Genomic DNA, 57,671 nt, shown 5'->3' on the forward strand with positions numbered 1-57,671 from the left:
TAAGGCCGGCGTGCTCGCCCTGTCGGAGACGATGGCCGCGGAGTTCAGCGGCACCGATATCGCGGTCACCGTACTCTGCCCCACCTTCGTCCGGACCGATGTCGCCCGGGACGGGCGGATCACCCCGGGGTCGCGCCATCTCGCCGACACCCTCATGCGCTGGACCGGTTTCTCCCCCGAGCGCGTCGCCCGCATCACCCTCGACGCGCACGACCGCGGCCGGCTCTATGTCCTCCCGCAGCCCGACGCCCAGCTGATCTGGCTGCTCAAGCGGGCGTTCCCCGGACCGTACACGACCGTGGCGGGCCTGCTCGAGCGGCTGCTGCCGCAGGACGCGCCGGCCACGCCGACCACTATCCAGAGAACAGGAATCTGATATGGCGACCATGGACTTCCAGGACATGCTCGAGAAGATCAAGGACCGCCAGTGGGCACTGGCCGATATCGATTGGGACGCACCGGGCGCGGAAACGATCACCCCCGAACAGCACGCGCGCCTGAAGCCGTTCATATCGGACCTGATGTGGATCGAGAATGTGGGGGCGCGCGGATTCGCCGCCATGGCCAAGAAGGCTCCCGACGAGACCCTGCGGGAGATCTACCGTTATTTCCACGCCGAGGAGCAGAAGCACGCCAATGCCGAACTCGCGTTGATGCGGCGCTGGGGCATGCTCGACGGCGACGAGATCCCACAGCCGAATATCAACGTCAAACTGGTGATCGATTTCCTGGACACATACGCCGACGAGATGTCGCTGTCGTTCTTGGGGACCGTGATCCCGATGCTCGAGGTGGCACTGGACGGCGCACTCGTCAAATTCATCATGGACGAGATCGAGGACCCGGTATGCCAGGAGGTGTTCCGGCGGATCAATGCCGACGAATCCCGGCATCTGGCGGTCGATTTCGCGGTAATGGATGTGCTGGGTCACGCCGAGATGCGCAAACTGCTCATCGAACTGGTCGGCGGTTGGGTGAGGCCGACCTTCCTGATCGGCGTGCTGAGTTATATGCCGCTGCTGAACAAGATGCGGGACAATATTGTCGCGATGGGGGTGGACGAGAAGAAGCTGTACTCGGCGCTCGAGCGCTATCGGAAGGTGGGCGAACGCAGCGAGTTCGCACGCCGGCTGCCGATGTATCAGATCGTGAAGATGCACGGGGACTGGGTCGTCGACCGGAGGCACCCGTATCACCTGCTCGCGGACACCCTGGTGAAGATCACCGGACGTATTCCACGGCGGCTGCTGCGCAAGGACCCGAGCTGGTCGAAGGAAATCACCTACACCCCCGCCGCGTGACGAGGACGGATATGACCACGACCAGCACAGCCCCGCTCGATGTCGCCGTGATCGGTGCGGGATTCGCCGGGATCGGCGCGGCCATCCGGCTGCGGGACCGCGGTATCACGAATTTCGCGGTGTTCGAACGCGGTAACGCGATCGGCGGAACCTGGCGAGACAACACCTATCCCGGCGCCGCGTGCGATATTCCCTCCCGGCTCTACTCCTATAGTTTCGCGCCCAACCCGGATTGGTCACACACCTATTCCGGGAGCGATGAGATCCTGGGCTATATCGACTCGATGGTGGCGAAATCCGGTATCGCACCGCATATCCGGCTGCGGCATAACGTCACCGGAATGGAATTCGACGAGTCCACGGGGACCTGGGATATCTCGATCGAGGGCTCCGGGACGGTCCGCGCCCGCGCGGTGGTGCTGGCGTCCGGGCCGCTGACCGAACCCGGTTATCCCGATATCCCGGGTATCGACTCCTTCACCGGCCATACGATCCACAGCGCCCGCTGGGACCACGACTACGATTTCACCGGCAAACGGGTCGCGGTGATCGGTACCGGAGCCAGTGCGGTGCAGATCATTCCGGAACTGGTCGAACGAGCCGGTTCGGTGAAGGTTTTCCAGCGCACCCCGGGCTGGGTCCTGCCCCGGGTGAACCGGCGCACCGGCGCCCTCGCCAAAGAGCTCTACCGGCACATTCCCGGCGCGCAGAGCCTCGCGCGGCAGGCATGGTTCTACGGACACGAGTCGGTGGCGCTCGGCGTCGTCTGGAACACCCCGCTCACCCGGGTGGTCGAACTGGTCGGCCGGGCGCAATTGCGGCGGCAGGTCGCCGATCCGTGGCTGCGCCGGCAGCTCACCCCCGATTTCCGGGCGGGCTGCAAACGACTGCTCATGACCGACGATTACTACCCGGCGCTGCAACGGGTGAACTGCAAACTGATCACCTGGCCCATCGCCCGGATCGCGCCGGACGGTATCCGCACCGCCGAGGGGATCGAGCATCGCGCCGACTGCATCGTGTTCGCCACCGGGTTCGAGGTCTCCAAAACAGGGACGCCGATCCCGATCACCGGTCGCGACGGCCGGGTGCTCGCCGACGAATGGCGGCGCGGCGCGTTCGCGTACCGCAGTGTCGCGGTCTCGGGATATCCGAACCTGTTCCTGACCTTCGGTCCCAATTCCGGTCCGGGGCACAACTCGGCGCTGGTGTACATGGAGGCGCAGATCGACTATCTGGTGCAGGCGATCGGCCTGATCCTGGATCGTGATCTGCGGATGCTCGAGGTGCGCTCCGCGCGTCAAGAGCGTTACAACGCGGCGATCCAGCGCAGGCTCGGCGCGACCACCTGGAACTCGGGCTGCCGCAGCTGGTATCTGACCGAGGACGGGTTCAACGCGACCATGTACCCGGGGTTCGCCACGCAGTACCGCAACCAGTTGCGCGAGGTCGATCTCGACGACTACACGGTGGTGGCGGCCGAGCCGCGGATCGCGCCGACGGTGGCATCGGTCTCATAACCGGCGGTTAGACTCGGATTCGGCGTGCCGGAGTCACCGGGGCGCAGGCGGGCGAGGGAGGTGCGGACTCATGGCGCGATACCGGATCGACGATCTCGCCCGCGCCGCGGGCACCACCTCCCGCAATGTCCGTGCCTATCAGGAACGCGGCCTGCTACCACCCCCGGCCGACCGCGACGGCCGGGCAAGTATCTATGACGATTCCCATCTCGAGCGGCTCCGACTCATCGACGCGCTGCTGCAGCGCGGTTTCACCACCGCGCATATCGCCGATTTCATCACCAGCTGGGAAACCGGTAAGGACCTCACCGAGGTGCTGGGTCTGCAGCACGCCGTTACCGCGAACTGGTCGGAGGAGGAGACCTTCGAGGTCCCCCGGGAACTGCTCGCCACCATCCTCGGTGAGCAGACCGAGGAGCTGGTAGCGCAGCTGAGCCGGATGGGTCTGGTCCGGGTGGACGGCGAGACGGTGGTGATCACCGATACCCAGCTGCTCACCTCGTTCACCGAACTCCACGAGTACGGGGTGGAACTGGGCACGCTGATCTCGGTGTACGCCGAGGTCGCGACGCGGATCGACGATATCAGCGAATTGCTCATCAACGCGGCGAAGAAACATATCGTCGACGCGCACGGGCCCGGCTGGCTACCGGATTCCAACGACGAGATCGCCGCCACCACCCGCATGCTCAATACGATGCGTGAGCTCGGTGTCGCCGCGGTGCACACCAGTCTGGCCCGGTCGCTCGACACCACCCTGCGCCGCGAACTCGGTGACTATCTCGCCACGGCGGCCGAACGGGAGCGGGAACGGAAAATGGGCCGCGCCCAGCGCGACCGCTGAGCACCGGGGCGCTCCTCAAACCAGCCGGCACAGGGTTTTACCGGTGGTCGCGCCCGAGAGCATCGCCACCAGTGCGGCCGCCGCCTCCTCGATCCCCTCGAACACCGATTCCCGGTGGACCAGTCGCCCGGCCGCGAGGTGCGCACCGACCTCGGCACGCATCGGCGCCTCGAGGTGGTTGAAGGATCCGGCCCGGAAACCCCGCATGCGCAGACCTTTCGCCACCATGGTGAACAGGTTGGGCGGCCCGGCCGGGGCGCCGCCGTCGTAACCGGATACCGCACCGCACAGCGCGATCCGGCCCTGCGGGCACAGCGCGTCCAGCGCCGCGGTCAGATGGTCACCACCGACATTGTCGAAGTACGCGTCGATTCCCGTGGGCGCGAGCGCGGCCAGCGATTCGGCGAGGGAGGGTCCGTGGTAGTCGAAGGCCGCGATACCCAGTTCGTCGCGCAGGTAGGCGACCTTGTCCGGGCTGCCCGCCGAGCCGAGCACCGTGGCGCCGCGTAAGGCCGCGAGTTGGGCGGCGAGCGAGCCGACCGCACCGGCGGCCGACGACACCCACAGCGTGTCCGCCGCGGTCAGCTCGAGGATCTCCACCAGCCCTACATACGCGGTGAGTCCGGCGCTGCCCAGCGGCCCGAGGAACCATTGTGGAGGCAGGTCACCGGCCTCGATCCGGGTGGGCGCACCGTAGCCGCCGATGGTCTGCGTCCCGGCACCCACCAGCGCGTATTCCCGGTAGCCGAGGGTATGGGAGATCAGATCGCCGACGGCGTAGTCCGGATGGCGGGTCTCGGCGACCACACCGAGGGCGAGACCGGTGAGTTCCTCGCCCGGCCGCAGCGGCGGCAGGTATCCGTCGGGTGTGGTCTCCGCCAGCCGGATGCGGATCGACGGATCGATCGACAGCCAGGTGTTGCGCACCAGGATCTCGCCCGGACCGGGGTCGGGAACGGGTTCCGCGATCAGCTCGAGATCGGTGACTCCCAGCTTTCCGGCCGGGCGCCGGGCCAGGCAGAGCCGGCGATTCATCAGTGGTCCTCCTTGTCGGACGGGCCCGGGACCCGCGCCGCTCAGCGCGCGAAGGCGACTTCGGGTGTCCGGGCGATGAGCAGCCGGCGCACCGCACCGGCGGCGTCGAGCTGGACGGTCGCATTGAACGACGCCTCGAACTCCCCGTCGCGGGTGGTGCGACCGAGCACCAGTTCGTATTCGCCGACCACCGCGCCCACGTCGATGTGGTGGATCAGGGTGCTCTTCTCGCGCTGCGCGAGGTAGGTGACCAGACCGGCCCGGTCCCCGACGAATTCGGCGCTCGCCCCGGATCCCTTGGAGAACTGCACCGACATGGTGAAGTCGTCGGAGATCATGTCGAGCACCCGATCGGGATCGTCGGAATCCATATAGCCGAACCACCGGGCCAGCACGGGCACATCCGTCGTCATTTCTGTTCTCCTTCGGTCGAGGACCGGTCCACCAGCGCGAAGTCCGCGCTGAACGTGACCTGGTATCGGTCGATGAGTCCCGCCGCGTCCAGATGCATCGCGGCCACGAAGTACCCGGTGGTCACGGTGTCGTTCTCGGTGACTGCGCCGTGGGCGAACTGCACATCCCCGTCGGCGGCGACCCGCAACAGCACGTGCTTGCGATTCACCGGTGGCCGGCCGCTGAGGTACTCGAACATGGCCGGGCGGCCGCGGTCCCGTTTCACACCGGTGGGCAGGACCATCGTGAAGTCCACGTCCTCGGCCAGCAACGCCACCGCGTCCCGCAGGCCGCCGCTGTCGACGGTCGCGTAGTAGTGCTCGATCACGTAACTCATGAAATGAACTTAGTTCAGCAAACCACTTCTTGTCGAGACCGCGAACCGCTACGCTCAACTTACCGAATTGAACTCAAGTCAACCGGAGAATCATGTCCCCGACCTCAGTAGCCGCCGTCGAAGTTCCCTGGCCGCGGGCGGAACCGGCGGCTCTCACGCCCGGCCCGGAACAGGAACAACTGCGCGAAACCCTGCGGGCGCTACTCGCCAGGCACAGCGGTATCGACCAGGTCCGTGCGGCGGCGGAATCCGCGAGCGGATACTCCGAACCACTGTGGCGACGTCTCGTCGACGAGATGTCGGTGACCTCGCTCGCCGTGCCGGAGGAACAGGGCGGGCTGGGCTACGGCACCGCCGAGCTGGCCGTCGTTCTCGAGGAATGCGGACGCGCCCTGGTCTGCGAACCCGTGATCAGCTCGGCGGTCCTGGGCGTGCAGGCACTGCTGCCGGCCGCCGCGGAGACCGCCGAACTCTTCGCCGAGGTACTCGCCGGGCGGTCGCTCGCCACCGTCGGCGCCCTCGATCCGGCGACCGACGCGCTGCGAGCCCGAGCCGAATCCGGCGGCTGGCGCGTCGACGGCACGGTCACCCACCTACCGGCCGGCGAGTCCGCCGAGATCGTCGCGGCCTCGGCGGATACCCCCGAGGGCCGCCGCCTCTTCGCCCTGCGGCCCGGACCCGAAGCCGTCCGCAGCCCACGCCGGGTCCTCGACCCCACCCGCAGACAGGCGGACCTCACCGTCCGCGACTGCCCGGCCGTCACACTGACGACACCGGAATCGACACCGGCCGCCGTCGCGCGACTGCACGACCTGGCCACCCTCGCCACGGCCTGCGAGAACACCGGCATCGTCGATCATCTACTGGAGCTCACGGTCGACTACGCCCGCACCCGCCACCAGTTCGGACGACCGATCGGCTCCTTCCAGGCCGTCAAACACCGGTTGGCCGATCTACTCGTCGAGCTGGAACGCGCGCGTTCGGCGTCCCGATACGCCGCCGCCCTTTACGCCGAGAACCCCGACTCGGCACGACTGGCCGTGGCGGTGGCGGGCACTGTCTGCACCGACGCGGCCGTACTCGCGGCCTCCGAAGCGGTGCAGTTACACGGCGGCGTCGGCTTCACCTGGGAGCATCCCGTCCATTCCTATTTCCGGCGCGCGCTAGGAAATGAAGCAGCACAGGGTGATTCGCGCACCCATCGGGCGCGAATCGCCGATCTGATCGGCGTCTGAACGACCCGGACCGGCGCGGAATTCCATATTGACGCCCTCCGCGCCATCGAGTACAACTGAAGTGAATCCAGTTCAATAACGGACAATGAAAGAGGCCCTCGATGGTTGACACCGACCACATCGTCCTGGAGAAAGACGGCGAGATCGCCCGTGTCTGGCTCAACCGCCCGCACAAGAAGAACGCGGTCACCGTGGAGCTGCTGCACCGGCTGGACGAGATCATCGTCGAGGTGGACAACGACCCCGAGCTGAAGGTGCTCGTGCTACGCGGCCGGGCCAACACCTTCTGCTCGGGCTTCGACCTGGACGAACTGCGGGAGAACTACGTCGGCAAAACCAACGCGATGGATGTCGCGGTGCTCTCGGCGAAGGTCTGCGACCGCCTCTACTCCATGAACACCCCCTCGGTGGCGGTGCTGGAGGGCTACGTCACCGCGGGCGGTTTCGAGCTGATGATCTCCTGTGATTTCGCGGTCGCCGCCGACGATGCCAAGATCGGCGACTTCCACATCCGCCGCGCGCTCTTCGGCGGCGCGGGCCCGATCTACCGTCTGCCGCGCATGATCGGGATCCGCAAGACCAAGGAGCTGATGCTCACCGGCAAACTACTCTCCGGTAAGGAGGCCGAGGCATTCGATCTGATCAACGCCTCCGCACCGGCGGCCGAACTCGATGCCCTGGTGGACGATTTCATCGCGCCGATCATCGACAAGAGCCCGTTCGCCATGAAGCTCACCAAGATGACCATCGACCGCGGCCTGGACGCCGATATCCAGTCGCTGATGGTGATGGAACATCTGGCGGTCGGCAACGCCCTGCAGTCCGAGGACGCGCGCGAGGGTGTCAACGCCTTCCTGGAGAAGCGCGAACCCAAGTGGGTCGGTCGCTGAACCAGCGGGCGGCAGACCGACTACCGGAAGGAACGACATGGGTGAGCAGGTGAAACCCGTACTGGAGGGCAGTAGGTGCCGGGTCTGTGGCACTGTCGGCTACCCGGCGAGCGCGATCTGCGCGCGCTGCGCCCGGCCGACCGCCGACCCGCTACCGCTCAGCGACGAAGGGGTGGTCTGGGCCTACACCGTCCAGCGGTTCCCACCGAAATCGCCACCGTATGTCGTTCCCGCCGAGGGCTTCGCACCGTACGCGGTCGGCTATGTCGAACTCCCCGAGGGGATCAAGATCGAGGCGATTCTCGACTGCGACGATTTCGCCCGTCTGGACCGGGCTCCGGTGCGACTGGTCGCGGTCACACCGGTCCCCCGGTTCGCCACCACTACCACCCAGCAGAGCGAGGACCGGTGACCGAGCAGGTTTCCATCATCGGGAGCGGACTGTCGCGCTTCGGCCGCCGGCCCGGCGTCAGCGGGCGGCAGATGGCGGTCGAGGCGATCACCGCCGCGGTGGCCGACGCCGGACTGACCTGGCCCGATATCCAGGTCGCGTTCGGTGGCAGCGACGGGTCGGGACTGGCCGACACCCTGGTCGCCGAACTCGGTTTCACCGGTATCCCGTTCACCAATGTGAAGAACGGCTGCGCGACGGGGGGCAGCGCGCTGTTCTCCGCGGTCAACGCGGTGCGGTCCGGCGCCGCCGAGATCGCGCTCGCGGTCGGCTTCGACAAACACCCGCGCGGGGCGTTCGACCCCGACCCCGCCGACTGGGGCCTGCCCGAGGGGTACGGCGCGGCCGGACTCATGGTGACCACCCAGTTCTTCGGCGCCAAGATCGGCCGCTATATGCGCGAGCACAAAATCTCCGCGGCGACGCTGGCGAAGGTCGCCGAGAAGGCCTACCGCAACGGCAGCCGCAATCCCAATGCCTGGCGGCGGGAGCCGATCTCGGCAGCGCAGATCGCCGCGGCGGAGCTGGTGAACGACCCGCTCACCAAGTTCATGTTCTGCTCCCCCGGCGAAGGGGGCGCCGCCGTGGTCGTCGCGAGCGAAGCCGCCGTGCGCCGGCTCGGCGGGCGCCCGGTGCGATTGCGGGCGATCAGCCATCGCACCCGACGCTTCGGCTCCTTCGAGGTGTTCAGCCCCGCGGTCCAGGGCACCGGGGAACCGACCAGCGTCAGTACCGATGCCGCCACCGCGGCCTTCGAGCAGGCCGGGATCGGGCCGAACGAGATCGACGTCGCCCAGCTCCAGGACACCGAGAGCGGCGCGGAGATCATGCATATGGCCGAATGCGGGTTCTGCGAGCACGGCGCACAGGAGGAGCTGATCGCCGCGGGCGCCACCGAGATCGACGGCCGGCTGCCGATCAATACCGACGGCGGCTGTATCGCCAACGGTGAACCCATCGGTGCCTCGGGACTGCGGCAGGTCCACGAGATCGTCACCCAACTGCGGGGCGATGCGGGCGACCGCCAGGTACCGGGTGACCCGCGCCTCGGTTTCACACACGTCTACGGCGCTCCCGGAATCAGCGCCTGCACGATCCTTTCGGTCTGAGGGCGAGGGAAACAGTGAGTACACAGACACTTCCGGATCTCGCCGAGTTCACCGAATCGGCCCGGGGCTGGTTACGCGGGGTCGCCGCGCCCCGCACCGAAGCCGCCTGGGGTCACGGTGACGATTCGGTCGCCGTATTCGAGAATTGGACCGCCGCGGAGGAACGGCGGCACACCGACGCGATCCGCGACTACGAGCGCGCCAGATTCGATGCGGGCTGGGGACCGCTGAACTGGGCCCCGGAATACGGTGGACGTGGGCTGCCGATGTCCTATGTGCTCGCATTCCGGCGTGCCGAAGCGGAGTTCGAGGTACCCCGGCGCACCGAGATGTTCTCGGTGACACAGCAATTGGTGGCTCCGACCATCGAGCAGTGGGGTACGCCGGAACAGCGGGACCGCTATGTGCGGGCCATGCTGCGCACCGATCTCATCGCCTGCCAGCTCTTCTCCGAAACCGAGGCCGGGTCCGATCTGGCCGCGGTACGGACCCGGGCCACCCGGAACGCCGACGGCACCTGGACCCTCGACGGCCACAAGGTCTGGACCTCGGGCGCCCGCGTCGCCGACCTCGGTGTGGCGGTGTGCCGGACCGATCCGGCGGTGGCCAAGCACGCGGGACTCACCGTATTCCTGGTACCGATGGATGCTCCGGGCGTCACCGTCCGCCCGATCCGCCAGATGACCGGCGGCACCTCGTTCAACGAGGTCTATCTCGACGGTGTGGTGCTCGACGACGGGCTGCGGCTCGGACCGGTCGGCGAGGGCTGGCCGGTCGCGCTGACCGTGCTCGCCGCCGAACGCCTCGACGGCGCGACCCTGGGTCTGGCCAATGCCGACCAGGCGGTGGCCTTGGCCCGCAACGTCGGGCGTGACCTGTCCGACCTGGAACGCGACCGGGTCGCCGACCTGGTCACCCGCAGCTATGTGCAGCGGGTGGCGGGTATGCGGGTCGCCGCGGCAGTGGTCGCGGGCCGGGACCCGGGCCCGGAGTCCTCGGCGGGCAAGCTGCTGGCCACCGACACCATGGCGCGTACCTCGGAGGTGGTGCGGCTGCTGCTCGGCCGCGACCTGGTCGCCGATTCCGGACGCTGGGGCACCTACGCCTGGACCGAGCACGTACTCGGCGCGCCGGGCTACCGGATCGCCGGCGGCACCGACGAGATCCAGCACAACATCATTGCCGAGCGGGTACTCGGCCTGCCCAAGGAGCCACGCCCATGACGCTGGAACACCGGGTCCGCGACCGGCTGGCCGCCGAGCTCGGGCACGAACTCACCGACTTCGAACGCCTGCCGGGTGGCCATTCGGGGCTCACCTACCGGGCGGTGACGACCGGCGGCACCTATGTGGTGAAGGCCGTGCCCGAGGGGCGCGAACCCATCGGCCGCCACGATATGTTGCGCCAGGCCCGGATCATGCGTGCGCTGGCGCCGACCGAGGTGCCGGTGCCCCGCATCGTCGTCACCGACGCGCGCGAGCCGGCCTGGTTCGCCATGGAATTCGTCGCCGGCGAATCACTGGAACCGGTACTCGACGATCCGCCCGTGACGCCGGAGCTCGCCGCGGCCCGGATGCGCCGCGCGGCCGAGGTACTGCCCCGGCTGCACGCGGTCGCTCTCGACATGGTGCCCGGTATCGAACCCGCGCTGACCCCGGGCGATGAACTGGCTCGCTGGGCCCGCACTCTCGGCGCGGTACCGCCGGAACTGGTCAACGGCGGTGACCAACTGCTGGAACTACTCGGCCGGCGCGTGCCGGAACCATTGGCACCCACTCTCGTCCACGGTGACTATCGGCTCGGCAACATCATCGCCGCGGGTACCGAACCCGTCGCGCTCATCGACTGGGAGATCTGGAGCGCCGGCGACCCCCGCGTCGAACTCGGCTGGTTCCTGATCTTCGCCGACGGCACCAACTTCCCCGGTGTGGGCCGCCCAGTTCCCGGGCTGCCGAGCGCTGCCGAACTGGTGGAGCTGTACCGCGTGGGCGGTACCGAGCTACCCGAACTGCCCTGGTTCGACGCGCTCGGCCGGCTCAAGATGGCCGCCATCATGGGCCACAACCTGCGGCGGCACCGCGAAGGCCGACACCACGACCCGGACCAGGAAAAACTCCCCGCCACCATCGACCGCCTCATCGAGACCGGGACCGCGCTGCTCGCCGGTTGAGGTCTCCTCCCCCAGTTCAGGAGCCGCACTGTGGATTTCTCCTACTCCGCCCGCACGGCGGACCTGCTCGCCACACTCGGCCGATTCATGGACGACCACGTCTACCCGGCCGAGCGGGTCTACGACAAGCAGATCGCCGCGGCGGACAATCCGCACGAACAACCGCAGATCATGCGGGAATTGCAGGCCCGGGCCCGGGAACTGGGTCTGTGGAATCTTTTCATGACCCACGACGGATTGGGCGCCGGACTCACCAATCTGGAATACGCGCCGCTCGCCGAAATGGTCGGCCGGTCGATCATCGGTAACGAGGCGATCAACTGTTCGGCGCCCGATACCGGGAATATGGAAATCCTGGCCATGTTCGGCACCGACGAGCAGAAGCAGCGGTGGTTACGACCGCTGCTGGATTGCGAGATCCGGTCGGCTTTCGCCATGACCGAACCCGCGGTCTCCAGTTCCGACGCCACCAATATCACGTCGACCATCCGCCGCGACGGCGACGATTACGTCATCAACGGCCGGAAATGGTACACCTCCGGAATTCTCGACCCGGATTGCAAACTCGTCATCTTCATGGGCAAATCCGATCCGGAAGCGCCGGCCTATCGCCGGCAGAGCATGATCCTGGTCCCCGCCGACGCACCCGGCGTCGAAGTCCTGCGTGATCTGCCGATGTTCGGTTTCCACGACCGGCTCGGGCACGGCGAGGTCCAGTTCACCGATGTCCGGGTGCCCGCGGCGAATATGCTCGGCGCCGAAGGCGACGGATTCGCCATCGCGCAGGGCCGGTTGGGCCCGGGCCGGATGCACTACGCCATGCGGGCCATCGGAATGGCCGAACGTGCCCTCGACCTGATGTGCCGTCGCGCGCTGGAGCGCACCGCGTTCGGGGGCCCGCTGGCCGACCGGGGTGTGGTGCGGGAGTGGATCGCCCGCAGCCGGATCGAGATCGACCAGATCCGCCTACTGGTCCTGAAGTCGTCCTGGCTGATGGACACCAAGGGCAATGCGGCGGCGCGTTCGGAGGTCGCCGCGATCAAGGTGGCCGCCATGGAGGTGGCGCACACCGTGGTCGACCGGGCGGTCCAGACCTTCGGCGCGGCCGGGGTCAGCGATGACACCGTGCTGGCCCGGATGCACGCGATCACCCGCGCACTGCAGATCGCCGACGGCCCCAATGAAGTACATCTGCGCACCATCGCGCGTCTGGAGTTGAAAAAGCACCGATGAGCACAACGGATCTGACCGGAAAGGTCGCGCTGGTGACCGGCGCGAGCCGCGGACTCGGGCTGGCGATCGCCCGCGGGCTACGCGACGCCGGCGCCACGGTGATCGTCTCCAGCCGCAAACTCGCCGCCTGCGAGGCGGCGGTTGCCGCGCTCGGCGCGGGCCCCGGCAGCGCGCACCCATGGGAACTGCATGTGGGCAGGTGGGACAGCATAGAGCCCGCCGTCGACCGGATCGTCGCCGAATACGGCAGTCTCGATATCGTGGTCAACAATGCCGGCATCGCGCCGTTGGCCGCGAATCTGGCGGCGGTGACCGAGGGCCTGTGGGACAAGACCCTCGAGGTGAACCTGAAGGGCCCGTTCCGGCTGATGGCTGTCGCCGGGGCCCGGATGGCCGCCGCCGGTGGCGGTTCGATCATCAATATCTCCAGTATCGGCGCGGTCCGGCCCAGCCCGCCCGAGGCGATGTACGCCGCGGCGAAGAACGGTCTCAACGCGCTCACCATGGCGTTCGCCCAGGAGTACGCGCCGTCGGTACGGGTGAACTGTGTGATGCCGGGCGGGTTCGCGACGGATATGGCCGAGCACTGGGACGACGAGTTCGTCGGCAAGATCGTCGACCGGCTCCCCGCGGGCCGGCTGGGGCGGCCGGAGGAGATCGCCGGACTGGTCGTCCACCTCGCGAGCGATGCCGCGGGGTACACAACCGGGGCCGTGATCCCGGTCGACGGCGGCCGGACGGCGGTGTACTGAGATGAGTACGCAGCCGAGCGAACCGGAAACCGCCACACCGGCGAGCCTGTTCGATCTGAGCGGGCGCGTCGCCGTGGTCACCGGTGCCTCGTCCGGCCTCGGGCTGGGCTTCGCCCGCGTGCTGGCCGGCGCGGGCGCCACCGTCTACGCGGCCGCCCGCCGGGTGGACCGGCTGACCGAGCTGGCACGGACCGATTCCCGTATCATGCCGGTGCCCTGTGACGTGACCCGGGACGCGGACCGTACCGCACTGGTGGACCGCTGCTACGCGGAGTCCGGACGCCTGGACGTGCTGGTCAACAATGCGGGCCGACCGGGTCCGCCGCAGGCGGAACAGGAGACCGACGCGGAGTTCCACGCGATCCTGGAGTTGAACCTGCTCGCCGGATTCCACCTCGCCACCTACGCCGCGACCCGGCTGCCCGAGGGCGAACACGCGTCCTACATCAATATCTCCTCGGTGATCGGACTGGTTTCCACCGCCCCGATCGGTGGCGCGAGCTATGCCGCCTCCAAGGCCGGAACCCTGGGACTCACCCGGGAGCTCGCCGGCCAGTGGGGCCGGCGCGGTATCCGGGTGAATGCCGTGGTGCCGGGGTGGTTCGATACCGAGATGACCGACGGCCTGTTCAGCAACGAGAAATCGGCAGGCTGGGTCCGGCGCAACACCATGCTCGGCCGTGGCGGCCGGACCGGAGAGGTGGACGGCGCGTTGCTGTTCCTGGCCTCGGACGCGTCGTCCTATATGACCGGGCAGACCCTGGTGGTCGACGGCGGCTGGACGGCACGCTGATGCTGGCCGTACAGCTCACCGCCTGGGGCGCCGAACCCGAACTCCGCGAGATCCCCACACCGCGACCGGACGGGGAGGAACTGCTGGTGCGGGTCGAGGCGGCCGGGCTGTGCCGCTCGGATCTGCACATCATGGATTCCGCCGCCGGCGCGTTCGGCTATCCCCTCCCGCTCACCCTCGGACACGAGGTCGCGGGGACCGTGTTCGACGCCGGCCCGGCAGCCGACCGCGGCTGGATCGGGGAAACGGTGGTGGTTCACGGAATCTGGAGTTGTGGCGGGTGCCGCAACTGCGCACGAGGGCGAGAGAACTACTGCTTGCGCCTGCGCCCGGGCCCGGACGGCCGAGGGAAGCCGATCGGTAACGGCCTCGGCCATCCGGGCGGGCTGGCCGAGGCGATGATCGTGCCTTCGGCCCGCTACCTGGTTCCGGCGCGAGGTGTGGACCCGGTGCTCTGCGCGCCCCTCGCGGATGCGGGCCTCACCGCGTATCACGCGGTGCGCCAACACCACGACCTGATCGATTCCGGCAGCGTAGTTCTCGTGGTGGGGGTCGGCGGGCTCGGCCATCTCGCGGTCCAGCTCCTGCGTGAGTTCGGTGCCGGACGGATCATCGCGATCGACAACCGGCCGGAGGCACTCGGGGTGGCCCGCCGGCTGGGCGTGGACGCGGCCTTCCCCGATATCGCCTCCGCGGCCACCGGCCTGCGCGACGGCGCGGATCTGATCTTCGACTTCGCCGGCGCCCCGGACACCGTGGGCCCGGCCGGGGCGGTGCTCGCGCCGGGCGGCCGCCTGGTGGTGGTGGGCAGCGCGGGCGGTCGGATCGAGGTCGGTAAGGACGTCGGCCTGGCCGCGGGCTGGACCGTGACGGCGCCGTTCTGGGGGCCGCGGTCGGATCTGGCCACAGTGGTCGATCTCGCCCGCCGGGGCGCCCTGCACGTCACCGCGGAGACCTTCCCGCTCACCGAGGCGGTGGAGGTCTACCGCAGGCTGCGGGCGGGCGGGATCACCGGGCGCGCCGTCCTGGTCCCACCGGCGTGACGAGCGCATTCCGCCCCGCGGGAGCGCGGCGACGAGTAAACAGAGAGAACAGCGGCACGAGGAACGGGCGATGAGAGTACTGGCGACGGAGATGCTCGAACGGGCACGGCGGACACCGGCGGATATCGCGGTGATCGACGAACTCGGACAGCACACTCTGGGTGAGATCATGGCGACGGCGAACGCCCTGGCCGAGCGGATGGCGGCCCTCGACGAGCGCCCACCCACGGCGCTGATCCAGGCCGACAACACCTGGCGCACCCTGGCCGCGGCGCTCGCGGTCGGGCTGCGCGGCGGGGTGGTGGCCGTGTTCAGCCCGCACGCCACCGAATCGGAGTTCCGTCTCGCGATGGAGGACATCGGCCCCGATCTGGTGATCGGCGCCCCCGAGGCGCTGCGCCACTGGGAGGTCCCCGAGGAGGTCTACTCCCGGCGCGATACAGCGTTCGACGAACATCTGCTACTGGCCCGCGCCACCCCCTTCGAATCCGTCCGGCGCTGGCACGGCGGCAGCGCGATCGCCATGACCTCCGGTTCCACCGGCCGGCCCAAATGCGTGGTCCAGTCCGAGGACGCCATCCGCTACGCCTGTCGCAGCACCATCGACACGGTCGGACTGCAGCCCGGCGAGACCGTGGGCGCGTTCGTCCCGCTGTCCTCGGTGGCGGCGTTCTGCTTCGGCATGTACCTGCCGGCGTTTCTCGGCGCCACCATGGTCACCATCGGCCGCTGGTCTCCCGGCGCCGCACTCACGATGATGGCCGAGCGTCGGGTGGCGTGGACCATGCTGGTGCCGACCATGGCCCTGCAACTCTCGGTGGTCGAGGGCAGTACCGGGCAGCTGTCGGCCATGCGCGCGATGACGGTGGGCGGCGGACCGATGAACCAGCGGGCGCTGGCCGAAGCCGAGCAGAAGCTCGGGACCACATTCCTGCGGGTGTTCGGTATGTCGGAGTGCCTCGGCCACACCACACCTCGGCTCGACGACCCGCCGGAGATCCGGTTGGGCCGCGACGGCCGCCCGTTCCCGGGCACCGTGGTCCGCGCGGTCGACGAGAACGGTGCGGCACTGCCCGCCGGGGAGATCGGCGATGCCCAGGTGAGGGGCCCTTCCCTGTTCGTCGGATACGCCCGTGGGGGCGTGCCGGTGGCGCCGGCGCTCACCGACGACGGATTCCTGCCCACCGGTGATCTGGTGGAGGTGGCCGGGGACGGTTCCATCCGGGTGATGGGCCGGCAGAAGCAGATCATCATCCGCGGTGGGCGCAATATCGATATCAACGAGATGGAGGCGGCGATCGCGGCGATACCGGGCGTGGTGCAGGTCTGCGTCGTCCCGGTCCCCGACGATCTTCTCGGCGAACGCGCGGCGGCCCTGGTCGTCACCGATGCCGGTGAGCTGAATCTGCCCGCGGTGACCGCGCAGCTCGCCGCCGCGGATTTCCCCAAATTCAAATGGCCCGAATACCTGTTCACCGTCGCCGACCTCCCGCAGAATCGGGTCGGGAAATTATCCCGGCCGGACGCGGTCCGGCTCGCCGCGCAACTCGCCGCAGCCGACTCGAGTTCATATCGGGTGGGGTAGAGTTGAAGCATCCACATCGTCGAATCCTGGGGGCACTTCATTCATGACCGTTGATACCGGAGCTCGGCGGGAGAGCCCGCGTTCCAAGCGCGGCAGCATCCTGACCGCGGCGATAGAGCAATTCGGACGAATCGGTTACGAGCATACGAAATGGGCCTCCATCGCCGACGAAGTCGGCATCGGCCAGACCGCGCTGTACCACTATTTCGAATCCAAAGCGCACTGCCTGCTGACCATCATGCGGCTGGAATTGGCCGATTCCGCGGATCGTTTCGGCGAGGCCATCGAGGGCGAGGAAAACCCGGAAAAGGCATTGCGCGCGGCCGTGGCGGCGGCATTGCGCGCCGAGCCCATCGACGCACTGCAGCGACGCATTCTGCAGAACCATATGGATCTGCTCGCCGCACCCCGGCAGTCCGAGAAAGAGGAAGCCGAACGGCTGCGGTCGCGGGAACTGGTCCAGGAGATCGAACAGAACTGGACCGATCTCATCGCCCGCGGTATCGAGACCGGCGGTTTCGCCGGTGACGACCCGCGGGTACTGGGCCGGCTCGTACTCGCCGTGGTGATCAGCGTCTGGCGCTGGTACCGCCCCGACGGTGCGCTCACCCTCGCCGAGATCACCGAAACGGTCACCGAGACCGCGGTGCGAATGGTGCGCGGCTGAACACTGCGGGGCACGGGGTGCGCACTGTCGCATACCCCACGAAACCGAACAGAATTCAGTTAGGATACGGTCATGTACAACCTCATGGTTCTGGCGTCCCGCCCCAACGATTGGACCCACGACCAGTTCATCGAGTGGTGGCGCGGCGAACACGCCGAGGTCACCTACCCCCTGCCCGGCCTGCTGCGCTGGCAGCACACCGAACTACTCGACAGCTTCGACGAGCGGTCCGCGGGCTGGGACGGACTGTCCATCCTGAGCTTCGAATCGCGGGAGGCGCTCGACGCCGCGCTGGCCAGCCCGGAATGGAAAGCGGCCGTCCGCCATGTCGGCGCCATGCGTGGTCGCCGCATGATCTGGTACGGCGAGGAACAGACCCTGGTGCCCTTGGCCGGCAGCGGCGAATGAGCGCCCACTGGGCCGAGCCCGGCTGCTATCCGGTAGCCGAGGGCATCCACCGCATACCGCTGCAATTGCCGCAGGACGGATTGCGCGCGGTCAATGTCTACGCCGTCGAAACCGACGACGGGCTCGTCCTGATCGACGGCGGCTGGCACCGCCCGCAGACCTACGACGAACTGTCGGCCGGGCTTGCGCGGATCGGCCGCTCCCCCGGCGAGATCCATGATGTCCTGGTCACCCATATCCATCGCGACCACTACACCTTCGCGGTAGAACTGCGCCGCCGGCACGGCTGCCGGGTCCATCTGGGCGCCGGCGAGTCGGTGGGGCTCGACGCGGTACGCGCACTGGGCAGCAATATCCCCGAGAGCTCGCTGCGGGAACTGAGCCGCGCGGGGGCAGCCGGTATCGCCGCGCGCGCGTACCTCGGCAGCGCCGACGAGCCCTTCGATCTCGCGGACTGGGAAACACCGGACCATTGGCTGCGGCCCGGCCCGGTGACATTCGGCGGTTACGAACTCGAGGTTCTCGAGACACCCGGGCACACCAAGGGCCACACCGTATTTCACGATCGGCGCCGCCGGCTCGTCTTCACCGGCGACCATCTGCTCCCCACCATCACCCCGTCCATCGGATTCGAACTCGGCACCTGGGAACTCCCCCTGGACAAGTTCCTGCACTCACTTGCCCTGCTGCGTGACGACGACAACCGGACCATGTTGCCCGCACACGGACCCGACGGTGGCAGCGCCGGCGCACGAGCCCGTGAGCTGCTGGCCCATCACGATCGCCGCTTCGTCCAGATACGCACCGTCGTAGCAGATCTCGCGCCGTGCACCGGCTACGAAGTCGCCCGGGCTCTGACGTGGACCCGCCGGGAACGCGCCTTTGCCACCCTGGACACGTTCAATCAGATGGTCGCCACCTGCGAAACCATGGCTCACCTGGATGTGCTGGTGGCACAGGAGATTCTCGCCGCCGATGAGACCGAAGGTGTGGATATCTTCCGACTTCCGCACTGAAGGCCGGGGCCCCCCGGAATTGTCATCACAAGCAGAGACCGGCCTGGGCGAACATCACCGAGATCGGCCGGGCCGAGGCGCGGGAGCAGATGATTCCGCAGATGGGTCTCCGGACGGCGGAGGCGCTGCTCGATGTGACGGGCGGCGATATCAATGAGGAACTGCTGACGGTCCGCGACACCGTCACTCGGGTGACCGGTTCCCCCGCCCGGACGTTCGGCGACTGGGTCGCCCGCAATGTGTCCGCGTTCCGCTGAGGCGAGGCTGCCGGCAAGCGAGCGAGCCGATCGATCTGCTGGACGTTTGAATTACGCTGTGTAGAAACAGCTCTCGGCGAGCAGAAGACGACCGTCCCGGACCGCTTCACCCTCATCCGATGAAGCGGCCCGGGTCACGGGTTCAGGCGCAGGTCCAGCCGCCGTCCACATAGAGTTCGGTGCCGGTCACGAAGGTGGCATCGTCGCCGGCCAGGAACGCGACCGCGGCGGCGACCTCCGTGGCACGGCCGAGCCGGCCCATGGGGGTATGGGCCAGCATCGCCCGGTGGCGCTCGGTGCCGTCGTACCGCGCGCGCAACTGTTCGGTTTCGATGAAACCCGGGTGGATCGAATTCACCCGGACCCCTTTCGTGGCCCAGTGCAGTGCGGCGTTCTTGGTCATCGTGCGGACCGCGCCCTTGGCCGCCGCGTAGGCGAGACTGTTGCCCAGTCCGCCGACCGTGCCCAGGATCGAGCAGAGGTTGACGATCGACCCGCCCCCGCTCTCCTCGATCAGGGCACCCGCGTGTTTCATGCCCAGCCAGGTCCCGGTCTGGCTCACCTCGACCACCCGGTTGTAGCGCTCGAGGTCCTCGTCGACCACGGAGGCGAGGCTGCCGATGGCGCCATTGTTGACCAGCGCGTCCAGCCGTCCGTACCGGCGACGGACGATATCGACGCTCGCCCGCCACTCGTCCTCGCGGCCGATATCGAGCGGCCGAGTGAGGTGCCGGTCCGGTTCGTCCAGGCCCGCGACGAGTTCGGCGCAGGCGGCCTCGCCGAGATCGGTTACCACCAGCACGGCACCTTCCGCGGCGAGCCGACGCACGATCTCCACGCCGATCCCGCCCGTCGATCCGGTCACCAGGACGACCTTGTCCTGAAGCCTCGCGGCTACCGTTGTCATCACGGCCCTTTCTGTTCCGGTGACGGCTGTTGCTCCCGCGTCACAGTTTGTTCAGCACATTCCGGCCGCCCACCAGCATCGCGACCGCGACACCGGCGGTGGTGACCGCTGTCATCAGCAGCGCCATGGCGGCGACCAGCGGATAGGACCCGTTCTGCCACAGATCGAACAGCAGGGTGCCCATCACCTGGGTGGTCGAGGCCCGCACGAGCAGCGACGCCGCGAATTCGTGGGTCAGCAGGATGAACATCAGTGCGACGGCGCTGAGGATGGTGGGTCGCATCAGCGGCAGCATGATGCGCAGATTCGTCACCAGTGGCGACGCTCCGCTGGTCGCCGACGCCTCACTGTAGGTGTTGCCGAGCGAGAGCATCGCCGTCATCTGCATTCTGGTCGCGTACGGCAGCATCAGGACGATATAGACCAGGATGATGACGGTTTTGGTGCCGTACAGGATGAGCGGCGGCTCGGTGTAGGTGAGCAGGAACCCGACACCGAAGATGACCGCCGGAATCCCCAGTGGCAGCGCAGTGACGAGATCGGCCAGCAGGGCGAGCATCCTGAACTGCCGTCCCCGCACCAGCAGGGTCGCCATCAGGTAGCCCAGCGGTACACAGATGACCACGGCGGCCAGCGAGGTCGACACGCTGGTGAGCACCGATCCCACGATGGCGTTGTCGGCAGCCAGCGTGCGGAAGTTGTCCAGCGTCAGCAGATCCCACGACAGCGAACCCGACCAGTAGGGCGTCAACGAGACGATGACCAGCCCGATCAGCGGAATGACCAGGGCTAACAACGCGTAGACGACAATGGTGAGGGTGGCCCACAGCGACCGCCCACCGGCCGGCGCGAAGGCCTTCCCGCCGTGCGTGACGAAGCGCGACTGGTTGCCCAGCAGGCCCTTCTGGATCAGCACCAGCACCAGCCCGAAGATCACCAGCGGGGAACCGGCCGCCGCGGCGGCGGCGAAATCCGAGGGCGATTCCGACACCCGCCGGTACATCTCGGTGGTCAGCACCTTGACGCCATAGTTCTGGCCGAGCAGCAGTGGCCCGGTGAACTGTCCCAGCCCCAGCAGCAGGGCGATACCACCGCCGTAGATCAGCGAAGGACGCAGGAGCGGCAGCACGACCCGGAAGAACACACCGCCGGTCGAAGATCCGCTGATCTGTGCGGCTTCCAGATGTTCGGCGCTGATGTTCTGCATTCCGGCGCTGACGAACAGGTATACGAACGAGGTCAGGCCGAAACCGGTCAGGATGATGATCCACGGCACCGTATAGACATCGATCGGTCCGGAATCCGAACCGCTCCACCACGGCAGTTTCCGCAGCAGCACATTGAGGTACCCCGGTCCCGGGGACAGCAGGAAGGCCCAGCCGACGATATTGGCCACCGCCGGCATCACGATCGGCAGGATCGGAATGATCCGCAGGAAGCCGAGCCGGTCGGGCAGCCGGCTCGCGGCGAAGGCCAGCAGGGTGCCGAGCACCATCGCGATCACCAGCGACCCCAGCGCCAGCGCGATGGTGGTCTGGATGGTCTCGCCGATATCGAAGCGGGTGTACTGCGCGCGATACCCGCGGGCACCGTCCTCGAAGGCCAGGGATTGCAGCCGGATCATCGGCAGCACCACCAGATACCCGAGGACGGCCAGCAGCGCCAGGTAGCCGAGGCGTGACCGCCACTGTGCCGGGACGGCGAACGAGCGGCCCGCGGCTGTCGACAGAGTAGCCATCAGGCGTTCCCTCCCGCCGTGGCGGCCACCGGCTCGGGGACTGCGGCCGGGATATCGCCCGAGGCCGGGAAGACCCGCAGGCTCGCGGGCGAGAAGCTGACCACCAGCGGCGCTCCCGACCGGCTCCCGCGCAGCGCCGAACTGTGCTGGGCCGCGGGCGCGCGCAGGATAAGCTGTTCGCCACCGGTTTCCACGGTGACATCGAAATAGCGGCCGCCGTATTCGTAGGTGACCAGTTCGGCGTGCAGCGCCACATTGCCCGGCGGTACCTCGTCGGCCGTAGCGTGCAGCAGGACGTCGTCGGGACGCAACCGGGCCACCGCGGCACTGTTCTCGTCGGCACGCTCCCGGACCACCGCGTGGGTGAGATCTATCGGATCGCCCGCCGGGGTACTCCATCCGTCGTGGCCGCGCCGCAGCGACAACCGGTTGCTCATCCCGATGAAGGCGGCGACATAGTCCGAGACCGGGTTCTCGAATACTCGCTCCGGCGCGTCGTACTGCTCGATCTTGCCCGCCTTCATGATGGCCAGGCGGTCGCCGAGAGCGAATGCCTCGGACTGATCGTGGGTGACGAATACCGCGGTGAAACCGAGCTGCTGGTGCAGCCGGTGGATCTGGGTGCGCACCTGATCACGCAGGCGGGCATCCAGATTGCTCAGCGGTTCGTCGAAGAGCACCAGGTCGGGCCGCGCCACCAATCCGCGGGCCACCGCCACCCGCTGCTGCTGGCCACCGCTGAGCTGTGAAGGGTAGCGGTCGAGCAGTTGCGCACAGTCGACCATCTCGGCGGCGGCCTCCACCGCGCCTTCCGCGAGGGCGTCCTTCATCTTGCGCACCTTCAGCGGATAGCCGATGTTCTTGCGCACCGTCATATGCGGCCACAGCGCGTACGACTGGAAGACCATGCCGATATTGCGTTTGTGCGCGGGTACGTTCACTCGGGCCGCGGCGTCGAATACCGTATGGTCCTTGAACGCGATGGCACCGCCCTGTGGGTTCTCCAGACCCGCCAGGCACCGCAGGGTCGTGGTCTTTCCGCAGCCGCTGGGCCCGAGCAGGACCAGGAATTCACCCTCTTCGATGGTGAGATCGAGCTGGTCGACGACGGTATTCGCGCCGTAGGTCTTGGTGAGGCCGGAAACGGTGAATTGCGACGTCATCTCATGCCTTCTGAGTCGAGAGTTTCGGGGTGCGGACACCGGCGGCGGTCCCGCCGTCGACCAGCAGATCGATACCGGTGACATAGCTGCTGTCGGCGGTCGCCAGGAAGGCGATCACCGCCGCCACCTCCGCCGGTGAGCCGCGGCGCTGCATCGGAATACTGCGGATGTATGTCTCCATATCGTCGGCGGCGAAACCGGGCGCCGAGGTGATCTCGGTGGTGATACTGCCGGGACAGACCGAATTGACCCGGATGCCCTGCTCGGCCAATTCCAGCGCCGCGACCTTCGTCAGGGCCCGGACACCGGATTTCGCCGCGCCGTAGGCGCCGAGCTCGGCGGTCGCCAGGACACCGCGCAACGACGAGATGGTCACGATGGTGCCCCCGCCGGTCATGGCCGCCGCGGCGGCCCGCAATCCGAGGAACGTACCGACCAGGTGCTGGTCGATCATCCGACGGAACTGCGCGAGCGTCGTCTGCGCCAAGGGCGCCTTCAGCGCGGTCCCGGCACTGTTCACCAGAACGTTCATCGGGTGCCCGGCCAGCTCCATCGCAGTCGATACAGCGTGCCAGTCGTCCTCATCGGTGACGTCCAGATGGTGGTAGTGGGCCCGGGGGCCGAGCGCCAGCGCCCGTTTCCGGCCCGCGATATCGTCCACGTCGGTGAGGTAGACGGTCGCGCCCTTGGCGGCGAACAGTTCGGCGGTCGCCCCGCCGATCCCACCGGAGGCCCCGGTCACCAGCACGTGGGTGCCCTGCTGGGGCTCGGCCCTGTTGTCCATGCCTGTCCTTCGTCGGTCGGTGTGAATCGGAGCCCGATCAGCTCTGGAAACGCCGCGCCCATTCCTGCGAGTACTCGGTGACCTTGTCCGGGGTGAGGTCGGCGGTATCCGGGGCGGCGATCTCCTGCGCCTGCACGACCGCGCCCGGGATATCCGGCAGCGCCGCGGCGTATCCGTCGTTGAGGGCGGTCTGGCCCTCGCGGGTCGTCATGAAGTCGACCAGGACCTGCGCCGCGTTCGGATGCGGCGCGACACTCAGCGCGTGGGTGTACCAGGGTGTGCCCCAGGGCTGCGACGGCAGCGCCCAGTCGACGGGAGCACCGGCCGCCACCTCGGTGACCAGCGGCTGCACCGACGGGGACACCACGATCTCACCGGAGGTGAGGGCCTGGGCGATACCGAGCGCGCTCGGATAGATACGCGGTTTCAACTCGGCGATCCGGTCCCAGTAGTCCTCGCCGTAGGTCCGCGCGTAGAAGCGGTAGAGGTCGACGTAGGACGCGATACCGGTGGGGTTGACGATGCCGATCTTGCCCCGGTACTTGGAATCGAGCAGGTCATGCGGGAATCGCAGGCCACCCGGTACCGCGGCGGTGTTCCAGCCGAGCGCGAAGACGGCCGCGCTGCTCAGCGCGAACCGGTTCTCCAGCACACTGGTTTCCGGCCGGTACTCCGGCGCCTGCAGATGCGGGCCGACCAGGTCCGCCGAATAGCTGCCCGACTGGGCCGCATTGGTGACCCAGGTCGCGTCGGTGAGCATATGGACGTCCGCCGTGCCGCGCCCGGTGCGGTTCTCCGTTTCCACCCGCGGGTTGATATCGGCATCGGTACCGCGCACGAATTCCAGGTCGATGCGCGGATACTTCGTTTCGAACGCCTTCTCCAGCCGTTCCAGGTTGGCGGGTTTCTGGCTCGAATAGAGCAGCACGCTGCCCTCGTTTTCGGCGGCCGCCTCGACGTCGGACCAGGCGCCCGATACGGGTCCGGTGGTGCCGGGACTCGACCCGCACGCCGTGAGAACCGAAATGACAGCGAGGGCTGTCGCGGCCGCCGTGGCCTTGAACAACAACTTCATGGTCCGAATACCCACATCCCGCAGAACTGAACTGATGTCAGTTTGAAACTATGCCATACCCATTGTGGTGTCAATCACTGTGTGGCAATAATATGAAGTGAATCCAGTTCAAGGAGGAACGGTGAGCTCTCCTCATATGTCGTCCCCGCTGCGGGTCGGCTCCCTCACGCTGCGCAACCGGCTCGTGGCCACCGCGCACGGGTCCGGGGCGGTCAGCGCGGGTACGGCCCAGCCCGGCGACGAAGACTACTGGCGGCGCTGCGCGGCCGGCGGCGCGGCCATGGTGATCGCCGGCGGCACCGTGGTCGGCTCGGATTCGGGCAACCGCACCGGCAATATCACCGACGCCTCCGATCCCGCGGGGCTGCCCGGACTGCGCCGGCGCGCCCGGGCCATCACCGAGGAAGGTGCGGTGGCGGTCTGCCAGCTCGTCCACCTGGGCCGCGAAACATTGGGCGCGGAGATCTGGGAACATCCGATAGCACCCTCGGCCGTTCGCTCCCCTCGCGAACCGGTCCGGGCGCGCGTACTGTCCGACGGCGATATCGACGCGCTCGTCGATGCCTTCGTCCTCAGCTCCCGGCACGCCGCGGAAGCGGGATTCGCCGCGGTGGAACTGCACGCCGCGCACGGATACCTGCTGGCCCAGTTCCTGTCCGCGGCCTCGAACACCCGCCCGGATGCGGACACCCTCACCGGACGCGCCGCGATACTGCACCGGCTGCACAGCGCGATCACCGCGGCCTGCCCAGAACTCGTACTCGGCGTACGCGTCTCGATCGACGGCGCCGAGGAGGCCGGAACGAACACCGACGGCCTGTGCGAACTACTGCCGCTGCTGAGCATGTTCGACTACATCAATGTGACAGTGGGTGTCCGTACCACCTACGTCCGCGATATGGCGACCGCCGGACCTCCGCTGCTGCCGGAGCTGCACCGGCTGCGCGTGGCCACCGACCGGCCGCTGCTGGTCTCCCAGGCGTTTCGGTCCCGGGCGGATATCGAGGCGGCGCTCGCCGCGGGCGCCGACCTGGTCGGCATGGCGCGGCCCTTCGTCGCCGACCCCGATATCGCGCGGAAGCTGCTGCGCGGGGAGGACAGCCGGATCCGGCCGTGTGTCTCCTGCAATGAGGACTGCCGGTCGTTCACCCCGGTCCTGCTCTGCTCGGTGAACCCGGACCTGGCGCCGCCCGGGCGGTCGGCCCGCCCGGCCCGGCCGTTGCGGTTCGGTACCGCATCGGACGGGTCGCCGCGGGTCGCGATCGTCGGCGCCGGGCCCGCGGGACTGGAAGCCGCCTTCCGGTTGGCCCCGACCCATACCGTCACCGTCTTCGAGGCGAGCCGCTGGATCGGGGGCCAGTTGCGCACCGCCGCGCAGGCCCCGAACCGGACCGGCTGGTCGGCGCTGCTGCGCTACTACCAGGACAATCTCGGCAGTGCCGCGCTGGAACTGGGATACCGCGCGCGCCCGGCCGACCTCGCCGATTACGACGAGGTGATCGTGGCGACCGGCGCCACCGAAATCGCGACCCCCGGCACCGCGACGACCACCGCGGCCCTGATCGACCCCTGGCAGGTATGGCCGGGCGACCGGGTGGTGGTCGTCGACGACGGTTTCGGCTACTGGCCGGCCCTCGGTGTGGTGGAGGCGGCCCTGGCGGGCGGCGCGAGTGAGGTCACCGTGCTCGTACCCGGACCGGCCGTCGCCGCGAGCATCCCCGCGGAGAGCCGGGTCCAGCTGCGGCGACGCTTGGCGGGGCGCCCGGTGGAGTTTATCGTCGAGACCGCGCTCACGGAGGTGACGCGGCAGGAGTCGCGGACCGTGGTCACCTACCGGAACCTGCTTTCCGGCCGGACGGCCGAACTGACCTGCGACCGGGTGGTGGTCGCGGGCGAACGGCTGGCCACCGACTGGCAGTCGTTCACTCAGGAGGCGGCGCACGCCCGCGTCCAGATCGTCGGCGACGCGGTGGTGCCCCGGCGGGTTTCCCATGCGATCGCCGAGGGTCGTGCCGCCGCGGCGGCCGTCCTGGGCAGTGCCAACCGCTCCCCCGACCGGGCCGGGTGATCGGCGCCCGAGTCGGCTCGCGACCCCCTCACTTCCGCCTGCCGGACACGTCCGGTCGCCCCGAGACCACCAACCCCACGGTGTCGATACCCCTTGACATCCGGATCGAAATGATGAGGTACCCATGCGAAAAACCCTACGAACGCGCGTCCTGAGAACGGCTGCGGTACTCGGCTCCCTCGCCCTGGCCCTGGCAGGCTGCGGCGGGGCCGGTCAGGTCTCCCGGCCCGTCGCCGGCACCTGGGACGAGGTGGTCGCCGCGGCGAATACCGAGGGCGCGGTCACCATCTACTCCACCCAGGCCCAGCCGGTACTCGCCGACCTGGAGAAGGCGTTCGAATCCGCCTATCCGCAGATCGATCTCACCGTCGTGCGGGGCGTCGACGCCGACCTGCTCTCCCGGATCGACGCGGAATCACGGACCGGGAAGGGCGCCGGCGATATCGCGGTCATCACCGATGTGTCCTGGATGCAGCAAGCCGAGGGCACCGATTCCGCCGTGGAGGTGGTCGGGCCCGCCTTCGACGCACCCGAATACCGCCGGGCGGACAGCATCGTCGACGGGAAGTTCTTCCTCGAGGGCGCGGTGATCCTGGGCTTCGGCTGGAACACCGCCGCCTACCCCAAGGGCATCCGCACCGCCCAGGATCTGCTGGACCCCGCACTGAAGGGCAAGGTCGGCGTCGTCACCCCGGCCACCTCACCGACCTATATCGACTACTACGACCACATCGAGGAGCATTACGGCGGCCGGGATTTCCTGCGACAGCTCGCGCAGAACAGTCCGCGGATCTACCCGAGCAGCCAGCCGCTGGGACAGGCCCTGGCCTCCGGGGAGATCGTGGCCGCGCTCATGTGCAATCCGATGCTGCCCGAACGGGCCGCGGGGGCGCCGGTCGCCTGGACCGAGGGCCCGCACGTATGGGGCGCCCGGTGGTACGGGCTCGCACTCGGCTCGGCGCCGCACCCCAACGCCGCCCAGGTACTCGCCGATTTCATGGTGAGCCGGCCGGGCCAACAGGCGACCTCGCCCGGATACGGCGCCGTGCTGCCCGATATCGACGGGGCGCTGGCGGTCGCGCAGGACGTCCCGGACCAGAACCTCGCGGTCACGATCGGCGAAGGCGCCGAACGCTATCGCAACGAGTGGGAGGAAATTTTCCTTAACCCCTCCCCATGACTGCAGCCGGGGGATTTCCAGCTCGGACCGCACCACCAACCGCCCCGGAGGGAGGCCGATCATGTCTTACGTCGTCAACACTGACACCGTCGAGTTCTACCGTGGCCGCCAAAATCACGTGGGCGGCGTTGCGGTCGCGGTCCGCGGTATGGCCACACGCCTCGCACCGGAAGACACACACATCCAACGCGAGCCGCTGCTTGGCTCTCGCACCACAGCTCGCGCAGGTCATCGTCGTATAGGCGGGCGGAACCAACACCACCTTCCGTCCCGCCCGCGTGGCACGTTCGATCAGCTCGCGTTTCGCCGCACCGATCGCGGCATCCGCCGCTTTCCTGGCCATACTGCTGTCGACCAGGAACTTGGGTTTGAAGTCCGCGACAGCGATCGTTCGATGGTCGGCGACCACCCGCCGCGCCCACACACGCGCGGCGTGAGTGTTCTGCCGGGCCGCTTTCTTGTGCAGGCGGGCGGCTTCACGCCGGGCCCGCCGGTAACCGTTGCTCGGGGTGTGACCTCGCGGGCGTCGGCGGCGGGCCATCTTACGCTGAGCTCGTGCCAGTTCGGCGGCACAACGACGCCGGTATCCCATGTACGGCAGGTCATGGCTGGGGCTGGTGGTGGTAGCGGTGGTGGACACACCCCAGTCGATCCCCATCCCGCCTTCCGCGACGGGCGCTGCTTCGAGGGCGCGCCGGGCGACGAACGACGCATACCAGTGACCGAGCGAATCCCGGTACACACGCACCGATATCGGGGCGGACGGCAGTTCTCGCGACCACACCACCGGTATCGACACCTTGCCCGGCAAGCGCAGGCAACGGTACACCTGCTCGTCACCTGCGAACCGCTGTTCGGAATCCACCGGCCGGCCGAGCACATCAAGGGTCGGTCTTCTCGCGTACGCGCAGAGATTCCCGTCGCTCGAGCCCCGCCTGCCCACTTTTTGACCAACTCGTATTTCGTCGCCACGGTCGGCGGCGCGACCGTGGAGAACGTTATGTCTAGAACCAGAAGAACACATCACCCCGATTCCTCCCCACGCCTGAAGGCGGGGATTCACATGGGGTCGTCTCGATGACCGGCGACGCGCATACTGCGGCGGACGAGGAGAAGACCATGACGGCAGCACAGTTCGACGACACGGTGGCCCTGGTGACCGGAGCGGGTTCGGGCATCGGCGCCGCCACCGCCCGCCTGCTCGCCCGGCGGGGGGCCCGAGCGGTCTACCTGTGCGATATCGACCGGCAGGCGGCGGGGCGTATCGCGGCCGATATCCCCGGCGCGACCGCGATCGAACTGGACGTGGCCGACTCGGCCCAGGTGGACAGCGCCTTCGCCACCGCGCTCGGCGACCACGGTCGCGTAGATGTGGTGGTCCACGCGGCGGGTGTCGACGATCCGCACAGCAAACAGCGGATCTACGAGGCGGCCGAACAGCACCGGCCCGCCGACGTCCTCACCCATCTCGGCGACGAGCAGTGGCGGCGGATCCTTTCGGTGAATCTGGACGGCACCTTCCATGTGCTGCGCGCGGCGGTCCGGGCGATGAAGGAGACCGGCGGCGGCGCGATCGTCACTGTGGGATCGTCGGCGGCCTTCGACACGCTCACCGGGTATCCGCACTACGCGGCCTCGAAGGCGGGCGTGCACGCACTGAGCCAGTCGGTGGCCAAGGAGGCCGCGCATTTCGGAATCCGGGTGAACACCGTGGCACCGGGCCCGGTGGATACCGGAATGGCGGCTCGAACCCCGGCGCATCTGCGTGCGGCCATGGCCGACGGCGCCGCCCGCGGTTACGCGACCGCCGCGGAACTGGCCGACAACATCCTGTATCTCGCCTCCCCCGGCGCCGCCAATGTCATCGGCGCGGTCCTGCTCAGCAATGGCGGCAGGTTCACGGTATGAGCCGGTCGGCCCCGGATCCACGACGGACACACGCCCGCGTATCGAGCGACAAGGAAACACCTTTGCAGACAATCGACACAGATGTACTGGTGATCGGCGCGGGAATGGCCGGCCTCACCGCCGCCACCCGGACCCTCGACCGGGGACGCTCGGTCGTGGTGGTGGAGAAGGCCGAGACGGTCGGCGGATCGGCACGGTATGCCGGCTACGCCTGGACCGCGCCCACCCGCGCGGTGATGGACGAGGTGAACCCGGACGGCGATCCGGCACTGCGCCATGCGCTGGTCGACGGGTTTCCCGAGGCCCTCGCGTGGATCCGCGCGCTCGGCGTGCAGTGCGGTGACCCCGTCCCCGTGCTCCGGTACGGGATCGGGCATCAATTCGACACCAACCAGTACATCGACGAATGCCGGCGCCGGATCACCGCGGCCGCGGAATTGTTCACCGGTACCGAAACCATCCGGCTGCTGACCGAGGACGACGCCGTCACCGGCGCCCGGGTCCGCCGCGCGGACGGGACCGAGCTCGAGATCCGCTGCGGCGCGGTCGTCCTCGCCACCGGCGGATTCCAGGCCGATACCGGATTGGTCGCCGAGAACATCCATCCGCAGGCACCGGCCATGCAGTTGCGCTCCAATCCGGCGAGCGCCGGAGACGGACTGCGGCTGGCCATCGGCGCCGGAGCCGCCACCGGGACACCGAACTCCGGGTTCTACGGGCACCTGGTGCCGACACAGGTCCCGTTCCGCGACCCCGCCGATTTCGTGGCGCTGTCGCTCTACTACAGCGAACACGCTCTGCTGTTCAACCTGGAGAACCGGCGTTTCACCGACGAAACCCTCGGCGACCATCTGACCGCCATGCGGCTGCTCGAGCAGCCGGAGGCCCGGGGGCTGCTCGTCGCCGACGAACGGGTCTACCGCGACCGGGTACTCGGCAGCTATGTCGAAGGTGCGGTGGCGGTCGACAAGTTCGACCTCACCCGGCGCCGCGAGGGACGTTGTGGAATCGCGGAGACCCTGGACGATTTCGCCTATCTGCCGGAGGAATGGGGTTACGACGGGGCCGCCATCGCCCAAGAGATCCGGGCGGCGAACGCCGCCGGGGACGCGGTGGTCCCCGCCCGCACCCATGACGCACAGCCGCTGGACCAGGGGCCCTACTACATTATCGAAACCTGCCCGGCGCTGACCTTCCCGTTCCACGGAATCCGCATCGACGCCGCCGCCCGGGTGCTTTCCTCCGCAGGTGATCCGATCGACGGTCTCTACGCGGCGGGGTCCGATATCGGCGGTCTCTACGACAACGCGTACGCGGGCGGTATCGCACCGGCACTCGTCTTCGGCCTGGCCGCGGCCGATACCGCGGCAGACCGGCCGGTGGCGGTCTGAGCGCGGTGCCGGGCAGCCCTCGACCACTCCACTCGGAGCGGGGGCCGAGGGCGCCGGCCACCCCGGCGGGGCCCGGTTCGCCGCCGGACGAGCGGTCGAACGCCCTCCGCCGGTCCCAGCCGAGGATGCGATCGGCCGACCACACCGAACCGGCGGGTTCGCCGACATCGTTGCTCGGCACCGAGGGGCCGGGCGCGGATACCGGTCGCGGTGGCTCCCGGCCGGTACTGTGCCGGATATGGCCGAAACGAGTGGACTACCCGGTACCGCCGAACCGTTCGATGCGCGGTCGGAGGTCGAACGGGTCCACTCACTGCTGGCCGCCTGGCTCGGTACACCCGCGTCTCCCCAGGTACTGGACAGATTCGCCGCCACCCAGGACGACGATTTCTCGATGGTGACGGTCACGGGCGCGATAGTGCGGAAAACCGAACTGCTCGCGGGACTGCACCGGGCCCGCAACAGTCGCCCGGGTCTGGTCATCGAGGTGTCGGATGTCGACACGGTGTGCGCCTCGGCCGGTCTGTCCGTGGTGCGCTTCGTGGAAGCGCATTACGTCGGCGATATCGGGGAATACCGGCGGACGACCGCGGTCCTGCGCGCCGACCCGGAGGGGCACCGCTACCGCTGGCTGACCGTTCACGAAACCGCGCTCGGGCCGGACGAGCTCGAGCGCTCCCGCAACTGATCGGGGTGCGCCGGAGTTTCCGGTCCCGGCCGCGGTATCCGGAAGTCCGGGAACTCATATGGACAGGTAGGCGTCGACCGCGGCGGCCGCGAGCGCGACGACCGTGGCGGCGGCCACCGCCAGGTGGGTGCGGCGGTAATGGGTGGTCAGCACGGCCGCGAACTCGCGCAGGAAAGCGGCGGGGATGAAGTAACGCGCGGTGCGGGCACCGACGACACGGGCCCGGATGCCGAGACGGCGGGTCAGCGCCGCGGCGCGCAGCACATGGAAGTTACTGGTGACGACGGTGACCCGGGCCTCCGCGATATCGAGCCCGTACCGGTGGAGCAGGTCCGCGGTATTGCGCAGGTTCTCCTCGGTATTGCGGGAGCAGCGTTCCCGGAGGATCGACGTTTCGGCGACGCCGGCATCGACGAGAAAGGCCGCCATCGCGTCGGCCTCACTGAGTGCCTCGTCGCTGCCCTTCCCCCCGGAGGTGACGAGGACCGGCCGGCGCCCGAGCGCTGTTTCGGCACGATAGACCTGAAGGGCTCGGTTCAGACGGGCCGCGAGCAAGGGCGTGACCCGGTTCCGGTTCAGGCCACAGCCGAGGACCACCACGGCGTCCGCGCCCGTCTCGTCCGGGAGTTTGCCGTAGAGCACGGCATGCCCGGCGAAAGCGAGCAGATGCGCCAGCAGGTAGAGACCCACCAGGGTTGCCGTGGCGGCGATGAGCATCAGCCAGTGCGGTACGGCGGGTCCGCGCCGGAGCACGAGCAACGCCGCGACGGGCAGCACGAGGAGTCCGAGCCCCACCACCACCGGGGTCATGGTGATCGGCCGTAGCCCTTCGCGCCGCGCGACGGTGACGCCGTTCGTGAGCAGCCCGAGGCCGACCACGATCACACCCAGCGAGAACAGTGCGCCCAGGAGCACCGAAACCGATTCCGGGCCGGACGGTTCGGCCAGCCGCGCGGCCGCGGCTCCCGCGCCGGCGAGGACCAGCGCGACCGCCGCGAGCAGGAAGAATCCCGTGGACAGCCGGCGGGGCTCCCGGCCGAGCCGGGTGGCGCCGAACACCCCGGCCGCCCAACCCGCCACGAGCAACACCGCAGGATCCACGCTATTTCCTCCTCCACCGTTACGGTCGGAACTGCCGCTACTCCGGCCGGATACCCGAAAAGTTGCCCGTCGTTCGCCTCCGCCCGGAGCAGGTACGGGCCCGTGCGGAAGATGCTCGGTGATCCGCGCTCCCCCGTATGCTGCCCGCAGTGCGAAACCCGCCGCCGCGCCGCCGGATCGTGCTCGACGGAACGGAGCCGGGTGCGTGGGCGAGACCGGAGGGATGTGATCGATGCGGTGCAGCAGCGCAATCGTGCGCCGAGTATTGCCGGTGGCGGTGTCCGTGCTGATGATGGCCGGCACCGCCGGCGGTGCGGCCGCGGACCCGGCGATCCCCGACCTCGGGCCGGCCGGAACCTCGCTGATGCACGGCGATCTCGCGTCCACCGACAGCACCGGGCACCCCGGGCCCGGGCCGGACGGCCGGCTCGCCGCCTCCTCGGTGCCGGGTGGGGCGTGCAGCGCCACATTCGTCGCCTCCGACGGTGTGGCGGTGGCGCTGTGCACGGGCTACGCCGGACTCGCCCCACCGGATATCGCCGTGCCGACGGTGAAACTGTTCGACCCGGTCTCCGCGGCTCCGGTCGCCTCACTGCAGCTGACCAAAGGCGGTCTACTCGGCGGGGTGTACGGCTACCTCGACAGCCGGGACCGCGTGGTCGTCGCCGACGGGTCGGGCGCGATCGTCGAGGTCGGGCACCGGCGCGACGCCGGTGGCCACTGGGAGTTGTTCGTCGATGAGCGGGTCGATATCGCGGGCAGCATTCCGGCCGGCGACGCGATCACCGGGGTGGCGCCCGACTATGCGGGCCGCGTCTGGTTCGCCACCACCGGCGGGGTGATCGGCACCGTCGCCCCCACCGGCCGTGTGGCGGCGACCCGGCTGCCGGAGGGCGAGCAACTCACCAACGGTCTGAGTGTGCGCCGGGCCGGTACCTCGGTACTCACCACCCGCGCGCTGTACGAGATGCGGGCCGGGGACTCCGGCGTGCCCGAGGTGGTCTGGCGGCGGCCCTACGCGGCCGGCACGGTACGCAAACCCGGCCAGCTGGGCCCCGGATCCGGCACCACCCCGACCTATTTCGGCCCGGACGGTGACGACTGGGTGGCGATCGTCGACGATGCCGAACGTCCGGATTTGATCGTCTACCGTGCCGACGACGGAACGCAGGTGTGCCGGACCCCGGCCTTCGGAACCTCCGGGCAGGGCACCGAGAACTCACCGATGGCCTGGGGGAATTCCCTGGTGATCCCCAGCACCTACGGTTTCGGCTATCCGCCGACCGCGACATCGGGCCCCAGCGACCCGCCGAACGCGCTGTTCACCGGCGGTATGACCCGCATCGATGTCTCGGCGACCGGATGCCACCGGATTTGGGAGACCGGGGACCGCATGGCCTCGCTGCCCCGCCTCTCGCGCGCGGACGGCCTGATCTACGGGCTCTCCTACGGGCCGCTTCCGCCCGGCGGCGAGATCCAGCAGGTGGGTCCGGTGTACTACACGGCGGTGGACTTCGGCACGGGTGAGCAGCGCGCGCACCGGCCGGTGGGTATCGCGCCGCTGGACGAGCCCCTGCAGCTCACCGGAACCATCGGTCCCGATCGTTCGTACTGGCAGGCCACCGTCGGCCGGATGCTGCGAATCGCGCCCTGAGTACGCCGCCCGAGCACGTCGATCGGATCGCCGAAGTGAACGGCCCGAGACGCCGCGGTGCCGGTGGCGCGGGTCTACGCGGACCCCGGCTCGACGAGTACCCGGAGGTCAGGAGCGGTGGGCGGCCCACACGGTCACGGTGAACAACGCGACGCCGAGGGCCGCCAGACCCGCGCCGACCAGCGTCGGCGCGGTATAGCCGTAACCGGCCGCGATCACCAGACCGCCGAGCCAGGCGCCGGCGGCATTGGCGATATTCAGGGCCGCGTGGTTGAGCGCCGCGGCCAGGGTCTGCGCGTCGGCGGCCACATCCATCAGCCGGGTCTGTAGTCCGGGCGCCAGCGCGGCGCCCGTGGCGCCCACCAGCAGGGCGCCTATCCCGGCGGTGATCGGGTTGTGGGCCGCGGCGACGAAGCCGAGCAGCACGACCATCATGGCGCCCATCGCCACGAAGATCGACCGGTCCACCCCACGATCGGCGAGCACACCGCCACCGATATTGCCCAACACCATGCCGACACCGAACAACGCGAGCACCAGCGGTACCAGGCCCGCTCGCAGACCCGCGACATCGGTGAGGGTGGTGCTCACATAGGTGTACACGGCGAACATACCGCCGAAGCCGATGGCGCCCACCGCGAGGGTGAGCAGGACCTGCGGCCGGCGCAGTGCGCCGAGTTCGGTGAGCGGATTGGTGGTCACGATTGCCGTCAGCGGCGGGACGAAGCGCAACAGCGCGACCACCGTGGCCACCCCGATCACCGCGACCACCACAAAGGCGCTGCGCCACCCGAGATGCTGCCCCAGCCAGGTCGCCGCCGGAACCCCGATCACATTCGCGGTACTCAACCCGAGCATCACCGCCGCCACAGCCTTGGCGCGCTGTCCGGCCGGGGCCAGGGTCGCGGCCGCCAGCGAGGCGACACCGAAATAGGCGCCGTGCGGGAGCCCGGAGACGAAGCGGGCGGCGACCATGGTGCCGAAGTTCGGCGCGAGCGCCGAGGCGAAATTGCCGATCGCGAATGCCGCCATGAGGACCACCAGCAGCCGCTTACGCGCCACCTTCGCGCAGGCGGCCGCGATCACCGGCGCACCGACCACCACTCCGAGCGCGTACGCGGAGACTGCGTGCCCGGCGCTCGGCTCGGAGACCGAGAAGGCGCCGGCGATATCGGGGAGCAGCCCCATGGTGACGAATTCGGTGGTGCCGATACCGAAGCCGCCGAGCGCGAGGGCCAGCATCGCCGGTACATGCCAGCCGGTGCGGGGAGGCGCGGCGACTGCTGCGCTCGCCGCGGTGGTAGCGGGAGAAGTCACGCCCTCGTGCAACAGACAACCGTCGACGAGGTTTCCGCACACCGCTGTGAGTTGGGGCACCGCGACCCGGCGCAAGTGACCGGTATGTCCGGTATCAATGGCGTAATTCGAGGTGAGACGTCCCGCGGTCCGGTACCGGGAATCAGCGATCATCTCGAGTGCGGCGCCGGATGATCGTGGTCACGTCCGCTGGTCGCCGCCGACAACCTGCTCACCTTCGTGGCCGCCGCCGGGCTCATCGTCGTAGTCCCCCGGTCCGGCGTGCGGTGCGCCATCGGCCCGACCCCGGGGCAGTCGACCTCATCCGGAAGGCACCGACACTCGCGCCGCGGTCGGCGATACCGGGTCGGTGGCAGGCCGCGGAGGCTCGGGGATACCATCGCCGGGACCGTACGGCGGTGAGCCGGCGGTGTACGCGGTACGCAAACCCCCGAGGAAGCCGTCCGGGCGGGGCAAGGATTCCGGATCGAGGACTATGGATGGGCGACACGCAGATCCGTGACATGCACCTTTCCGGACTCCGGGGCCGGGTACCGATTCGCGAATATTCTCCTGCCTCGCCGAACCCGGCGCTCCCGCCGCTGCTGTGGATCCACGGTGGGGCATTCGTCTCGGGCGGGCTCGACCAACTGGAATCGCATGCGGTGGCCCTGCGGGTCGCCGCGTCCGGACGCCGGGTACGCACCGTCGATTACGCGCTGATCCCCCGGTTCCGGGCGTGGGGGCCGCCGAGATACCAGCCGTCGGACAACCGGTATCCGGCGCCGCTCGACGATGTGCTCACCGCGGTCGCGGATCTGATGACCGATGAACCCCGGACCGTGCTCGGGGGTGCCAGCGCGGGTGCCTGCCTCGCCGCATCCGCGGCGCTGCGGCTACGCGATTCGAGTGGGCCAGGACCGGCCGGGCTCGCCCTGGCCTATGCCACCCTGCACGCCGAACTCCCCCGCCTCCCGGAACCGGTGCGGGCCCGCCTACGCGGACGACGCCGGATCGGCACCTTCACCCCGGACGTCATCCGGCGGATGAATCTCAACTACGTGGGTTCGGAAGCGCTGTTGCGCGATCCAGACGTCTTCCCGGGCGGCGGCAAACTGACCGGACTGCCGCCGGTGCTGCTGCTCGACGCCGCCTACGACTCGTTGAGCGCGTCGAGTACGACCTTCGCCGGGGAACTCACCGACGCCGGGATCGAGAACGAGCATGTGATCGTGCCCGGCACGCGGCATGGTTTCTTGAACCGGCCCCGGTCCGCCGGGTTCCGGTACGGGACCGAGACCCTGGTGCGCTGGCTCGATCGGCTGACCTGACGTTCCGGCCGGGACTTTCATCGAACCGGCCGGAACACCCTGCTCAGCGGGCCGCCGCGGCCGTCTGTCCCTCGGCCGGATGGACACCGTACTGATCGGTTTCCATCAGATGCGCGATATCGCGGCCGGCCGGGGTCATGGTCAGGTCCGACCTGGTCTCGATGAGGAACGCCCGGTACCCCGGCTGCACATCCTCTTCGGGCCCCTGGTGCAGCAGACCCTTGGGCGTCCAGGTGACGGTCCCGGGCGTATCGACCGAACCCCATGCCGACGGCCCCATGGCGTAGCAGATGACCTCGTCGAAATCGGCATTGTGGTGAACCGGCGGGCGAGTACTGCGTCGGCTGCCGGTACCGAAGACGAAATCATTGCCCGAGATGCTGCTCATGAGTCGGGCCGGGGCGAGACCGCCCTCCGCGACACTGAGACCCTGGACATGTTCGAGATTGAAACGAACGACGAGCGGGGCGCCGAGTACATCAAGGCACGGGATGGGATCGACATCGTAGAAATACGAGGTGAAGGTATCGCCGGTGCGGACGACCACCTCGTATTCGTCCTCCACCGGCAGCCCGGGGCGGCCGTGCGGGGTGGGCCGGTCCAGGTGCAGATCGGGATTGAAGGTGCCGGGCGCACCTTCGGGGTCGAGGTGGAGTTCGGAGGCGGTGACCACGATGAACTCGCTGATCTCCTCGGCGATCTCGCCCCACCGGTAGGTGACCGCGCGCGGAATCAGGACCAGATCCCCGGCCCGCACGTCGAGCGTGCCCACCTCGGTATCGAGTTCGCCGCGGCCGGACACGATGTAGTGCAGTTCGTCGGACCGGACGTTGACATAACCGAAGGACATCGCGGCCGAGCGCCGATTCAGCTCGAAGCCGATGCCGTCACCCTCGAGAATAGGGACCGGTAGGGCTTTCGGCTCGGCGAACACCCCGGCGGGTAGGTCCCAGGTGTGGAAGCGCCGCGGCACGTATTCGCCACGGGCATGTAGGAAACGGGGCCGATACTGGGCCCGCACGATGGTCGTGTTCGGACCGGCGAAACCGTTGCGGGAGAAAAGTTCGATGTTGGGCGCCAGGACTTCGTCCGGCATGCAGCACCTCCGAAACTCGTTGTGCCACAGATCCTAGACCCGCGCCGCACCCCGCGCGCACTTTTGCGAACTCACCTTTGCCCAGGTATCTGTCACCGAAAGTACACTCCCAGCGGCGATTCCGGGTCAGCGCCGGATCGGCGGCACCGGCAGATCGTCACCGAAGATGTCCGGCAGATCGCGCGCCACACTGTCGGGATACCGCGCGGGCCGCTTCTCCAGGAACGACGACACGCCTTCCTTCGCGTCGGCGCTGGCACCCCGGCTGTGGATACCGCGCGACTCGACCCGGTGCGCGGTCATCGGATGATCGGCGCCCAGCGCGCGCCACAACATCAGCCGCGACAGCGCGACCGAGACCGGAGCGGAATGCTCGGTAATCCGGCGTGCCAGCTCATAGGCCTCTTCCAGCAGATTCTCCGCCGGATACAGCCCGTAGAACAGTCCGGCCTCGTGCGCCTCGGCCACCTCGACGATCCGGCCCGAGTACACCCAGTCCAGCGCCTTCTGCATGGAGATCAGGCGGGGTAGGAACCAGCTGGAACAGGATTCCGGGAGGATACCGCGCCGGTTGAACACGAAACCGATCCGGGCATTGTCGGCCGCCAGCCGGAAATCGGCGGCCAGCGTCATGGTGATGCCCACCCCGACCGCGGGCCCGTTGATCGCGGCGATGATGGGCTTACGGGATTCGAACATCCGCAGCACCAGTTCCCCGCCGCCGTCGCGGAAGTCCTCGGTTGCCGCGTGCGCGGGGGCGACGAAGGTCTCCGCACCGGCGGACAGATCCGCGCCGGCACAGAAGGCGCGTCCGGCTCCGGTGAGCACCACGGCACGCACCGCGTCGTCCCGGTCGCAGGTATCGAACGCCTCGATCAGCTCGTAGCCCATCGCGGTGGTGAAGGCATTGAGTTTGTCCGGGCGGTCGAGGGTGACGGTGGCGACGGAGTCGGAGATATCGAGGCGAATAGCGGCCATACGAAGCAGCATGCCATCGGTGTCCCGGATATGGATCGGTTCACCGCGCGGTCGCGCACCGCACGAGGATCTCCGCCGCATCGGCCGGCGGGTGGCCGCGCCGCCAGATGGCACGGAACTGCCTGGTCAGCACCACCGAATCGGCCAGTGCGACCTGATGCAGTGCCCCGGCGGCCAGCTCCGGTGCGGCGACCAGAGTACTGAGCACCGCCGGCGCCATCCCGCTCCGGGCGGCGGCGACGATGGCGACCGCCGAGCCGAGTTCGGCGGCCGGCGGCGCCGGCGGACCGTACCCACCCAGGATCTCCTGGACCGTTTCCCGGGTCCCGGACCCGGATTCGCGCCACAGCAGCGGGGTCGCCGCCAGCTCGCGCAGGCTCACCGGGTGCGTACGGGCGGCCCACGGATGCGTGGGTCCCACCACTACGAGCAGTTCGTCCGCGCCGAGCACCCGGCTGCCGAGCCCGGGCGGTGGATGCGGGCCCTCGACGAATCCGATATCGGCCGCACCCGCGCGCACCATGGCTTCCACCTGGGCCGTGTTGTCGACCTCCAGGGACACCGCGATATCCGGACGGATCCCGCGCAGATCGGCGAGCCACTGCGGCATCCGGTGGTCGGCAATGGTTTTGGAGGCCGCGAGGCGCAGCCGGGGCGTATCGGCGGAATGCAGGGCGGCGACGGTCTCGTTGAACGTCCGAGCCGCGTCGAGTACCGCGCGCGCCTGATCGACCACGGCGCGACCGGGTGCGGTGAGCGTGGAGCCGGTGGGTCCCCGGTCGAGCAACCGTAACCGCAACCGCCGCTCGAGGGCACTGATCCGCATACTGGCGGCGGGCTGGGTCATTCCGTGCCGCCGGGCCGCGGCGCCGAGACTGCCGGTATCTGCCACGGAGACCAGCAGGTCGAGCACCGCGAGGTCGGGAGTGGTGGGCGGCAGGGTCACGACATCGATTATGGAACGCCGGCCATCAGATTTTCTTATGAGGTCCTCCGGAATCGGAGGCTACCGGCGCGCGCCGACATTCAGCAAGGTCACAGGGGTGAACGAGGTATATCGCAGGCTTCCGGGGCTGACCCTGGCGGCCGCACTGGCGACCGTGGCCACCGGCCTGGCCGTTGCCGTCCCGCTCGCGGGAGCTCCGGTACTGGCCCTGGCCTGCGGCGCAGTCCTGGGTGGGCGGATCGCGCGGTCGGACCGGTTCGGCCCCGGGCTGGACTGGGCCCGGCAGCATCTGCTGGGCGCCGCGATCGTCCTGATGGGCCTCGGCCTCCCCCTGGACGCGGTGCTCACCGTCGGCCGGGAAACCGCCGCGGTGCTGCTGGGCACACTGGGCGTGGCGGCGGTGACCGCGGTCGTAGTGGGCCGGCGGCTGGCGCTGCACCGCGAATCGGCGGTACTGATCGCGGCGGGGTCGGCCATCTGCGGCGCGTCCGCAATCGCCGCGGCCACCGCGGTCCTGAAACCGGCCCGCGAACACGTGGCCTACGCGCTCGGCACCATTTTCGTCTTCAACATCGCCGCGGTGCTGGTCTACCCGCCGCTGGGCCGGCTGCTGGGAATGTCGGAGCGGGCGTTCGGACTGTGGGCGGGTACCGCGGTCAACGACACCTCCTCGGTACTGGCCGCGGGTATCGCCTTCGGTCCGGCGGCGGCGAGTTTCGCCGTGATCGTGAAACTGGTCCGCAGCCTGATGATCGTCCCGCTGTGCTTCGGCCTGCACCTGTCGGCCCGCCGCGCCGCGCCGTCGGCACCGCGCGCTCCGCTGTGGCGCAGCGTTCCGCTGTTCGTCGTGCTGTTCGTCGTGGCATCGATCGTCGCTGGGTTCGGCGTGCTGCCGGCCGGCTGGACCGACCGGCTCACCGGCTTCAGTTCCTGGCTCGTCGCCGTGGTCCTCGCCGCGATCGGCACCTCGCTCACCTGGCGGCGACTGCGCGCGGCCGGACCGCGCCCGCTGCTCTTCGGCGGCATCCTGGCGGTGACGCTCGCGGTGTCCGCGCTGGGATTGCAGTACGCGACGGGATGGCGCTGAGATACGACGCGACCGGCCGGTCCGCTCGCTGTTCGACGAATGGGCGGCCGACCAGGAACCCCGGTTCCGTGAGGTCTTCTATCGGAAGATCCTGGAAAAGCTGCGGCAGCGCGGAAAACGGTCGTAATGGTCACCCACGACGACCGCCATTTCGACTGCGCCGACCGCCTTGTGAGACTCGATGTCGGCCGGGTGGTCACGCCGGTCACCGCGAGGGGCGAACCGATCACCTGAGGCCCCGCGGCAGGGCCGGGCAGACGAGGCCGAAACGCCGGGCGGTTCGCATACAACTTCCACAACGGCCTGGGTATCATCTCTCGCCAGACGCGAAAGGCGCACCGGCCGAGCGCTTTCGAGCAGGGGATCCCGCCGCGGCCGGTGTACATCCGCGCCCGGATGCCGGGCGCACGACCTCAGGGGGTACCGAGTGACAGGGCCGAACCGGCTGCAGCCGGCACACAGACGCGGTAGACACGCCGCCCCCGAGACCAGTGTGTCCCGGATGCCCATCTACACCGCGGAGTTCGCCGCGGATCCGCACGGCTGCTACCGGCGGATGCGCGCCCGGTACGGATCGCTGGCTCCGGTGGACCTCGCGCCCGGGGTGCCCGCCACCCTGGTCCTCGGCTACCGCACCGCCCTGCGCATCCTCGCCGATCCCACTCATTTCCCGGCCGACCCACGCGCCTGGCAGCAGAAGGTACCCGCGGGCCTGCCCATCGTCGCGATGATGCGGCATCGCCCGAATCCGTTGCGCACCGACGATACCGAGCACGAGCGCTATCGATCGGTGACGATCGCGGCACTCGCCGGTGTCGATCCGCACGCGCTGCGCGCGATGATCGCGCGGGCCGCCGTCGAGCTCATCAACGAATTCTGCGCCGACGGCGGTGCCGATCTCCTCGACCGGTACGTCACACCGCTGGTGTTCCGGGTCCTCGGCGAATCGGTCGGTTGCCCGCCTGCCCTCGCCGACCGGCTGACACCGGCGCTCACCACCCTGTTCGTCATGCGCACCGACGAGGGCGCCGCGGCCGCGGCCGAGACGGCGCTCGCCGAACTCGTGGCGGCCAAACGCGCCGAACCCGGTGACGACATCACGACCCGCCTCCTCGAGCATCCGGCGCAACTGTCGGATGCCGAACTCGTCGATCAACTGCTCGCCGTCTATCAGGCCGGGGTCGAGCCGACCCGCGATCTCATCGCCAACACGCTGCTGCTGATACTCCTCGACCCGCGGTTCACGACGAACCAGGTGGGATTCGCCCCGCCGACCCGGGCGGCGCTCGACGAGGTGCTGGCCACCGACCCGCCGCTGGCCCACCACAGCATCGTCTACCCCCCGCTTCCGGTGCTGATCGAGGATGTGTGGCTGCCCGCCGATCAGCCGGTACTCGTCAGCCCGGCGGCCTGCCACGACGATCCCGAACGCACGGCCGCCCACCACCCGGGCCACGGCACGGATCTGGCCTGGGGCGCCGGTGCGCACGCCTGCCCGGCGCAGGCCCGGTCCCTCACCTATCTGCTCGCCGAAGAAGCCGTCGACCAGTTGCTGGACGCCCTGCCGGACCTCCGCCCGGCATTCGGCCCGGACGAACCGGTCTGGCGGCCGGGGCCGTTCCAGCGTGCACTCACCGCCCTCCCGGTCACCTTCCCGCCCACCCCGGGTATGACCGTCTTCTGACCCGGCGGCCGCTGTTCACCGCGCGTCCTCCGGCTCCCCGCCGGTCGCGGAGCCGGTCGGCACCTGCCGTACCGCAGGCCTGGACAGCGGCCGGGGCCCAGGCCGGACGCACTGCCGGCACCGCGTGCTCGACCACGTAGGTGTAAAGTGTCGGTATTCGCCGGTTCTCGGCCCTTGTTCCCGTTTCGAATAGTTCCCATTTTATGTGTAACCGGCGGTTACACATAAATACGGCCGTCGCCGATACCGCGCCGAAGCACGCTCTCCCGCACCACCGGAGCCACCGGCCCTCATGAGGGCTGCTACCTCCGGTCCCGTTCACCGACCCTCGCGCCGGTCATCGGCACCTATCGAGCACCAGAATCCGATATCGGAGTGGCGAACATGTTGTCGCCCACGGAATCGGCCCCCGCGCGATGGGTCCGGCTAGTACGGTATAGCCACCGCATTGCTGCGGGGCCAAAGGGAGCGGTGGGAAAGGCGGGGCAGGATATGTTCGATCCGGTATCTTCGTCGACCGGAGTTGTTCCATCGCAGGCCGATATGCCCGTTTCGGGACCACGTGCCGGACAACTACCGAGGTACCTGCGCCGTATGCGTCCCGATGCCACACCGTTGCTGACGGGCGACATGCTCGACGCGCCGACCGCTACCGGGGCACCGACGATCCCACCCGCCGACGATCCGGCCCTGGCGTTCCGCTATCGCAGCGCCGAACCGATCGACTGGGAGGGCACCGCGGTCCACCCCCTCTACAGCGAACAGTTGCCCACCGCGACAGCGGCACTCACGTTCACCCTGCTCTCCGCCACGCCGCCCGCCGGGCTGACCGGCGTCGGCATCGGCCTGTCCATGGTGGACGGCCACATCGATATCGACGGGCGCCGGCTGGCCGGTGTCGATATCTGGCGCGACGCCCTGGAGCGGGGAATCACCTTCGATCTCACCGCGAACTCTCCCGGTGCGCTCTTCGTGCTGACCCCGGTCTGGGCCGACACCGCCGGGGAACCGCAGTCCTGGTCGGGCAACTACGGCATCGTGGTCGAACGCACCGATAACGACCGCACGGTGCTGTGGTGCAGTATGGGCGAGGGACCACCGCATTTCGCGGATCTGGTGGTCGAGGTCCGCAGTACCCCGCTGGATCCGCATCCTCGCCCGTCCGCTCCGGGAACAGGTGTCGTCCCATCGGTATCCGTGCCCGTCGCGCGCGACGGCTCCGGCGGCGAAAGAGTTCCGCGCCCGGCCGCCGGCGGCGCGATCGCGATCACCGCCCGCCCGGGGCAGTACGGCACCGGAAGGGACGTGGACCGCGGGCGTCCCGGCGTGGACAGCGGTGCCCCGGAGGGCTACCCGTGCAGTCTCGCGGATCTGGTCTTGCACTCTCCGTATACCGACGGCGCCGATATCCTCATCGAATCCCTGGACGGCACCGACGAATTCTTCGACTACTCGTCCCTCTTCGACGAACCCGTGCCCGATCCCCTGCCCGCACTCGCGTTCTCCGGTCCGGCGATACTGCTCACCGGCCCCGAACAGTGGTACCTGCGGTCCGCCGAGGAGGACGCGGACACCGACCCGGCCGCCGCCCACGGCTGGGCCGACGCTCCGGACCGGACCGGCCTGGTTCCGGTGATCAGCGGGGACGACCTGCCGGATTACGGCCCGGAACCGGTCCGGGAGCCGTCCCCCGGCGAACCGTCCGTATTCCCGCTACCCGCCGCCTATTTCACCGCGGCGCGCGCAGCCCACGGTGACGCGGAGGACGACGAGTCCGCGGCGGCGGATACCATCGCCGACGGTTCCCTCCCCCCGTTTCCGGCCGACGACAACGCCACCGGCAGCCCGGACCGGCTCTACGATCTCGGCGCGGCCCGGTGCGCGGTGGGAGACGACGAACAGGCCGCGCGGTGGTGGGCCGAAGCCGCCGACGCCGGGCATCTCGGCGCCGCCTACGACCTCGGCGCACTCTATTACCGGCACGACGAATTCGACGCCGCGCAACGATGGTGGCAGGTCGCGGCCGGGCGCCGGCATATCCGGGCCATGGCGAGCCTCGCCGATCTGCTCGAACAACGCGGCGCCATCCCCGAGGCCCGGATGTGGCGGACCCAGGCCGTCGCCGAGGAGGTCATCGCCAATGCCGCCCAGACCACCGACTCCTTCGCGGTGCCGACCGCGGGCCGGTGAGCGACGCCGAGCGGACACTTCCGCGGGCACCGATCATTTTCGGTGGCGGCGGCGGTCAGAGGTGGTGATACTTCCGACAGGTCACCCCTTGACCTGAACCATTGTCGAGGTTGTTGAGTACATGACTACGGACACCACCCGGCGCCCCGCCACCGAGCCCGCGGCCCGTCTCGATTTCGGCGACCCCACGGTCCGAACCTTCGCACAACTGCTGGTGAACGTGCTGCTGGTGTCGTTCATCAATTTCACCGTCTGGTTCGGCATCACGTTCTTCGTGTACCTGCAGACCCGGTCGGTGTTCGCTACCGGGATGATCGCCGGCCTCTTCCTGGTCGCCATGGCCGGCACCGGGGTGTGGTTCGGCAGCATCGTCGACCACCACCGCAAGAAGAGCGTCATGCAGGTGTCCGCGCTCGTCTCGCTGGGGATCTATGCCGCCGCGCTGGTCTACTATGCGATCACCCCGGCCGAGTCATGGCGTGATCCGGCGAGCGTCCGACTGTGGGTCCTCGTCATACTCGTGATGAGCGGGGTGATCGCCGGTGGTCTGCGCACGATCGCGCTGCCCACCGTGGTCACCGCCATGTTCGACGAGCACCACCGGGATCGGGCCAACGGGCTGGTCGGGACGACGGGCGGTATCTCCCAACTGGCCACCTCGGTGGTCAGTGCGCTGCTGGTGGGCTGGAACGGCATGCTGGGTGTGCTGGTGCTGGCCGTCGTCGTACTCACCGTCGCGGTGGTGCATCTGCGGGGGCTGATACTGCCGGAAGCGCTGGCCCACGCCGCCGCCGCGGGCGAACCACAGCAAGTCGATCTGCGCGGGACCGTCCGTGTCGTGCGGGCGATTCCGGGTATGGTCCCGCTGATCGTGTTCTCGGCGTTGAACAATCTGCTGTTCGGCGGGCTCATGGCACTGATGGACCCGTACGCGCTGTCGATGATGTCGGTTCAGGCGTGGGGCGTCATCTGGGGAGCGCTCAGCGCGGTGATGATCGTCGGCGGGCTACTGGTGGCCCGTACCGGGACGTCATCGAACCCGGTGCGATTGATCCTGCTCGTCAATCTGGCGCTGTGGGCGGTGATGCTGATCTTCCCGATCCAGGATTCCGTCCTCCTGCTGATCGGCGGAATGGCCGTGTTCATGGTGCTCATGCCGTTCGCCGAGGCGGCCGAGCAGACCGTGCTGCAGAAGGTCGTGCCCTATCAGCGTCAGGGCCGGGTCTTCGGATTCGCGCAGAGCGTCGAACAGGCCGCCTCCCCGCTCACCGCGTTCCTGGTCAGCCCGCTGACGCAGTTCTTCTTCATCCCGTTCATGACCGCCGGACCGGGCGCCCGCTGGATCGGCGGCTGGTTCGGCACCGGCGAGGCCCGCGGCATGGCCCTGGTCTTCGTACTACTGGGGGTGCTCGGCCTGCTCTTCACCGGCTATGCACTGGGCAGCCGGCACTACCGGCGACTGAGCCGTAGCTTCCGCACCGGCACCGATGCCGCGGAAACGGCCGCCGAAGGCCCGGCCGTCCCCGGCCCCGAGTCCCGACTCGCGGAACCGGACGCATTGCCGGACCGGCGGCACGACATACCGTGCCCGCAGGGCGCGGGAGCCGCCTGATCGCTCGCGGACGGCCGCACCGGAAATTCGGTGGACCGGTCCGCCGGGCCCGCCTAGGGTATGGCCCCATGGGATCTTTGGGCAGCAACGGAGTGTGCGCGGTCGGCGCGTGCTACATCCGGCAGCGCACGGCAGCTCGGACTCTGCCGGTGCATCGCTCACTCCACTGACCGATCCGGGCGGTCCCCACCGCGGGGCCGCTCGGCGGTGATCGGCGCCGGTTCATTCGAACCGCCGCCGCGATCGTTCGGCGCCACTGCGCGCCGCCTCCTGCCCCGGCATGGGTCCGGGCGAATCAGCGTCTGTCGATTCGGCCCACTCTTCGGAGGATCCCATGTCCCGCCCTGCCTCGGGTCCGCGTACCCGCACGTCCGCGACCCGCAAGCGGCTGTCCCAGAATTTTCTCACCGATCCACGCATCGCTCGCCGTATCGTGCGGGCGTCCGGTATCGGCCGCGACGATCTCGTCCTCGAAATCGGCTCCGGTGACGGTATGCTCACCCGTCATCTCCTCCCCGCCGCGGCCCGGGTGGTGGCCTACGAGAAGGACCCGCACTATGCCCGCCGGCTCGCCGTCCGATATGGCGGTGACCGCCGTATCCGGGTGCACAACCGGGATTTCCGCTCGGTTGTCGCGCCGCGGGAACCGTTCGCCGTGGTCGCCAATATTCCGTTCGCGGTGAGCACCGATATCGTGCGCTGGTGCCTGGCCGCACCGCGGCTCACCTCGGCGACACTGCTCACCCAATACGAATTCGCCCGCAAGCACAGCGGAGACTACGGCCGATGGACCAAATTGACCGTCGCCCACTGGCCGGAGTCGGAATTGACGCTGGGCGAGCGGATCGATCGCCGGGAGTTCTACCCGGTCCCGCGGGTGGACGGGGCGGTGCTGCACATCGCGCGTCGTCCCATTCCGCTCTTACCCGACGCCGCCCGCGCGCAATACCGGCACCTGGTCGAACTCGGCTTCTCCGGTGTCGGCGGGTCGCTCGCCGCCTCGTTGCGCCGCATCCACCCCGCGCGCGCCGTCGCCGCGGCGTGTGCGGAGGCCGCGATACCGACCGACGCACCGGTGGGCCTGGTGCCGCCGGACGCGTGGCTCACGATCTATCGGCGGCTACACGAGACACCTCGTCACGGACCGGGTACCAGGCGCCGCTGACCGGGCACGGCGACGGGGACGAACCCGTGGTGGATTCGTCCCCGTCGCCCTGGGCAGCTGTCCCGTCTACACCGGCGTGAACTCGCGATCGGCGATATACGCCGGCCGCCGGGCCGGTGCGGCGAACGGTTCCTCCAGGGTGTTCTCGACACTGTTGAACACCAGGAAGATATTCGACCGCGGGAACGGCGTGATGTTGTTGCCCGACGCGTGCATGATGTTCGAGTCGAACAGCAGCGCCGAACCGGCCGCACCGGTGAACTGGGTTATCCCGTATTTATGGGCCAGGTCGGTGATATCGGCCTTGGTCGGCACTCCGGTCTCCTGCTCACGCAACGACTCCCGATAGTTGTCCGCCGGCGTCGCGCCCTGGCAGGGCACGAATGTCCGGTGCGACCCCGGCATCACCATCAGGCTGCCGTTGTACGGGTAGTTGTCGGTCAACGCGATGGACAGGCTCACCGCCCGAGGCGCGGGCATGCCGTCCTCGGCGTGCCAGGTCTCGAAATCGGAATGCCAGTAAAAACCGGTGCCGAATCCGGGCAGGTAGTTGACCCGGCTCTGGTGGATGTACACATCCGATCCCAGTACCTGCCGGGCCAGGTCCACGACCCGCGATTCCCGCACCAGCTCCGCCACCGCCGGACTCAGTTTGTGCACCTCGAATACCGAGCGCACCTGCTGCGACGATTTCTCCACGACGAGCCGGTCGTCACCCCGCAGATCCGGATCGCCTGCCAGCCGGTCGATCTCGGCGGCGTACTCGGCAACCTCCTCGGGGGCCAGCAAGCGGTCCATGATCGCGAAACCGTCGGTATCGAACGCAGCCAACTCCGCGTTGCCGATCCGGCCCCACACAGTCGCGTCGTGCCGCTCCTGCAGCGGCAGACGCTCGGCGGTTCTGGTCGGATAGCGATCGATCCGATTGTCTACCAACGTCGTTCGTCCTTCCTCTCAGTCGGCCGGAACGGCGATCAATGGATAAACGCCGTTCTCGTCATGCACCTCCTGCCCCGTGACAGGGGGATTGAACACGCACAGCATCCGCATCCGTGTCCGGGTCCGCACCTCGTGCTTCTCGTGCCCGTTGAGCAGATACATGGTGCCTGGGGCGAGGTCGTAGGTGCGGTCGTTGGTCAGGTCGTGGAGGGTGCCTTCACCCTCGACCAGCCAGACCGCTTCCACATGGTTCTGATAGTGGAAGACGTGAGAGGTGCCGGCTTCGATGGTGGTCTCGTGGAACGAGAACCCGACCCCATCACCGCCCAGCACGATCCGCTTGCTCCGCCAGCTCTCGGCGCCGACATCGCGGTGTGTGCCGGTGATCTCCTCGGTGGTGCGCACGATCATCGGTTGTTTCCTTTCAGCTGCAAACGGTCTCGACGGCGTCGCTCAGAATGTGCAGACCCTGGTCGAGTTCGTCCTCGGCGATGGTCAGCGGCGGAAGCAGTTTCACGACTTCGTCGGACGCACCCGAGGTTTCGGCCAGCAGGCCACGCTCGAACGCGACCTGGCAGACCTTCCCGGCCTGTGAGGCGTCGTCGAAGACCAGCCCGTGCACGAGGCCACGGCCCCGAGTGGACACCCCCGGGACGGCCCCGGCGATCTCCTCGAGCGCCGTGGCCACCCGCTTACCCTTGGCGAGGGTGGACTTCTCCAATACATCATCGGACCAGAAATGCTCGAGCGCCACCTGCGCGGTCACGAAAGATGGATTGTTACCGCGGAAGGTGCCGTTGTGCTCGCCGGGTGACCACACATCGTGCTCGGGCTTGAACAGCACCAGTGCCATCGGCAGGCCGTAACCGCCGACCGACTTGGACAGCGTCACGATATCGGGGGTGATACCGGCCGATTCGAAGGAGAAGAACGGGCCGGTCCGGCCGCAACCCATCTGGACGTCGTCGACGATGAGCAGGATGCCACGCGCGGCGCACAATGAGGCCAGGTGGCGCAGCCATTCGTCGCGCGCCAGATTGACGCCGCCTTCACCCTGCACGGTTTCCACGATGACGGCGGCCGGCCGGTCCATACCCGATGACGAATCGTCGAGCACCCGTTCCATCCACAAGAAGTCGGCGGTGGCGCCGTCGAAGTAGCCGTCGTACGGCATCGGGGTGGCATGGTTGAGCGGGACGCCGGCGCCCGCGCGCTTCATGGCGTTACCGGTCACCGACAGTGCGCCCAGCGTCATCCCGTGGAACGCGTTGGTGAAGCTCATGATGGTCTGGCGACCGGTCACCTTGCGGGCCAGCTTGAGCGCGGCCTCGACCGCGTTCGCACCCGTCGGCCCGGGGAACTGGACCTTGTAGTCCAGGCCGCGGGGGGCCAGCAGGGTATCGCGAACGGTTTCGAGTAGTTTGCGCTTGGCGATCGTCGACATATCGAGGCCGTGCGTGATTCCGTCGCCGGCAATGTAGTCGACCAGCGCCGATTTCAACACCGGGTTGTTGTGCCCGTAGTTGAGCGCGCCCGCCCCGGCGAAGAAATCGAGAAAATCTTTACCGGACTCATCTCGCAGCCATGCGCCCTGCGCGGTCTCGAAGACTGTCGGCCAGGAGCGGCAGTAACCGCGGACATTCGATTCGATTTCGTCGAAGATCGTCGTTTCGGCGGCAATCATGAGTGATCCCTTTCGGTTTTACGGGCGATCGGGGAAATGTGGTAGAGGTCCTCGGCAGCATGGCTGTCCGGGAAAACATCCGGCTCGAACAGCTCGCTGCGTACCATTTCGGCACCGCGGCGGCGGGCCAGCGACGCGAACATGGCGATCGAGGCGGGATTGTCGGGGGATACGGTGGTCTCCAGCGCCTCGACGGCGCCGCCGACCGGATGGCCGGGCGCGGTGACGGTGGATACCAGCCAGTCCAGCATGGCGACCCCCAGGCCACGGCCACGCTGGTCGGCGTCCACGGCGACCTGCCATACGAACAGGGTGCCGGGCGCTTCGGGTCGTACATAGCCGGTCACGAATCCGACGACTCGGCCTTCGCTCTCGACGACTACCGAACTGGCGGCGAAATCGCGACACCACAGCAGGTAGGCGTAGCTCGAATTGACATCCAATACTTGCGACTCGTCGGCGATCTGCCACAGCCGCGCGGCGTCGGTGATCCGCGGTGCCCGCAGGACCACACCGGTACTGGCGGGCTCCGCATCGGTGGCGGCGGACGAAGTGGCCGAGCCGTTGCCGGCGGCGCCGGCGGTCTGCGTGGACTCAGTTTGTAAAGACATACAACTCCGATGTCTGCGTGCAGTACTTTCCCAGGCTCACGAAATAACTCCGAGGCGACTGGTCGAGCTCTTTACGGTCGTGTTACAGGCGTGTTACGTGGGCCCCTCTCGTTGAATAACCGGAATCCGGAGAACGAAACGCACGATTCGGCGGGGCGCTCCTCACATTCCATCCCGCCGGGGTATACGGCCGCCGCCCCGCCGCGACCGGGCGGGTGCCCACCACGGAGCAGACGCCGCGGCGGCCTCCGCGCACGATCGCTCTCGGCGAATCCAGACGCAACCGGCCCGGATCGCCGGCTTCCGGGCTCACCCGGTGCGGCGCCGGGCGTGCACGCCGCGCACCGTCCTCGCAATACCGATCCAGTACACCCATCGCGGTGGCCGGCGCGGTCAGGGGGGTGCGCAGTTCGTGGCGCAGGTCACCGGAGAGCGGCTCCGCCCGGCCGGCGCGTTCCCGTCCGGGCGCCGCCGAGTCGGAGGGCGACGGGACAGCGGGGCATATCCGGCCGCGCAGCATCCAGCGGCCCGTACCGAGACCGATACGAGTTGCGCTCGTCGCGCTGCCCATGAGCTAGCGCTGGACGTCCAGCAGATGACCGAGGCCACCGACGGCGGCCACGATTCGCGAATCGGACAGATCCCGGTCGGCTCCACCGCCGGGCCCAGGGTCGACAATGAGCACGCCGGAGACACCGGTCGCGCACGGAGTGAGCGCGGCCTCGGCTTCCTCGGCCGTCGCGACGTCGTAGCCCTCGTTCGGCACGGCCGGACGCACAGCACCTCGGACCCGCTCGCCGTCTTCCACGATCATCAGGTTCGCGCTCAATATTCAATCCCTTGCAGACACACGTGCGTGCCGCGGCGCGGGGTTTCGCATCCCCGTGCCGACGCGACAGCCCGCTACTCAGCTTACTCGAGCAACCTTTCGGTTATACGAATAGCCAGAAGGCCTGCCGGGTAAACCCCCAAAGTGAAATGCCTCACGTTCAGATCTCGCCGGACCGTTCCAAGCGGAAGAAATTGCTGGGCGTGCCGTCGGGACGCATCTCCTGGTATCGGAAGTTCAGTTTCCGGGCGTCGAAGGTTGCGAACCAGTCCGCCCAGCTGACCGGCTGCAATACCGCACCACCGTAGTGCGGGAAATCCAGCCGCAGGACCCCCACCTCACCGCCGTACTGACTGCCGGGTGTCGTCGCCGGGTTCGCACCGCGCCGCCGGGCCCACTGGCGGATGACCTCATGATTCGTGGTGACCATGGTTGTTCCGGGAGCGGCGGACAGGCCACCCTTCATGACGAACCTCCTTGCGGTAGGTGCGTGCGAACTCTCCCGACGCGACCTCGGTAGCCGCACCGGCTTTCCCTCTTTTACCCGGCTTCGCACTATTGCAAACACAGCGGACACCGAGATGTCCGTTGTGCCCGCCGTCCGGTTCTCCGCCGAGCCGCCGCCGCAGCGACCGGTTCACCATGTTGCCCGAGATTCGCCGAGACCGGCCGACAGATCATCCGGCGGCGGGAATCGGGGTCAGCGCGACTGTGATGTTATCGCTGCCACCACAGACGACGGCGTAGTCTACGAGCGCCCGCGCGCCTTCGGTGATCGGCACGCCGAGCACGCGCCGCGCCAGATCGGCCGCGCCCGGTAGATAGTTCCACAGTCCGTCGGTGCACAGCAGGAGCGATCCGGGCGTATCCACGTAGTAGGTACGGATACTGTCCGCGGACCACGGCTGCTGCCCGGCGTCGGCTCCCAGCCAACGCATCAGGGTGTGCGCCCGAGGATCGGCCATGGCGGCCTTCTCGTCCATGGCGCCGGCTTCCACCAGCGTCTGCGCCCACGAATCGTCCAGGGTGAGCTTCTGCGCCCCGGCCAGCACCTCCGGATGACCCGGTCGGGCCGGTTGTCCGGCCGCGGGCTCGCCGGCCGCCAGCCAGTAGGCACGGCTGTCGCCGATATTCGAGACGGTGATCGAGATATGGCCCCCGGTTTCGGTGCGCACGATCGCCGAGACATAGGTGCACGACGGTGCGTCACCGTCGGGGCCGACCAGATTGCGCACCGCTTCCGAGGCCGCCGCCATCCCCGCGGCGGTGGCCTCCTCGGCCGTTCTGTCACCGGCCAGCGCGGACACACACGCATCGACCCCGGTGCGCACAGCAGTGCCCGAGGCGGCCTGCGGATCCGGTGAGGAGGAGACTCCGTCGCAAACCACCAGCACAATCGTCCCGGGCTTCCCGTTGTCATCCGGTACCACCGCGGCGGCCACGGCATCCTCGTTGCGCGCGTGCAGGATTCCGCGGTCGGTGACCAGAGCGGCGACACCCAGATCGGCCTCGAACCGGTCCTGGACACGATGCGGATGCTCGCAGGTGGGACAGCGCGGGCCCCGGCTCTGCGTCCCGCAGTTCACGCACACCACTTCGGCGAGTTCGTCGTCCGGCAGGGCGACCCGGTGGATGCCCGAGGCCAGTGACTGCCGCGGCACGGTCGCTTCCGCGGCGGCGGCGCGGCGACGGGTGTCGAACGTTTCCCGCACCCGCGGCACCGGCTCGGTCACCGCGTCGAGAATCTCCGCCGGGTCGGCGTCTCCGGTGTTCGCGTCAGGGTTCATCCGGCCGCCACATTCATGAGTAATTTCCGGTGCTCGCCGATCCGGACGAACCAGATATATCGGGTCCGCACACCGTCCCCCTTCGTTCGCCCGTTCCGTACTGACGATCGACGATAGTACGCGGTACGCCGATGAGTGAGTTCACCCGCGCTCCCGCACCGCTCGTACCGCTTTGCGCGCCGCCACCAGCACCGGATCCCAGACCGGCGAGAAAGGTGGCGCATAACCGAGATCGAGTGTGGTCATCTGCGCCACCGTCATTCCCGCGGTCAGCGCCACGGCCGCGATATCGACCCGTTTGCCCGCCCCTTCCCGGCCCACGATCTGCACCCCGAGCAGCCGGCCACTGAGCCGTTCCGCCAGCATCTTCACCGTCATCACGGGCGCGTCCGGGAGATATCCGGCGCGACTGGTGGATTCGACGGTCGCGGTGACGTACTGCAGACCCACGGCACGGGCGTCTCTCTCCCGCAGCCCCGTTCGCGCCACCTCCAGATCGCAGACCTTGCTGACGGCCGTGCCGACGACACCGGGAAAGGTCGCGTATCCGCCGCCGATATTGGCGCCGATGATCTGACCGTGCTTGTTCGCGTGCGTCCCCAGCGCGATATGCCTGCGCATACCCGAGACCAGGTCCAGCACCTCGACACAGTCTCCACCGGCCCAGAGGTTGTCGTACCCCGTCACGCGCATGGCCGAATCGGTGAGCAGCCCGCCGTGGTTCCCGATCGGTAGCCCGGCCGCGGCGGCCAGTGTCGTTTCGGGCAGCACCCCGATCCCGAGAACCACCACATCCGCCGGGTGTTCGCGACCGGCGGCGAACACCGCCCGGACGCGGCCGTCGTCTCCGGTGCGGATCTCGGTGACCTCGCTGTTCCCGGCCACATTCACGTCCAGGCCCCGGAGCGCCTCGCGTACCAGCACACCCATATCCGGGTCCAGAGTGGACATCGGCTGCGCGCCGCTGTGCACGATGGTGACCTCGTAACCGCGCCGGATCAGTGCCTCGGCCATCTCGACCCCGATGTATCCGGCCCCCACCACCACCGCCCGCCGTCCGGTACCGGCCGCCAATGCCGCGATGAGCGCCTCGCCGTCGTCCAGGGTCTGGACACCGTGCACTCCGGGCGCGTCGATCCCGGGCAGCGCCGGCCGGATCGGGCGCGCCCCGGTCGCCAGGACGAGGTGGTCGTAGCCGGTCCAGGTTTCGGTACCGGTAGCCAGTTCCCGGCTGCGCACCCGGCCCCCGGCCACATCGAGTTCGACAACTTCGTGGCGCAGGCGCACATCGATTCCGCGTGCCCGGTGTTCCTCGGGGGTCCGGGCGATCAGGTGATCGCGCTCCCGCACATGGCCACCCACCCAGTACGGGATACCGCAGGCCGAGTACGAGGTGAAGTGCCCGCGTTCGAACACCACGATCTCGAGGTCCGACACATCCCGGTGACGCCGGGCCTGGGCGGCCGCCGACATTCCGGTCGCGTCCCCACCGACGACCACCAACCGCTCTGTCATGAGATCAAACTACCCAGCGAGCGCCCGATATCTCTCGGACCGCCCGCCTACGGGCTCGTCTCCGGCCCGAAGCCACCACGGTCGGCCGCACTGTGGGCCGATACCGAGCCGAGGTACCCACCGCCGGAGCCGGCCGGTCGGCCGCCGCCGTTCCCGTACCAGAGCACCGACCCCCGACCGGCTCCCGTCATCGGCGGTGCGGCCCGGAATCTTCCCTCCCACGGTCCGGATGACCTCCGGCGGCCGGCCGGGCCGGCTCAGGCGGACCGGCTACCGATGAGCGGAAGGCGGCTCGCCGCGCCGCGCGTCCGGCCCCCGGAGCGCGTGGTCTCGGCCCCGTCGCGGTCGGTGAAGGTCAGGATGCCGTCCTCGATCGGGCTCTTGCGCAGGTAGGAACGGTCGCGGAAGTAGCTGTTGACCACCTTCCACGGGCCGCCGGTCCCCTGCCGCGGCATCACCGCGTCACCGCGTTGGATGTACCCGGAACTCAGCGCCCCGCCCATCACCGAGGCCTCGGAGCGATCGGACTCCGCGGCCCGAGCCACGAACCGGGTGTACCCCTTGTCGCGCATCCGGTTCAGTACGCGGCAGAAGTACTCGGCGGCCAGATCGGCCTTGAGTGTCCAGGAGGCGTTCGTGTATCCGAGGACCATCAGCGCGTTCGGCACGCCGTCGAGCAGCGACCCCTTGTACATGACCCGGTCCCGGGTGACCACCGGTTCACCGTCCACGTCGAGCGCCATACCGCCCAGGATCTGGATGGTCAGCCCGGTGGCGGTGATGACGATATCGGCTTCGATCTCCTCGCCCGAGGAAACCCGGATGCCTCTTTCCGTGAAGGTCTCGATGGTGTCGGTGACCACCGAGGCGTCGCCGCGCCGCAGAGCCTTGAACAGGTCGCCGTCGGGTACGACACACAGGCGCTGATCCCACGGCGCGTATCCCGGGGTGAAATGCCGCATGTCCACCGCGGGGCCGACCGCCATCCGGACCCATTTCAGGAACATCTGCCGGGCCAGCTTCGGTTGGCGCCGCGACAGCTGGTAGCCGGCCTGCTGCACCGCGATATTGCGGGCGCGCCCGACCTGATAGGTGAGCCCGGCGGGGGATCCGGCCTTCGTCATCCCGACCGCCACCGGGTCCTCACCCGGGATGGAGGCGATATAGGTGGGTGATCGCTGCAGCATGGTCACATGGGCGGCCTCGCCCACCATGGCCGGCACCAGCGTGATCGCGGTGGCGCCGCTGCCGATCACGACCACCTTCTTGTCCCGGTAGTCCAGGTCGTCGGGCCAGTGCTGGGGATGTACGATCCGCCCGGTGAATGCGTCCTCGCCGGGAAAGGACGGCCGGTGGCCGTTGTCGTAGTCGTAGTAACCGGTAGCCCCCACCAGAAAGGTACCGGTCCAGATCTCCTCGGCACCCGTCGCTTCCTCGAGCACTCGAACCGTCCACCGATTGTCGGAGCCGGACCAGCTCGCCGAAACCACCCTGCGGCCGAACCGGATCTTCGGTGTCACGCCGTATTCATCGGCGGTCTCGGCGATATAGCGCCGGATACCGGCGCCGTCGGCGAGCATGCGGGTACCACGCCAGGGGCGGAAACCGTAGCCGAAGGAGTACATATCGGAGTCGGAACGGATTCCCGGATAGCGGAACAGGTCCCAGGTGCCGCCGACGGCGGTGCGGCGCTCCAGGATCGCATAGCTGCGCCCGGTGTTCTCCTTCTCCAGGTGACAGGCCACATCGATACCGGAGAGGCCGGCTCCGATTATCAGTACGTCGACATGCCGCGTCATTGCGTTCCTCGTCTGCTCGTGCCCGGGGCGTCGCCGATCATGACAGACCCACCCTTTACATGTAACCGAGAGTACTTGACAAATTCCCGGTCACGCGTCGGGTACGCACGCCGACCCCATGAGTCCCGGCCGCCGCGACTTCCGGAGCCGAAGGCCCGAACCTTCCCACCGGAGTCCGGGTGTGATCTAAAACATATTTCTTCCATATCGGCATGGCTACCGCGGCGCCCGGAGACGAGTTCCACACTTCCCGCCGCGCGCCGGACCCGGCACAACGAACTCCCCGCACGATCGAATCCCGCTGCCGCCGAGGCCGACTCGGCATTCGGCAGAACTCTCAGCAGCAGACCACCGCCACCGCGGTCG

Annotated in this window: 54 protein-coding genes and 2 pseudogenes (1 of these 56 running past the window's edge); 32 read left to right on the top strand and 24 right to left on the bottom strand. The window is 68.5% G+C overall.

Translation table 11 applies throughout. The features are described 5' to 3' along the window. From NGR01S_RS31455 to NGR01S_RS05000, 4 genes and pseudogenes are all read left to right on the top strand, one after another. Positions 1–376, top strand: a pseudogene (locus NGR01S_RS31455) (SDR family NAD(P)-dependent oxidoreductase); the annotation flags it as partial. A 1-nt stretch (position 377) separates the two neighbouring features. Next, the gene (locus NGR01S_RS04990; protein ID WP_063035008.1) at positions 378–1,301 is read left to right on the top strand and encodes a ferritin family protein; all 924 of its coding nucleotides are present in this window, start codon (positions 378–380) and stop codon (positions 1,299–1,301) included. An 11-nt stretch (positions 1,302–1,312) separates the two neighbouring features. Then, on the top strand, positions 1,313–2,821 hold the full coding sequence (locus tag NGR01S_RS04995; RefSeq protein ID WP_063035161.1) for a flavin-containing monooxygenase: 1,509 nt from the start codon (positions 1,313–1,315) through the stop codon (positions 2,819–2,821). Positions 2,822–2,891: 70 nt separating this feature from the next. Further along, positions 2,892–3,665, top strand: a complete 774-nt coding sequence (locus NGR01S_RS05000) for a MerR family transcriptional regulator (RefSeq protein ID WP_063035009.1) — start codon at positions 2,892–2,894, stop codon at positions 3,663–3,665. Positions 3,666–3,680: 15 nt separating this feature from the next. On the opposite strand, the gene NGR01S_RS05005 is transcribed toward NGR01S_RS05000, so the two are convergent. From NGR01S_RS05005 to NGR01S_RS05015, 3 genes are read right to left on the bottom strand one after another with little or no spacing between them, the layout of a single operon-like run. After that, positions 3,681–4,703: an NADP-dependent oxidoreductase gene (locus tag NGR01S_RS05005; protein WP_063035162.1), complete on the bottom strand. Its 1,023-nt coding sequence runs from the start codon at positions 4,701–4,703 to the stop codon at positions 3,681–3,683. A 38-nt stretch (positions 4,704–4,741) separates the two neighbouring features. After that, the gene (locus NGR01S_RS05010) at positions 4,742–5,113 is read right to left on the bottom strand and encodes a hypothetical protein (protein WP_063035010.1); all 372 of its coding nucleotides are present in this window, start codon (positions 5,111–5,113) and stop codon (positions 4,742–4,744) included. Then, positions 5,110–5,490: a nuclear transport factor 2 family protein gene (locus tag NGR01S_RS05015; RefSeq protein WP_063035011.1), complete on the bottom strand. Its 381-nt coding sequence runs from the start codon at positions 5,488–5,490 to the stop codon at positions 5,110–5,112. The genes NGR01S_RS05010 and NGR01S_RS05015 overlap by 4 nt, the downstream gene beginning before the upstream one ends. Before the next feature lie 92 nt (positions 5,491–5,582). Here NGR01S_RS05015 and NGR01S_RS05020 point away from each other — a divergent pair, with 92 nt between their 5' ends. The 15 genes from NGR01S_RS05020 (at position 5,583) to NGR01S_RS30795 (ending at position 19,099) form a co-directional block, all read left to right on the top strand. Continuing rightward, positions 5,583–6,725 (top strand): acyl-CoA dehydrogenase family protein, encoded by a 1,143-nt coding sequence (locus tag NGR01S_RS05020; RefSeq protein WP_063035012.1) that lies wholly within the window; start codon positions 5,583–5,585, stop codon positions 6,723–6,725. Positions 6,726–6,826: 101 nt separating this feature from the next. Further along, entirely contained in the window at positions 6,827–7,615 is a 789-nt protein-coding gene (locus NGR01S_RS05025) for an enoyl-CoA hydratase/isomerase family protein (RefSeq protein WP_063035013.1), read from the top strand. Positions 7,616–7,652: 37 nt separating this feature from the next. Then, complete coding sequence (locus tag NGR01S_RS05030) at positions 7,653–8,027, top strand: Zn-ribbon domain-containing OB-fold protein (RefSeq protein ID WP_063035014.1); 375 nt, start codon at positions 7,653–7,655, stop codon at positions 8,025–8,027. Continuing rightward, a complete protein-coding gene (locus NGR01S_RS05035) occupies positions 8,024–9,175 on the top strand; it encodes a thiolase family protein (RefSeq protein WP_063035015.1) in 1,152 nt (383 codons plus the stop codon). The genes NGR01S_RS05030 and NGR01S_RS05035 overlap by 4 nt, the downstream gene beginning before the upstream one ends. Before the next feature lie 14 nt (positions 9,176–9,189). After that, a complete protein-coding gene (locus tag NGR01S_RS05040; RefSeq protein ID WP_063035016.1) occupies positions 9,190–10,398 on the top strand; it encodes an acyl-CoA dehydrogenase family protein in 1,209 nt (402 codons plus the stop codon). After that, on the top strand, positions 10,395–11,345 hold the full coding sequence (locus NGR01S_RS05045) for a phosphotransferase family protein (RefSeq protein WP_063035017.1): 951 nt from the start codon (positions 10,395–10,397) through the stop codon (positions 11,343–11,345). The genes NGR01S_RS05040 and NGR01S_RS05045 overlap by 4 nt, the downstream gene beginning before the upstream one ends. Positions 11,346–11,375: 30 nt before the next feature. Next, a complete protein-coding gene (locus NGR01S_RS05050; RefSeq protein ID WP_063035018.1) occupies positions 11,376–12,578 on the top strand; it encodes an acyl-CoA dehydrogenase family protein in 1,203 nt (400 codons plus the stop codon). Then, the gene (locus tag NGR01S_RS05055; RefSeq protein ID WP_063035019.1) at positions 12,575–13,330 is read left to right on the top strand and encodes an SDR family NAD(P)-dependent oxidoreductase; all 756 of its coding nucleotides are present in this window, start codon (positions 12,575–12,577) and stop codon (positions 13,328–13,330) included. Before NGR01S_RS05050 ends, NGR01S_RS05055 begins: the two co-directional genes overlap by 4 nt. Before the next feature lies 1 nt (position 13,331). After that, the gene (locus NGR01S_RS05060; RefSeq protein WP_063035020.1) at positions 13,332–14,123 is read left to right on the top strand and encodes an SDR family NAD(P)-dependent oxidoreductase; all 792 of its coding nucleotides are present in this window, start codon (positions 13,332–13,334) and stop codon (positions 14,121–14,123) included. Then, positions 14,123–15,166, top strand: a complete 1,044-nt coding sequence (locus tag NGR01S_RS05065) for an NAD(P)-dependent alcohol dehydrogenase (RefSeq protein ID WP_063035021.1) — start codon at positions 14,123–14,125, stop codon at positions 15,164–15,166. The genes NGR01S_RS05060 and NGR01S_RS05065 overlap by 1 nt, the downstream gene beginning before the upstream one ends. A 70-nt stretch (positions 15,167–15,236) precedes the next feature. Continuing rightward, complete coding sequence (locus NGR01S_RS05070) at positions 15,237–16,751, top strand: class I adenylate-forming enzyme family protein (protein WP_063035022.1); 1,515 nt, start codon at positions 15,237–15,239, stop codon at positions 16,749–16,751. A 43-nt stretch (positions 16,752–16,794) separates the two neighbouring features. Further along, positions 16,795–17,418, top strand: coding sequence for a TetR/AcrR family transcriptional regulator (locus NGR01S_RS05075; RefSeq protein WP_063035023.1), 624 nt, complete (start codon positions 16,795–16,797; stop codon positions 17,416–17,418). 72 nt (positions 17,419–17,490) lie between these two features. Beyond that, positions 17,491–17,826, top strand: coding sequence for an EthD domain-containing protein (locus tag NGR01S_RS05080; protein WP_063035024.1), 336 nt, complete (start codon positions 17,491–17,493; stop codon positions 17,824–17,826). Then, on the top strand, positions 17,823–18,842 hold the full coding sequence (locus tag NGR01S_RS05085) for an MBL fold metallo-hydrolase (protein WP_063035025.1): 1,020 nt from the start codon (positions 17,823–17,825) through the stop codon (positions 18,840–18,842). Before NGR01S_RS05080 ends, NGR01S_RS05085 begins: the two co-directional genes overlap by 4 nt. A 101-nt stretch (positions 18,843–18,943) precedes the next feature. Further along, positions 18,944–19,099, top strand: coding sequence for a hypothetical protein (locus tag NGR01S_RS30795; RefSeq protein ID WP_218020733.1), 156 nt, complete (start codon positions 18,944–18,946; stop codon positions 19,097–19,099). A gap of 142 nt (positions 19,100–19,241) precedes the next feature. On the opposite strand, the gene NGR01S_RS05090 is transcribed toward NGR01S_RS30795, so the two are convergent. The 5 genes from NGR01S_RS05090 to NGR01S_RS05110 are packed head-to-tail and all read right to left on the bottom strand — an operon-like array spanning position 19,242 to position 24,766. After that, a complete protein-coding gene (locus NGR01S_RS05090; protein WP_063035026.1) occupies positions 19,242–20,006 on the bottom strand; it encodes an SDR family NAD(P)-dependent oxidoreductase in 765 nt (254 codons plus the stop codon). A gap of 40 nt (positions 20,007–20,046) precedes the next feature. Then, positions 20,047–21,744 carry an ABC transporter permease gene (locus tag NGR01S_RS05095; protein WP_063035027.1) on the bottom strand — a complete coding sequence of 566 codons (1,698 nt, stop codon included), beginning with the start codon at positions 21,742–21,744 and terminating at the stop codon, positions 20,047–20,049. After that, on the bottom strand, positions 21,744–22,907 hold the full coding sequence (locus NGR01S_RS05100) for an ABC transporter ATP-binding protein (RefSeq protein ID WP_063035028.1): 1,164 nt from the start codon (positions 22,905–22,907) through the stop codon (positions 21,744–21,746). Before NGR01S_RS05100 ends, NGR01S_RS05095 begins: the two co-directional genes overlap by 1 nt. A 1-nt stretch (position 22,908) precedes the next feature. Further along, positions 22,909–23,691, bottom strand: a complete 783-nt coding sequence (locus NGR01S_RS05105) for an SDR family NAD(P)-dependent oxidoreductase (RefSeq protein WP_063035029.1) — start codon at positions 23,689–23,691, stop codon at positions 22,909–22,911. Between the two features lie 37 nt (positions 23,692–23,728). Then, positions 23,729–24,766, bottom strand: coding sequence for an ABC transporter substrate-binding protein (locus NGR01S_RS05110; RefSeq protein WP_063035030.1), 1,038 nt, complete (start codon positions 24,764–24,766; stop codon positions 23,729–23,731). A gap of 121 nt (positions 24,767–24,887) precedes the next feature. Between NGR01S_RS05110 and NGR01S_RS05115 the strand changes: the two genes are divergently transcribed. Together NGR01S_RS05115 and NGR01S_RS05120 are read left to right on the top strand one after the other, a co-directional pair. Beyond that, the gene (locus tag NGR01S_RS05115) at positions 24,888–26,834 is read left to right on the top strand and encodes an oxidoreductase (protein ID WP_063035031.1); all 1,947 of its coding nucleotides are present in this window, start codon (positions 24,888–24,890) and stop codon (positions 26,832–26,834) included. A gap of 124 nt (positions 26,835–26,958) precedes the next feature. After that, entirely contained in the window at positions 26,959–28,014 is a 1,056-nt protein-coding gene (locus tag NGR01S_RS05120; protein WP_063035032.1) for an extracellular solute-binding protein, read from the top strand. On the opposite strand, the gene NGR01S_RS05125 is transcribed toward NGR01S_RS05120, so the two are convergent. Beyond that, a complete protein-coding gene (locus NGR01S_RS05125) occupies positions 27,998–28,957 on the bottom strand; it encodes an RNA-guided endonuclease TnpB family protein (protein WP_245664454.1) in 960 nt (319 codons plus the stop codon). The two genes, NGR01S_RS05120 and NGR01S_RS05125, sit on opposite strands and share 17 nt — an antisense overlap. Between NGR01S_RS05125 and NGR01S_RS30800 the strand changes: the two are divergent. From NGR01S_RS30800 to NGR01S_RS05140, 4 genes and pseudogenes are all read left to right on the top strand, one after another. Continuing rightward, a pseudogene (locus NGR01S_RS30800) lies at positions 28,838–29,095 on the top strand (transposase); the annotation flags it as partial. The gene NGR01S_RS05125 and the pseudogene NGR01S_RS30800 overlap by 120 nt on opposite strands. A 38-nt stretch (positions 29,096–29,133) precedes the next feature. Further along, positions 29,134–29,922 (top strand): SDR family NAD(P)-dependent oxidoreductase, encoded by a 789-nt coding sequence (locus NGR01S_RS05130; protein ID WP_063035163.1) that lies wholly within the window; start codon positions 29,134–29,136, stop codon positions 29,920–29,922. 62 nt (positions 29,923–29,984) lie between these two features. Continuing rightward, on the top strand, positions 29,985–31,313 hold the full coding sequence (locus NGR01S_RS05135; RefSeq protein WP_157107131.1) for an FAD-dependent oxidoreductase: 1,329 nt from the start codon (positions 29,985–29,987) through the stop codon (positions 31,311–31,313). 238 nt (positions 31,314–31,551) lie between these two features. Further along, on the top strand, positions 31,552–32,001 hold the full coding sequence (locus NGR01S_RS05140) for a hypothetical protein (RefSeq protein WP_063035034.1): 450 nt from the start codon (positions 31,552–31,554) through the stop codon (positions 31,999–32,001). A gap of 54 nt (positions 32,002–32,055) precedes the next feature. On the opposite strand, the gene NGR01S_RS05145 is transcribed toward NGR01S_RS05140, so the two are convergent. Further along, positions 32,056–33,102 carry a YdcF family protein gene (locus NGR01S_RS05145; RefSeq protein WP_063035035.1) on the bottom strand — a complete coding sequence of 349 codons (1,047 nt, stop codon included), beginning with the start codon at positions 33,100–33,102 and terminating at the stop codon, positions 32,056–32,058. Between the two features lie 232 nt (positions 33,103–33,334). Here NGR01S_RS05145 and NGR01S_RS05150 point away from each other — a divergent pair, with 232 nt between their 5' ends. Beyond that, positions 33,335–34,756, top strand: a complete 1,422-nt coding sequence (locus NGR01S_RS05150; RefSeq protein ID WP_063035036.1) for a hypothetical protein — start codon at positions 33,335–33,337, stop codon at positions 34,754–34,756. A 108-nt stretch (positions 34,757–34,864) separates the two neighbouring features. Here the strand turns inward: NGR01S_RS05150 and NGR01S_RS05155 are convergent, their stop codons facing one another. Further along, on the bottom strand, positions 34,865–36,073 hold the full coding sequence (locus NGR01S_RS05155; RefSeq protein WP_245664441.1) for an MFS transporter: 1,209 nt from the start codon (positions 36,071–36,073) through the stop codon (positions 34,865–34,867). A 479-nt stretch (positions 36,074–36,552) separates the two neighbouring features. Between NGR01S_RS05155 and NGR01S_RS05160 the strand changes: the two genes are divergently transcribed. Next, on the top strand, positions 36,553–37,383 hold the full coding sequence (locus tag NGR01S_RS05160) for an alpha/beta hydrolase (RefSeq protein WP_063035037.1): 831 nt from the start codon (positions 36,553–36,555) through the stop codon (positions 37,381–37,383). Positions 37,384–37,426: 43 nt separating this feature from the next. On the opposite strand, the gene NGR01S_RS05165 is transcribed toward NGR01S_RS05160, so the two are convergent. The 3 genes from NGR01S_RS05165 to NGR01S_RS05175 all read right to left on the bottom strand — a co-directional run bounded on the left by NGR01S_RS05165 (position 37,427) and on the right by NGR01S_RS05175 (position 40,403). After that, positions 37,427–38,479, bottom strand: coding sequence for a hypothetical protein (locus NGR01S_RS05165; protein ID WP_063035038.1), 1,053 nt, complete (start codon positions 38,477–38,479; stop codon positions 37,427–37,429). A gap of 126 nt (positions 38,480–38,605) precedes the next feature. Next, entirely contained in the window at positions 38,606–39,457 is an 852-nt protein-coding gene (locus tag NGR01S_RS05170) for a crotonase/enoyl-CoA hydratase family protein (RefSeq protein ID WP_063035166.1), read from the bottom strand. 40 nt (positions 39,458–39,497) lie between these two features. Continuing rightward, on the bottom strand, positions 39,498–40,403 hold the full coding sequence (locus tag NGR01S_RS05175) for a LysR family transcriptional regulator (RefSeq protein ID WP_063035039.1): 906 nt from the start codon (positions 40,401–40,403) through the stop codon (positions 39,498–39,500). Positions 40,404–40,500: 97 nt separating this feature from the next. Between NGR01S_RS05175 and NGR01S_RS05180 the strand changes: the two genes are divergently transcribed. The 5 genes from NGR01S_RS05180 to erm all read left to right on the top strand — a co-directional run bounded on the left by NGR01S_RS05180 (position 40,501) and on the right by erm (position 48,141). Continuing rightward, positions 40,501–41,490 (top strand): YeiH family protein, encoded by a 990-nt coding sequence (locus tag NGR01S_RS05180; protein WP_063035167.1) that lies wholly within the window; start codon positions 40,501–40,503, stop codon positions 41,488–41,490. 502 nt (positions 41,491–41,992) lie between these two features. Next, positions 41,993–43,174: a cytochrome P450 family protein gene (locus tag NGR01S_RS05185; RefSeq protein ID WP_245664442.1), complete on the top strand. Its 1,182-nt coding sequence runs from the start codon at positions 41,993–41,995 to the stop codon at positions 43,172–43,174. A gap of 594 nt (positions 43,175–43,768) precedes the next feature. Beyond that, positions 43,769–45,364, top strand: a complete 1,596-nt coding sequence (locus tag NGR01S_RS05190) for a tetratricopeptide repeat protein (RefSeq protein ID WP_063035040.1) — start codon at positions 43,769–43,771, stop codon at positions 45,362–45,364. Positions 45,365–45,485: 121 nt separating this feature from the next. Next, positions 45,486–46,976 (top strand): MFS transporter, encoded by a 1,491-nt coding sequence (locus NGR01S_RS05195; protein WP_084480397.1) that lies wholly within the window; start codon positions 45,486–45,488, stop codon positions 46,974–46,976. A 334-nt stretch (positions 46,977–47,310) separates the two neighbouring features. Next, positions 47,311–48,141 carry a 23S ribosomal RNA methyltransferase Erm gene (erm, locus tag NGR01S_RS05200; RefSeq protein WP_063035041.1) on the top strand — a complete coding sequence of 277 codons (831 nt, stop codon included), beginning with the start codon at positions 47,311–47,313 and terminating at the stop codon, positions 48,139–48,141. 66 nt (positions 48,142–48,207) lie between these two features. On the opposite strand, the gene thpD is transcribed toward erm, so the two are convergent. The 10 genes from thpD to NGR01S_RS05255 all read right to left on the bottom strand — a co-directional run. After that, positions 48,208–49,077: an ectoine hydroxylase gene (gene thpD / locus NGR01S_RS05205; RefSeq protein ID WP_063035042.1), complete on the bottom strand. Its 870-nt coding sequence runs from the start codon at positions 49,075–49,077 to the stop codon at positions 48,208–48,210. An 18-nt stretch (positions 49,078–49,095) separates the two neighbouring features. Then, positions 49,096–49,491 carry an ectoine synthase gene (locus NGR01S_RS05210; RefSeq protein ID WP_063035043.1) on the bottom strand — a complete coding sequence of 132 codons (396 nt, stop codon included), beginning with the start codon at positions 49,489–49,491 and terminating at the stop codon, positions 49,096–49,098. Between the two features lie 13 nt (positions 49,492–49,504). After that, positions 49,505–50,764: a diaminobutyrate--2-oxoglutarate transaminase gene (gene ectB, locus NGR01S_RS05215; RefSeq protein WP_063035044.1), complete on the bottom strand. Its 1,260-nt coding sequence runs from the start codon at positions 50,762–50,764 to the stop codon at positions 49,505–49,507. Further along, on the bottom strand, positions 50,761–51,375 hold the full coding sequence (gene ectA / locus NGR01S_RS05220; RefSeq protein ID WP_084480398.1) for a diaminobutyrate acetyltransferase: 615 nt from the start codon (positions 51,373–51,375) through the stop codon (positions 50,761–50,763). Before ectA ends, ectB begins: the two co-directional genes overlap by 4 nt. A 574-nt stretch (positions 51,376–51,949) precedes the next feature. Next, positions 51,950–52,204 carry a hypothetical protein gene (locus tag NGR01S_RS05230; RefSeq protein ID WP_157107133.1) on the bottom strand — a complete coding sequence of 85 codons (255 nt, stop codon included), beginning with the start codon at positions 52,202–52,204 and terminating at the stop codon, positions 51,950–51,952. A gap of 160 nt (positions 52,205–52,364) precedes the next feature. Beyond that, on the bottom strand, positions 52,365–52,670 hold the full coding sequence (locus NGR01S_RS05235; protein WP_063035047.1) for a hypothetical protein: 306 nt from the start codon (positions 52,668–52,670) through the stop codon (positions 52,365–52,367). A gap of 211 nt (positions 52,671–52,881) precedes the next feature. Continuing rightward, positions 52,882–53,991: a PP2C family protein-serine/threonine phosphatase gene (locus NGR01S_RS05240; protein WP_063035048.1), complete on the bottom strand. Its 1,110-nt coding sequence runs from the start codon at positions 53,989–53,991 to the stop codon at positions 52,882–52,884. A gap of 141 nt (positions 53,992–54,132) precedes the next feature. Then, complete coding sequence (locus NGR01S_RS05245; RefSeq protein WP_063035049.1) at positions 54,133–55,506, bottom strand: FAD-dependent oxidoreductase; 1,374 nt, start codon at positions 55,504–55,506, stop codon at positions 54,133–54,135. A gap of 257 nt (positions 55,507–55,763) precedes the next feature. Next, positions 55,764–57,305, bottom strand: a complete 1,542-nt coding sequence (locus tag NGR01S_RS05250; protein ID WP_063035050.1) for a flavin-containing monooxygenase — start codon at positions 57,303–57,305, stop codon at positions 55,764–55,766. A gap of 337 nt (positions 57,306–57,642) precedes the next feature. Further along, a protein-coding gene (locus tag NGR01S_RS05255; RefSeq protein ID WP_063035051.1) for a hypothetical protein crosses the window boundary here: on the bottom strand, positions 57,643–57,671 show its 3' portion. It continues 163 nt past the right edge of the window; only the last 29 of its 192 coding nucleotides appear in the window; its start codon lies off the right edge, out of view; its stop codon occupies positions 57,643–57,645.

Source organism: Nocardia grenadensis NBRC 108939 (assembly GCF_001613445.1).
Classification (GTDB): domain Bacteria; phylum Actinomycetota; class Actinomycetes; order Mycobacteriales; family Mycobacteriaceae; genus Nocardia; species Nocardia grenadensis.

Coding starts and splice junctions, on each gene's coding strand:
- NGR01S_RS04990 (WP_063035008.1), top strand. CDS start 378: ATGGCGACCATGGACTTCCAGGACATGCTCGAGAAGATCAAGGACCGC.
- NGR01S_RS04995 (WP_063035161.1), top strand. CDS start 1,313: ATGACCACGACCAGCACAGCCCCGCTCGATGTCGCCGTGATCGGTGCG.
- NGR01S_RS05000 (WP_063035009.1), top strand. CDS start 2,892: ATGGCGCGATACCGGATCGACGATCTCGCCCGCGCCGCGGGCACCACC.
- NGR01S_RS05010 (WP_063035010.1), bottom strand. CDS start 5,113: ATGACGACGGATGTGCCCGTGCTGGCCCGGTGGTTCGGCTATATGGAT.
- NGR01S_RS05015 (WP_063035011.1), bottom strand. CDS start 5,490: ATGAGTTACGTGATCGAGCACTACTACGCGACCGTCGACAGCGGCGGC.
- NGR01S_RS05020 (WP_063035012.1), top strand. CDS start 5,583: ATGTCCCCGACCTCAGTAGCCGCCGTCGAAGTTCCCTGGCCGCGGGCG.
- NGR01S_RS05025 (WP_063035013.1), top strand. CDS start 6,827: ATGGTTGACACCGACCACATCGTCCTGGAGAAAGACGGCGAGATCGCC.
- NGR01S_RS05030 (WP_063035014.1), top strand. CDS start 7,653: ATGGGTGAGCAGGTGAAACCCGTACTGGAGGGCAGTAGGTGCCGGGTC.
- NGR01S_RS05045 (WP_063035017.1), top strand. CDS start 10,395: ATGACGCTGGAACACCGGGTCCGCGACCGGCTGGCCGCCGAGCTCGGG.
- NGR01S_RS05055 (WP_063035019.1), top strand. CDS start 12,575: ATGAGCACAACGGATCTGACCGGAAAGGTCGCGCTGGTGACCGGCGCG.
- NGR01S_RS05060 (WP_063035020.1), top strand. CDS start 13,332: ATGAGTACGCAGCCGAGCGAACCGGAAACCGCCACACCGGCGAGCCTG.
- NGR01S_RS05065 (WP_063035021.1), top strand. CDS start 14,123: ATGCTGGCCGTACAGCTCACCGCCTGGGGCGCCGAACCCGAACTCCGC.
- NGR01S_RS05070 (WP_063035022.1), top strand. CDS start 15,237: ATGAGAGTACTGGCGACGGAGATGCTCGAACGGGCACGGCGGACACCG.
- NGR01S_RS05075 (WP_063035023.1), top strand. CDS start 16,795: ATGACCGTTGATACCGGAGCTCGGCGGGAGAGCCCGCGTTCCAAGCGC.
- NGR01S_RS05080 (WP_063035024.1), top strand. CDS start 17,491: ATGTACAACCTCATGGTTCTGGCGTCCCGCCCCAACGATTGGACCCAC.
- NGR01S_RS05085 (WP_063035025.1), top strand. CDS start 17,823: ATGAGCGCCCACTGGGCCGAGCCCGGCTGCTATCCGGTAGCCGAGGGC.
- NGR01S_RS30795 (WP_218020733.1), top strand. CDS start 18,944: ATGGGTCTCCGGACGGCGGAGGCGCTGCTCGATGTGACGGGCGGCGAT.
- NGR01S_RS05090 (WP_063035026.1), bottom strand. CDS start 20,006: ATGACAACGGTAGCCGCGAGGCTTCAGGACAAGGTCGTCCTGGTGACC.
- NGR01S_RS05095 (WP_063035027.1), bottom strand. CDS start 21,744: ATGGCTACTCTGTCGACAGCCGCGGGCCGCTCGTTCGCCGTCCCGGCA.
- NGR01S_RS05100 (WP_063035028.1), bottom strand. CDS start 22,907: ATGACGTCGCAATTCACCGTTTCCGGCCTCACCAAGACCTACGGCGCG.
- NGR01S_RS05105 (WP_063035029.1), bottom strand. CDS start 23,691: ATGGACAACAGGGCCGAGCCCCAGCAGGGCACCCACGTGCTGGTGACC.
- NGR01S_RS05110 (WP_063035030.1), bottom strand. CDS start 24,766: ATGAAGTTGTTGTTCAAGGCCACGGCGGCCGCGACAGCCCTCGCTGTC.
- NGR01S_RS05120 (WP_063035032.1), top strand. CDS start 26,959: ATGCGAAAAACCCTACGAACGCGCGTCCTGAGAACGGCTGCGGTACTC.
- NGR01S_RS05130 (WP_063035163.1), top strand. CDS start 29,134: ATGACGGCAGCACAGTTCGACGACACGGTGGCCCTGGTGACCGGAGCG.
- NGR01S_RS05140 (WP_063035034.1), top strand. CDS start 31,552: ATGGCCGAAACGAGTGGACTACCCGGTACCGCCGAACCGTTCGATGCG.
- NGR01S_RS05150 (WP_063035036.1), top strand. CDS start 33,335: ATGCGGTGCAGCAGCGCAATCGTGCGCCGAGTATTGCCGGTGGCGGTG.
- NGR01S_RS05160 (WP_063035037.1), top strand. CDS start 36,553: ATGGGCGACACGCAGATCCGTGACATGCACCTTTCCGGACTCCGGGGC.
- NGR01S_RS05165 (WP_063035038.1), bottom strand. CDS start 38,479: ATGCCGGACGAAGTCCTGGCGCCCAACATCGAACTTTTCTCCCGCAAC.
- NGR01S_RS05170 (WP_063035166.1), bottom strand. CDS start 39,457: ATGGCCGCTATTCGCCTCGATATCTCCGACTCCGTCGCCACCGTCACC.
- NGR01S_RS05185 (WP_245664442.1), top strand. CDS start 41,993: ATGCCCATCTACACCGCGGAGTTCGCCGCGGATCCGCACGGCTGCTAC.
- NGR01S_RS05190 (WP_063035040.1), top strand. CDS start 43,769: ATGCGTCCCGATGCCACACCGTTGCTGACGGGCGACATGCTCGACGCG.
- NGR01S_RS05195 (WP_084480397.1), top strand. CDS start 45,486: ATGACTACGGACACCACCCGGCGCCCCGCCACCGAGCCCGCGGCCCGT.
- erm (WP_063035041.1), top strand. CDS start 47,311: ATGTCCCGCCCTGCCTCGGGTCCGCGTACCCGCACGTCCGCGACCCGC.
- NGR01S_RS05210 (WP_063035043.1), bottom strand. CDS start 49,491: ATGATCGTGCGCACCACCGAGGAGATCACCGGCACACACCGCGATGTC.
- ectB (WP_063035044.1), bottom strand. CDS start 50,764: ATGATTGCCGCCGAAACGACGATCTTCGACGAAATCGAATCGAATGTC.
- ectA (WP_084480398.1), bottom strand. CDS start 51,375: ATGTCTTTACAAACTGAGTCCACGCAGACCGCCGGCGCCGCCGGCAAC.
- NGR01S_RS05235 (WP_063035047.1), bottom strand. CDS start 52,670: ATGAAGGGTGGCCTGTCCGCCGCTCCCGGAACAACCATGGTCACCACG.
- NGR01S_RS05240 (WP_063035048.1), bottom strand. CDS start 53,991: ATGAACCCTGACGCGAACACCGGAGACGCCGACCCGGCGGAGATTCTC.
- NGR01S_RS05245 (WP_063035049.1), bottom strand. CDS start 55,506: ATGACAGAGCGGTTGGTGGTCGTCGGTGGGGACGCGACCGGAATGTCG.
- NGR01S_RS05250 (WP_063035050.1), bottom strand. CDS start 57,305: ATGACGCGGCATGTCGACGTACTGATAATCGGAGCCGGCCTCTCCGGT.